Raw genomic sequence first — 54,390 nt, forward strand, 5'->3', positions numbered from 1 at the left:
ACCCGGCGCCCGTCCGCGCCGATGGCGTGTACGCGCGGCGCCGTGCGGTCGCCGCCGTGCTCGTCGGCGCGGCGCTGGCCGGCCTCGTGTGGTTCTTCACCGTGGTCGGCGGGAACTTCGCCGCCGCCGCGGCCCCCGAGCCGGTCAGCACGTCGGTCGTGCACGTCCGGGGCGGCGAGACGCTGAACGCAGTGGCGGCCCGCGTCGCGCCCGAGGTCCCGCGCCAAGCGGTGATCAACCAGCTGCGCGCGTTGAACGGCATGACGTCGGTGCAGGTCTCGACGGGTCAGGCGCTCGTCGTTCCCGTCTACCAGTGAGCGACGGCCGTCGGTGACCGAGCCGTCGGTATTGTTGGGGGCATGTACTGCCCCTTCTGCAAGCACGAGGACACCAAGGTCGTGGACTCCCGCATCGCCGACGAGGGCCAGGCCATCCGCCGCCGCCGATCGTGCCCGGAGTGCGGGCGACGCTTCACCACGGTGGAGAGCGCCGTGCTAGCCGTGGTCAAGCGCAACGGCGTCACCGAGCCGTTCAGTCGCGAGAAGGTCATGCAGGGCGTCCGGCGGGCCTGCCAGGGGCGCCAGGTCGACGAGGACGCCCTCGCCCAACTCGCGCAGCAGGTCGAGGACGCGGTGCGCTCGAGCGGGTCCGCGGAGATTCCCAGCAACGAGGTCGGACTGGCGATCCTGGGCCCGCTGCGCGACCTCGACGAGGTGGCCTATCTGCGCTTCGCGTCGGTCTACCGTTCGTTCGACTCCCTCGCCGACTTCCAGCGCGAGATCGACCAACTGCAGGCCGACCGTCGCTGACCTCAGCCGAATTCGTCGAAGGCCTTGCGCACGCGTTTCTCCGAGACCGGGTAGGCGGTGCGCAACCGCTGGGCGAACAGTCCCACGCGCAACTCCTCGACCATCCAGTGCGCGAACTCGTTGAACGCCTCGCGACGCTGCTCGGGTAGCTGTTCCACGCGCTGATTCCACCGCTCGAGCACCCGGTCCACGGTGGCCGTCGCGTCGCGGTCGCGCCCCGGGTTGCCGGTCAGTGCGTCGAGGCGGGCGATCGCCCCGTCGAGATAGCGCGGGATCTGGGCGAGGTGCTCGGCGGCGGTCGTGCCGACGAAACCGTCGAAGACCAGCTGTCCGAGCTGTTCGGCGACGTCGTCGGCGGCGAGTGATCCGGCATGGGCGTCGATCGCCCGGTGCAGTTCGGGGAGCCGCGCGAGGATGTCGAGCACGGTGAAGAAGTGCTCGGGGGCGCGCTCGGCCGCCCGCGGTGCGACGCGGTCGCGCAGTGCGGCGAAGTCGGCCGGTGAGCGCAGTGCCGCGGACTGCGATGCGTCGACGGCCTCGCGGATGGCGCAGCGCGTGCAGTCGGCCAACAGTGCGTCGAGGGACGGGTAGGGGGACTGGCTCAGCGCCAGCTTCTGGGCGGCCGACAGCCCGGTGGTGATCTTGCGCGACAACGGGGGGAGCGCGGCGTCGAGCAGGACGAGGGCCGCCGGGTGCAGCGCCGCGTCGCGGGCCGCCGCGGTCGCGAACATCTCGGAGGCGACGGTGGCGCGGTCGACGACCGCCAAGCCCGGGTGGCGGGTGACCCGCTGCCCCGCGATCTGCGCGGTCACCGAATCCGCGAGCTCGCCGAAGGTGTCCGCGGTCCAGGTCGATGCCCGGACGCGTTCGGGCGCAGCGGCCGTCGCGACGGCCGCTGCCGGCCCGGTGCGCTGAAGATCGGCGAGCACGCGGCTGGCGGCGACCGTCTCGCCCCGGTCGTCGACCACGGCGAAGTTCATCTTGAGGTGGTCCTCGACGCGCGCGGTGTCGAAGTCGGCCGGCGTGATCGTGGCACCGGTCATCGTCGAGAGTTCCCGCGCCAGGCCGCTGACCAGCGGCTCGCTGCGCGGGCGGAGGCGGGCCAATGCCGCCTGGGCGCTCTGTGGCGCCGGGGAGGCGAGTTTGCGGAGCTGTTTGGGCAGGGTGCGGATCAGCGCCGTCACCAGGTCTTCGCGCATGCCGGGCACCGACCAGTCGAAGCCCGCCGCGCGCACGTGCGGCAGCAGCTGGTGCGGGATCTCGACGGTCACCCCGTCCTCGGGGTCGCCCGGGGCGAATTTGTAGCGCAGCGACAGGCGCAGCTCGCCCTGTGCCCATGTCCCCGGGTAGTCGGCGTCGGACACGTCGGTCGCGGCGACGACGTCTTGCGCCTTCAGGTCCAGCAGACCGGGGTCCTGGCGCGACGCGGTCTTCCACCACGAATCGAAGTGCCGCGCGGAGGTGACGGTGTCGGGGATGCGGGCGTCGTAGAACTGGAAGAGCTGGTCGGCACTGATCACCAGGTCGCGGCGGCGGGCGCGGTTCTCCACCTCGACGGCATCGTCGAGCAGGGCCCGGTTGTGGGCGAAGAAGGCGTGCTCGGTGTGCCAGTCCCCGTCGACGAGGGCGTGGCGCAGGAACATCTCCCGACAGAGCTGGGGATCGATGGCGGTGTAGGTGACTCGTCGCGACGCGACCAGGGTGACCCCGAACAGCGTGACGCGCTCGTAGGCCATCGTCGCACCCCGCTTCGACGACCAGTGCGGCTCGCTGTACGAGCGTTTGCACAGGTCCCCGGCGAGTCGCTCGGCCCACGCCGGGTCGATGCGCGCCACCGTGCTGGCATAGGTTCGCGAGGTCTCGATGAGTTCGGCGGCCATGAGGAACGACGGAGGCTTTCGTGCCAGCGACGACGACGGGAAGATCATCAGCGTCGTGTTCCGTGCGCCCAGGTACTCCTTGGAATCGGTCTTGCGGACCGCGATGTTCGAGAGCAGGCCGGCCAGGATCGCCTGGTGGACCGCATCCGGGTCGCGCTCGCCGCTGCGCTTGGTGGCCCACCCCAGATCGGCGACGGTGCGCTGCAGTTGACGGTGCAGGTCGCGCCACTCCCGGATGCGGGTCCAGTGGAGGTATTCGCGCTCGCAGCGCCGGCGGAACTGGTTGCCCGACAGCTCGGCGCGCGACTCCTCCAGGTGGTCCCACAGGTTCAGCAGCGCCAGGAAGTCCGAGCCCGGCGCGTCGAAGCGGCGGTGCATCTCGTCGGCGGCCTCGCGCTTGTCGGCCGGGCGCAACCGCACGTCGGGGATCGACAGCGCGGCGGCGACCACCAGCACGTCGGCGACCACACCCAGGTCGCGGGCGGCGACCAGCATGCGGGCCGGTCGCGGGTCGATCGGCAGTCGGGCCAGGTCGCGGCCGACGGCGGTCAGCTTGGGCGGGCGGTCCGGGCGGACGGTGATGGCGCCCAGCTCGCCGAGTTCGGCCACGCCGTCGGCGATGGCGCGCGGCGACGGGGGAGAGACGAATCCGAAGTCCGCGATGTCGCCGAGCCGCAGTGACACCATCGAGAGGATGACCCCGGCCAGGTTGGCGCGCAGGATCTCCGGATCGGTGTACTGCGGGCGGGCCTCGAAGTCGTCCTCGTCGTAGAGCCGGATGCAGATACCGGCGGCGACGCGGCCGCAGCGGCCGGCGCGCTGGCGGGCGCTGGCCTGCGAGATCGGTTCGATCGGCAGCCGGGTGACCTTGGTGCGCGGCGAGTACCGCGAGATGCGCGCGGTGCCCGTGTCGACGACATAGCGGATGCCGGGGACGGTCAGCGACGTCTCGGCGACGTTGGTCGCCAACACGATGCGGCGCCCGTTCGAGGGGGTGAAGACGCGGCGCTGCTCGGCGATCGACAGGCGGGCGTACAGCGGGACGATCTCGGTGCCCGACGAGGCCCGGTGGGCCAGGGCCTTCGCGGTGTCGCGGATGTCGCGCTCGGTGGGCAGGAAGACCAGGACGTCGCCGGTGGCCCCGGTCCACAGTTCGGTGACCGCGGCGTCGATCTGGGCCGCCGTCTCGACCCCCTGCTCGGGCGGTCGGTACCGGATCTCCACCGGGTAGGTGCGGCCGGAGACCTCGATGATCGGCACGGTGTCGTCGGCGGTGGCGAAGTGCCGGGCGAAGCGCTCGGGCTCGATGGTGGCCGAGGTGATGATGACCTTGAGGTCGGGCCGACGGGGCAGCAGGCGCCCCAGGTAGCCGAGGATGAAGTCGATGTTGAGGCTGCGCTCGTGGGCCTCGTCGATGATCAGGGTGTCGTAGCGGCGCAGCAGCGGGTCGCCGGCGATCTCGCGGAGCAGGATGCCGTCGGTCATCACCTTGACCAGCGTGGTCTCCGAGACACGGTCGGAGAAGCGGACGCAGTAGCCGACCGCGTCACCCAGTTCGGTGCCGGTCTCCTCGGCGATCCGCTCGGCGACCGAGGTCGCGGCGAGGCGGCGCGGCTGGGTGTGGCCGATGGTGCCGGTCACGCCACGCCCGGCGGCGAGACAGATCTTGGGCAGCTGGGTGGTCTTGCCCGATCCGGTCTCGCCGGCGACGACGACGACCTGGTGGTCGGCGAGGGCGGCGGCGATCTCGTCGCGCCGGGCGCTGACCGGGAGGTCCTCGGGGAAGGTGATCGTGGGGACGCGGGCGCGCCGCGCGGCGATCACCTCGGGGGAGGGTTCCGGCGACTGTTCGCGGCGGCGGGATCGACGCTGGTGCGACGGCGACATGATTCTCCCAGCCTACGTGCGGCCGGTTGCGGGGGCGCGATCAGCGTCCTTCATGATGGAGGGCATGAGCTACTCGTTATGGCACGGATTCGCCGACATGGGCGCGGTCACCTCCTCGGGGCCCTTCGTCATCACCAAGGGTGAGGGCGTGACGGTCCACGATGCGGACGGCAACACCTACCTGGACGCGACCGCCGGCCTCTGGTTCACCAACGTCGGCCACGGTCGGACCGAGATCGCCGACGCGGTCGCCAAGCAGTTGTCGACGATCGCGCACTATTCGAACTTCGGCGACTTCGCCTCGGACACGACCATCGAGTTGGCCGAGCGCCTCGCGGCCAAGGCGCCGGTGCCGGGGTCGAAGGTCATGTTCACCTCGGGCGGCAGCGACGCGGTCGAGACGGCCGTGAAGCTTGCGCGGCGCTACTGGGTGGAGCAGGGGCGCGCGTCCAAGCGCATCGTCGTCGGACGCAGCAAGGCCTACCACGGCATGCACGTGGCCGGTACGTCGCTGGCCGGTATCCCGCCGAACCGCGAGGGCTACGGCGAGGCGTTCATGACCGACACCGAGACGGTGGACTGGGACGACGCGAAGAGCCTGCTCGGCCTGATCGAACGGGTCGGCGCCGACAACATCGCGGCCTTCTTCGCCGAGCCGATCATCGGTGCCGGCGGCGTGTACCTGCCGCCGGACGGCTACCTGCGCGAGGTGCGCGACATCTGCCGCGACCACGACGTGCTGTTCGTCGCCGACGAGGTCGTCACCGGCTACGGCCGCATCGGCGGCGACTGGTTCGCCTCGGGGCGATTCGACCTGGCACCGGACATGATCACCTCGGCGAAGGGTCTGACCAGCGGCTATGTGCCGATGGGGGCGATGATCGCCGCACCGCACATCGCCGAGCCCTTCTTCGCGGGCGGCGTGTGGTGGCGCCACGGCTACACCTACGGCGGACATGCGGGTGCCGCGGCGGCGGCCCTGGCCAACTTCGACATCCTCGAGCGGGAGAACCTCGTGGCCGAGGCCAAGCGCCTCGAGGGCGATCTGGCGGCGGCCTTCTCGCCGTTGGTGGAGCTGGACGCCGTCGACGAGGTGCGCACCGGCCTGGGCGCGGTCACCGCCGTTCAGCTGGCGGACCCGGCCAAGGCTCCGGCCGCGGTGGCCGAGCTGCGCAAGGCCGGCGTCGTGACCCGGGCCGCGGGTCAGGGCGCACTGCAGGTCTCGCCCGCCTTCGTCATGACCACCGAACAGGTGCAGGACATGGCGCGGCGCTTCGGCGGGGCGCTCGAACAGCTCTGAAACCGCAGAGACAACGCTGCCCCGGCTCCGCGGGTTGCGCGGACCGGGGCAGTGTCGGTTCCGGTGCGGCCTAGCTCAGTGCGCTCTTGGCGGTGAGGGCGGCGGCGACACCGTTGACGGTCGCGGCGACCTTGACGGCCTCCCAGACCTGCTCCTTGGTGAGACCGGCCTTGCGCACCACGTCGGCGTGCGCCGCGGTGCAGTCATGGCAGCCGTTGATGGTCGAGACGGCCAGGCTCCAGAGCTCGAAGTCGACCTTCTCGACGCCGGGGTTGCCGATGATGTTCATCCGCAGGCCCATGCGCACCTCGCCGTACTCCGCACCGAGGAAGCTCTTGGCGCGGTAGGCGACGTTGTTCATGCCCATGATCGACGCGGCGCCCAGGGCGGCGTTGAAGGCCTCGGCCGACAGGTTGTCGGCCGCCTCGGCGCTGATCTCGGCGATCACGGTCGCGTTGCCGGTGGTGACCGCGCTGGCCAGCAGTGCGCCCCACAGCTGCTGCTCGGACAGTTCGGTCGTGCGGCTCAGAGTCCCCAGGTTGAGCTTGAGGTCCTTGGCGTACTCGGGCAGTGCTTCCTTGAGGTTGTCGATGCTCATCGGTGTCAGACGCTCGCGCTCATGAGCTCGCCGGCCGCGATGGTCGGGTCGCCCTTGCGCCAGTTGCAGGCGCACAGCTCGTCGGACTGGAGGGCGTCCAGCACGCGCAGGACCTCGTCGACGTTGCGGCCGACCGAGCCGGCGGTGACAGACACGAACTGGATCTCGTTGTTCGGATCGACGATGAAGGTCGCACGGTCGGCGACACCGTCGGCGTTCAGCACGCCGGTGGCCTCGACCAGTTCGCGCTTGAGGTCCGAGAGCATCGGGAAGGGGAGGGTCTTCAGCTCGTCGTGCTGGGCCCGCCACTGGAAGTGGACGAACTCGCTGTCGGTGGAGGCGCCCAGGACCTGGGTGTCGCGGTCGGCGAACTCGTCGTTCAGCTTGCCGAAGGCGGCGATCTCGGTCGGGCAGACGAAGGTGAAGTCCTTCGGCCAGAAGAAGACGACGCGCCACTTGCCGGCGTGGTCGTCGCTGGTGACCTGGGTGAAGTAGTCATCGGGCTGCTGGGCGTCGACCTTCGACAGGTCGCCGCCGATCACGGCGGTCAGGTTGTAAGCGGGGAACTGGTCGCCGATCGTCAAGAGAGCCATCTTCGATTCCTCCTGGAATGTTGTTCATCGTGGGACTACAGGCTTGCTGTCTTCGATTCTGGTCAGGAAGGCCCGAAAAGTCTACGTGATGATTAGCACTATATTGATAGCCATGACCGATCAAAGTTATCAGCCGTCCGTCGCCGGCCTGCGCGCCTTCGTGGCGGTGGCCAGAAAACTCCACTTCGGAAGTGCCGCAACGGAATTGGGGATCAGTCAACCGGCGTTGTCGCAGGCGCTCGCGGCGCTCGAGACCGGGTTGGGCATGCGCCTGGTGGAACGAACCACCCGGCGTGTCTTCTTGACTTCTCAGGGCGAGGCGCTCCTACCCAGGGCGGTCGCCGTGGTCCGCGCCGTCGACGAGATGTTGCTGGCCGCGCGCGGTGCCGAGGACCCCCTCAAGGGGGGCCTGCGGCTGGGCCTGATCCCGACCGTCGCGCCGTACGTCCTGCCCGCGATCCTGTCCGGCGTCGCGGGGCGGCTGCCCGAGCTGACCCTCCAGGTCGTCGAGGACCAGACCGCCCGGCTGTTGGACCAGTTGCGCGACGGGGTGCTCGACGTCGCGGTCCTGGCCCTGCCGGTGGACGCGGCCGGGATCGCCGAGATCCCGATGTACGACGAGGACTTCGTACTCGCGCTCCCCACGGGCCACCGACTCGCCGGTCGTAAACGGGTGGACCCCGCCGACATGGCCGACCTGCCGCTGCTGCTGCTCGACGAGGGGCACTGTCTGCGCGACCAGGCGCTGGAGGTCTGCCAACTGGCGGGCTTCCGGCCCGACCTGGGCCAGACCCGCGCCGCGTCACTCGCGACGGCGGTGCAGTGTGTGGAAGGCGGGCTCGGCGTCACGCTGATCCCGGCGACGGCCGTCGACGCGGAGACCGCGGGCGGGCGGTTGGCGACGGCGACGTTCGCCGCCCCGCGACCGGGGCGGCGGATCGGTCTGGTCTTCCGGGAGTCGGCCGGGCGGATGGCGGCCTATCGGCGCTTCGCGGCACTGCTGACCGGGGTGATCGCCGACGCGGGGGCCGACGGTCGGATCACACCGATCGAGCCTCCGGTCAGCGAACCGGCTTGAGCACGAACAGCGGGATGACGCGGTCGGTCTTCTCGGCGTACTCGGCGTAGGGCGGGTACGCGGCCACGGCCCGCTCCCACCACAGCGCGCGCTCCTGCGGATCGGTGACCCGGCTGGCGACGTAATCGCCGACGCGGGTCCCGTCGCGCAGGCTCAGGTGTGGGTCCGCGACGATGTTGTGGTACCACTGCGGATTGTCGGGGGCACCGCCCTTCGAGGCGACCGCGAGGTACTCGCCGTCGTGCTCGACGCGCATCAGCGGCACCTTGCGGATTTTGCCGCTCTTGGCGCCCCGCATGGTCAGCACGACCACCGGCATGCCGGTGTCGAGCAGCGTGGTGCCGTCGGTGCCGCCGGAGCCCTCGTACTTCTCGACCTGCTCGCGCACCCACCCGGAGGGGCTCGGCTCGTAGTTGTCAGGAGATTCCCAGTTGTTGCTCATGCCCAGGTCAACGGCTGTTGTCGAGCAGGTATTCCGCCGGGTCCGGCGAGCCGACGTCGGGTTTGGGGTCGTTGGTGCCTAAAGTAGTCATTCGAGAACGATCGACTGTGAGGACGACAATGCACCACCTGGGTAAAGCAGCACTGGCCACCGTGACCGCGGCCGCCGCGACGGCGACGCTGGTCGTCGGATCGGGCGCCGCCGATGCGGCACCGCGCTACACCACGTACGCGCCGAACATGATCTCGGGCACCAGCACCACCGGTGCCTGGTGGCAGGGGTTCCTGCTCAACCGTGCCCAGACGCGCAAGTTCCACAACGACGGCACCGCCGGCATGATCCCGTTCTGGGACCCGGCCGCCTACAACACCGAGATGGCCAAGGCCTTCAACCCCAAGCGCGGCGGCACCGGTTGCATCGTCGTGCTGACGCTGGTGCGCCCGGCGGGCGGGATGACCGCCCCGGCCACCGGTCCGAACTACATCCGCGACGAGGCGTACGCGATGAAGAAGCCGGACCAGCCGAACGCGCTGTACTGGAGCACCCGCAACTTCCGCTGCGTCTAGCGCCGGCCGGCCCGCGGGTCAGCCGAGTCCGGCCATCTCCGACCACTCGTCGAGGAGGCTGGAGTCGGTCGCGCGGATCAGCGCGCCCAGGTGTTCGGTGATCGCGGTGAGGTCGGTCCGGTCCAGCAGTGTCTGCGGCAGTCCGCTGCGCAGGGCGCGGTAGCAATCCGACAGGTAGCGCAGGACGACGCCCTCGCTGCGGGCCAGGCCGTACTTCGAGACCAGCTCGTTGAAGGTCATGTCGGCCTCGAGCATCTCGCGCAGCACCGACTTCGGGGACGGCGGCGTCGACGACACCCACGGGTGCCCGCGCCGGTAGACGGCGAAGGACTCGTCGATCAGCTCCCGCAGCGGTTGCGGCCAGGTGACGTCCTCGAGCCGCGTCATCCGTTCCTCGTATTCCAGTCCCGCGGCCTTGAACTCGGCCATCGCGGTGTCGCGCGCCGCTTTGCGCTGGGCCTGCAGGACCGGGCGGGGGTCGTCGAGGGTGGCTTCGATGAGGGAGACGACGTCGAGGGCGAATCCGGGGGACTGATCGTCGAGCAGCTCGAACGCGGCCAGCGCGTACGCCGACAGCGGGTTGGTGAGCGCGAAGTTCTCCGGGACGTCGACCGCGAGGGCAATGGTCTTCCCATCGGCGGCGGGCGCGTTCAACCGCGTGACGATGCCGGTGTCCAACAGGTCGCGGTACAGGGCGATCGTGTGCCGGATGTGCGCGAGTTGTCGCTGGCGCGGCTCGTGGTTGTCCTCGAGCAGGTGGCGCAGCGCGGTGAAACAGTCGCCGGGCCGGGACAGCACCTCCATGAGCATCGCCGTCGTCATCCGGAAGTGTGAGCGCAGCGGTTCGTCCGGCGCTTGCGCCAGCGCGGTGAACGTCTGCTCGCCCCAGGAGACGAAACCCTCGGGCGGGCGGCGGCGCACGATCTTGCGCCGCTTCTTGGGATCATCGCCCGCCTTCGCGACGGCGCGCGCGTTCTCCACGTCGTGCTCGGGGGCCTGGGCGACCACGTAGCCGACCGTGTCGAAGCCGGCCCGCCCGGCGCGCCCGGCGATCTGGTGGAACTCGCGCGCCCGCAAGCGACGGACCCGGCGGCCGTCGTACTTGCTCAGCGACGCGAACAGCACGGTGCGGATCGGGACGTTGATGCCGACGCCGAGGGTGTCGGTGCCCGAGACCACGCGGAGCAGCCCCTGCTGGGCCAGGCGCTCGACGAGTCGGCGATAGCGGGGCAGCATCCCGGCGTGGTGCACCCCGATGCCCGAGCGCAGCAGCTTCGAGAGGGTGGTGCCGAAGCCGGTGCCGAAGCGGAAGTCGCCGATGGCCGCGGCGATCGCGTCCTTCGCCTCCTTGTCGGCGACCTTGGCGCTCAGCAGCGCCTGGGCGCGCTCGACCGCGGCGGCCTGCGTGAAGTGCACGATGTACACCGGTGCCCGGCCCGTTTCGATCAGCTGCTCGATGGTCTCGTGCACCGGCGTGAGGGTGTAGTCGAATTCCAGCGGCACCGGTCGGACCGCGTCGGTGACCGCGGCGACGTCGCGCCCGGTGCGGGTCCGCAGGTCGTCGACGAAGAAGTCGACGTCGCCGAGCGTGGCCGACATCAGCAGGAACTGCGTGTGCGGGAGCTCGATGAGCGGCACTTGCCACGCCCAGCCGCGGTCGGGGTCGCCGTAGTAATGGAATTCGTCGGCCACCAGGAGCCCGATGTCGGAGTCCGGGCCGTCCCGCAGCGCCATGTTCGCGACGACCTCGGCGGTGGCGCAGATGATCGGCGCGCCCGGGTTCACCGTGGCATCGCCGGTGGCCAGTCCCACCGCGTCGGCGCCGAAGACCTCGCACAGGGCGAAGAACTTTTCGCTGACCAGCGCCTTGATGGGAGCGGTGTAGCAGGCGCGCTCGCCGCGGGCGCGGGCGAAGGCGATCGCGCCGGTGGCCACCAGCGACTTGCCGGACCCGGTCGGGGTCGCGAGGATCACGTGACTGCCGGCGGCGGCCTCCAGCAGCGCCTCGGCCTGGTGGGGGTACAGCTCGAGACCGCCGCGGCGGGCCCATTCCTCGAATTCGTCATACCCCGACGACGGATCGGCACTGACCCGCAGGGGGTCAGTGCCGATCGTGTCGCTGGATTCGCCGCCCGGTGGTGCGCTCACACCGGTCCGTCGGCGTCCGGTGCCTCGGCATCGGGATCGGCGGGACCGTTCTCGCGGGCCTGCTCGGCGAGGTAGCGCTGGAACTCGTCGCCGAGCTCATCGGCGCTCGGCAGCGGCTCGTCGGCCGCCAGCAGGGAGGCCTGCTGGTCGGCGGCCTCGGTGTAGGCGTCGTACTGCGACTCGAGCGCCGCGACCACCGACGAGACCTCGCTGTTGCCCTCCAGCTCCTTGTCGATCTGCGTGCGCAACGTGTCGGCGGCACTCTCGAGCGCCTTGGTCGGCAGGTCGAGGCCGGTGAGGCCGGCCAGGCTGGTGAGCAGCTTGGCCGCCGCAGCCGGGTAGGCCGACTGGGCGAGGTAGTGCGGGACGTGCACCGAGATGCCCGACGTCCGGTAGCCGTGCTCGCCGAGGCGCAACTCGAGCATCATCGACGCACTGCCGGGCAGCTTCATCGGTGAGCCCCAGCGCGGCAGGTCGCCGAGGAATTCGACGTCGCTGCCGTGGGCGGTGACGGTCGACGGCCGGGTATGGGGGACGGCCATCGGAATCGCGTTGAGGCCGACGACGTCGCTCACGCCGAATCGGTCGGACAAGCCGCGCACGGCGGCGCTGAAACCCTCCCAGCGCAGGTCCGGCTCGGAGCCGGAGAGCAGCAGGAACGGCTCACCGGCGTTGTCGCGGATGGCGTGGACGGTGAGCGTCGGCATCTCGATACCGGTGAAGGCCTGGCCGGAGAAGTCCATCACCGGACGGCGCGACCGGTAGTCGATGAGTTCGTCGGAGTGGAAGGTCGCGACCAGTTCCGAATCGAGGCTGTCGCGCAGGTGCCGTGCGGCGAGCGCGACGGCGTTGCCCGCATCGGCGAAGCCGTCGAGGGCGTGGATCAACACCGGTCCGTCGCCGGTGCTGCGGGAGACCTGGGGTGCGGGGAACTCCAACTCGTAGAGCGAGCTGCTCTCGGGCTGGCCGTTCTCGGCGGGCTCGAAGGCCATTCGTTCCTCCTTCTCGAGGGGTTAGTCGATTGTCCCAGAAACGGGGTGGGACGTGCCATCGGAATGCTTGTGGATAACAACGCCGGAATTCGGGCTGGCATTCCCGTCGACCGGGTGGCACAGTGAACGATGTGATTGGTGTGACAAATGTGACTGCTCGGCGTCGCCGGTCTGCTGCCGTCGCGGCCGCGGTGCTGGCGACGGGGGTGCTGGCGACCGCCTGCTCGGTCGACGGTGAACCGGCCGAGTCGCTGGTGCACCGAAGCGTCGATCCGGCAGCCTTTCCGGTCGGCCCGGGCGTCGAGGTGACGCGGGTGCCGCCGGCGCAGCTGCCCGCCATCGTGGGCGACGTCTCGGGCAACCCCGTCGGCGCGCGGATCGACCCGGAAGACTGTGCGCCCCAAGCCATCTCGCCGGTGCCGAGCCAGACCGTCGTTCAGAGCGGATTCGGAGCGGACAACGGCGCCTCGACCCCGCCGCCGGCCTACACGACGGTGATCACCCGCACCGGCGACTCGGTCGACGACCTCGCAGCCGCCGTGCGCCGGTGCGATCGGTACCGCCGCGGCTCGGTGGTCGAGGTGTCCGTCGCCCAGCGCGCCCTCGACGGTGTGCCGACGGTCGCGGGGGCCGATGTCTTCGGCTATTCGCGCACCGAGACCAGCCCGGGCGGAGACCCGGTCACCACGGTCCTCCTGATCGCCCAGCGCCGCACCATCCGCGTGTACGCGACCGAGCGGATCACCGGCCCCGCGCCGACGGGTGACCGCCCGGACCCGGCGCTGGTCACGCTGTTCGAGGCGGCCGCGGCAGCCGGGCTGCGCTGACCCGGTTTCGACGTCGGGGGAACCGAACGGGCGCGGGCTGCGTCTCACTTTGCATGACCAATAGCCTGCCGACCGTATCGCTGGACACCACCACGCTCCTGACCTCGATCCCCGGATTGCTCGGCTTCCTGCCGGAGCGGTCGCTGGTGGTCCTCGCCTTCGATGCCGACGCCTCGATCGCTGTGACCGCCCGCCACGACCTGATGTTGGACGGCGAGGGCGGGCCGACGCCGCAGATGAGGTACACCATGGAGAACATCGGGGAGGTGTGCGCCCGCGCGGGAGCGGTGGCGACCGTTGTGGCCGTGGTCGACGACCGGTATGCGCTGTCGTCGACGCGCTATCGCGAGCTGTGCGGCGACATCGACGCCGTGCTCGTCGACGCGGGAGTGGCCGGCGGGGTCCGGGCGGGCTTCGTCGTCGGGGGATTCGCCGCCGGACAGCCCTGGTACACGGCGTGGTGGCGGTTGACCGGCCCCGGACCCGCAGACAGCGACCCGGAGGTGCCCGAGATGGTGGGTCTGGACGACCCGGGCTTCGGGTGCGGTCTGCTCGCCGACCCCCATTCGTCACCCATCGCCCTGGAACGGTCCTTGCGCACCGGACGCGTCGTGATGGCCAGCCGCAGTGAGTTGCTCGCCTCCCTGGCGCCGACCGGCCACTGCACGGACTTCGCCTGCGAGGGCAGGCCCCGCCGCATCCGGGCGACGACGACGGCGGCCGCCGACGCCAAGCTCCTGCGCGCGGCATTGAAACTGCTCACCGGGCCGTGCCCCCCGGAGATGACCTGCGCGACCGTGCACCTGCTGAGCCGCGCGCTGGTCAACCTCGGTGTCCGCGACGCACTGCTGGTGCTCGGCGCGGGCGAACACCGCTTCGTGGCCGAGACCGCGTGGACCGAGATGGTGCGGCGGACCAGCGGACAGACCCGGGCCAGCGCCGCCACGATGCTCGCGCACCTGTACTACCTGGGCGGCGAGGGGGCCTATGCGGGCGTGGCCCTCGACGTGGCGCTGGAGGCCTGCGACACGTGGAACCTGGCGCGGCTGCTCAACACGGCACTGTGCAACGGTGTGCACCCGTCGTTGATGTGGGAGATCCTCGGCGAGTCCTACTCGGCCGCGGCGGGCCTGGGCGTGATCCTGCCGCCGACGTCCCTGCGCCGACCCGCCTAGCGAGGTCCGACGGGGTCAGGCGCGCTCGACGAAGATCGAGTGGGCCATCTCCTCGGACAGCTCCAGACCCTCGTGGCCGGGCGTCGTCACGACGAACCCGCGGTCCTTGCCGGTCACCGTCACGCGCGCATTCGGCACGATGCCGACCTCGCGCAGGGTGACGATCAGATCCTGGTCGGACTGGGCGTGCTCGGACAGCCGGCGGATGACGACCGCCTGCGGCTCGGTACCGGTCAACTCGGCCATCCGGACCGCGTGGTCGTCGACCGGCGCGGTATCGGCGCCGAGCAGGTCCAGGCCGGGGATCGGGTTGCCGTAGGGCGAGGTCGTCGGATTGTCGAGGACCGCGAGGATACGGCGCTCGACGTTCTCGCTCATCACGTGCTCCCAGCGGCAGGCCTCGTCGTGGACCTCGTCCCAGGGCAGGCCGATCACATCGACCAGCAGTCGCTCGGCGAGCCGGTGTTTGCGCATGACGGCGACCGCGAGATCGCGGCCCTTCTCGGTCAGCTCGAGGTGCCGGTCGCCGGCGACCCGCACGAGACCGTCGCGTTCCATGCGCGCCACGGTCTGCGAAACGGTGGGGCCACTCTGCTCCAACCGCTCCGCGATACGAGCCCGCAGTGGCACGATCCCCTCTTCCTCGAGGTCATAGATCGTGCGCAGATACATCTCGGTGGTGTCGACAAGATCGTTCACTTGGTTCCCCTGCGCCCTTTCGTCCCGGCCAACATTACCCCGAAACCACACCGCGTCCGGCATGTGACGCGCACGGGCTAGCCTGATGACTGTGCCGGAGACGACAACGGGAGCGGTGATCTGGAGCGAGGGCTTCGAGGCGTACCGCTGGGCGCGCGAACACCCGATGAACCCGGTGCGGCTCGCGTTGACGATGAGCCTGGCCTCGTCGCTGGGGGTGCTGGACGGGATCGACCCCGTCCCACCCCTCGACATCGACGACCAAATGCTGACCGTCGTGCACACCCAGCACTACATCGACGCCGTCCGCGAGGTCGGCTCGGAGGGCGGTAGTCCCAACCACGCGCTGTACGAGCAGGTCTACGGCCTCGGCGACATGGACAACCCGGTCTTCCCCGGAATGCACGAGGCGGCGCGCATGCTCGTCGGCGGGTCGGTGGCCGCGGCCAAGGCCATCGCCGACGGCCACGTGCGCCGGGCGGTGAACATTGGCGGCGGCATGCACCACGCCATGGCGTCGCGGGCAGCCGGCTTCTGCGTCTACAACGACTGTGCGATCGCCATCGACTGGCTGCTCGAGCACGGATTCGACCGCATTGCGTACATCGACGTCGACGCCCATCACGGCGACGGCGTCGAGCGTGCCTTCGCCGACGATCCCCGCGTCCTCACCATCTCGCTGCACCAGCACCCGGCGACCCTGTGGCCGGGGACCGGCTGGCCGACCGAGAGCGGCGGTGCGGGTGCCCCCGGGTCGGCGGCCAACGTCGCCCTGATGCCGGGGATCGTCGATTCGATGTGGCTGCGCGCCTTCCACGCCGTCGTCCCGTCGCTGATCGCCGAGTTCAAGCCGCAGATCATCGTCAGCCAATGCGGGGCCGACAGCCACGACGCCGACCCGCTGACCGACCTGGGGCTGTCCGTCGAGGGGCAGCGCGCGGCGATTCTGGCGATGCGCGACCTGGCCGACCGCCACACCGACGGTCGATGGCTGGCGGTCGGCGGCGGCGGATACGGCGTGATCAACGTGGTCCCGCGGATCTGGACGCATCTGATCGCCGCCGCCCTGGGGCGGGACCTGGACCCGGCGACCGCCATCGGCGACGACTGGCTGGCAGCGGCCACGGCGGCATCGGCCGACGTCGACCCGGCCTATGCAGCCGCGCCGGCGCCCACGATGGGGGACGGCGGCACGGTCGACTACGTCCGGTGGGAGGGCGATTCCGGTGCCGAACCGCCGGCGGGCGTCGACGAGCGGATGTTCCGCCAGACCGACCGCACGATCCTGGCCACCCGCAAAGCCGTGTTCCCGCTCCACGGACTCGACCCGGAGGACCCGCGTGACTGAACCGAACGAAGTCGGAGAGGAGACTGGTCGGCAGGAGGGGCGAGCCCGGTGGGAGTACCCGCGGGAATGGGCCGCCGATGTGCTCGCCTCCGACGGCGGTGTCGTCCACCTGCGGCCGATCGTCCCCGATGACGCGGACGACGTCGTCGAGTTCCACTCACAACTGTCCGAACGCACCCGCTACATGCGCTACTTCGGCCCGACGCCGACCCTGCCGCCGCGGGAAGTCGCGCGGATGACGACCGTCGACTATCAGGACCGAGTCGCGCTCGTCGCGCTGCTCGGCGGCAAGATCATCGCTATCGGTGTCTACGAGGGCCTGGCGGCGTCCGGCCGACCGGAGTCGGCCGAGGTCGCCTTCACCGTGTCCGACGAGCACCAGGGCCGCGGGCTCGGCCCGATCTTGCTCGAGCACCTGGCGGGCGCGGCCGCCGAGAACGGCTTCACCCGGTTCGAGGCCGAGGTGCTCGCCGAGAACACCAACATGGTGACCGTCTTCCGGGATGCGGGCTACCAGCTCAGCCGCAGCTTCGACGGTTCCAACGTGCACGTCGAGTTTCTCATCGACCCCACCGAGGCGCTGCTGTCGGTGCGCAACGCGCGCGAGCGCGCCTCGGAGGCGCGCAGCGTCGCGAATCTGCTGCGCCCGCGGTCGGTGGCGGTCATCGGCGCCTCGTCGGACCGCCGCAAGGTCGGCAACGTCCTGCTCAAGAACATCATCTCGGCCGGCTTCACCGGTCCGGTGTACCCGGTGAACGGATCGGGTGCCGCCGGTGGCGAGCGGCCCGAGGGCGGACAGGCCGCCGGAGCGCCGTCGGTGCTGGGCATCCGCGCGTACCCGACGGTCCGCGACATCCCCGACCCGGTCGACCTGGCCGTCGTCGCGGTCCCCGCCGCGGTCGTCGACGAGGTCCTCGACGACTGTCTGGCCAAGGGCGTGAAGACCCTCGTCGTGGTGTCGGCCGGGTTCGCCGAGACCGGCGCGGCCGGTCAGGAGAGCCAGCGCCGCCTGGTCGCGGCGGTGCGCGAGCACGGCATGCGCCTGGTCGGGCCCAACGCGCTCGGCGTCGCCAACAACGACCCGGCGGTCTCACTCAACGCGACGCTGGCACCGCGGATCCCCGAGCCGGGCCGCGTCGGCTTCTTCTGCCAGTCCGGCACCCTGGGAATCGCCATCCTGGACACCGCCGCGCGTCGACAGCTGGGCCTGTCCACCTTCGTCTCGGCCGGCAACCGGGCCGACGTCTCCGGCAACGACGTCCTCCAATACTGGGACACCGACGACGCGACCGAGGTCGTGCTGCTCTATCTGGAGAGCTTCGGCAACCCGCGCAAGTTCTCCCGCATCGCACGGCGCGTCTCGCGGGCCAAGCCGATCGTCGCGGTGAAGACCCCGGCGAGCGGCGATGAGGATCGGATCGCCCAGATGGTCCTCGAACAGGCCGGGGTGATCCGGGTCGACACGATCTCGGAGCTGTTCGACGCGGCCGCCCTGCTCGCCTACCAGCCGCTGCCCGCCGGACCGCGCACCGTGGTCGTCGGCAACTCGTCGGCGTTGGGGGCGCTCGCGGCGACCGTCGGGGCGGGCCTGGGATTGGACGTGGTGGACAGCATCGACGTCGGACCCGCGGCACCGGCGTCCGGGTTCGGCGACGCCGTCGCGGCGGCGGCCGCCCGCGAGGATTGCGACGCGATCATCGCGGTGTTCGTGCCGCCCGTCGCGGTCGCGGCCGAGGAGTACGCCGCCGCGTTGCTGTCGGCGACCGCGGGCACCGACAAGGCGGTGGTTTCGACCTTCCTGGGCGACGAGGGCGTGCTGCCCGGCCTGTCGGTGGCCGGACCGGACGGCTCACCGACGCGCGGATCCATTCCCAGCTATCGCAGTCCCGAACGGGCGGCGACGGCCCTGGCCCACGCGTGGCGGTACCACGCGTGGCGGCAACGGCCCGAGTCGTCGACGACGCGCCCCGCGGGCACCGACCCGGAGGCCGTGCGCACCCTGGTGCGCGAACTGCTCGCCGACCACGACGACGACGTCGTCGTCCTGGACGCGGCCGCCGCCGGCGGTCTGTTGGCCCGGTACGGGATCGACGTCGTCCCGTTCATCGAGGCACACAGCATCCACGAGGCGTCCTCGGCGGCCCGCGAACTCGGCTTCCCGGTCGCGGTGAAGGCCAGTTCTTCGCGTTGGCGCGGCCGGCCCGACCGGGAGGGAGCCCGGCTGGACCTGCCGGACGCCACGGCGGTGGTCACGGCCTTCGCCGAACTGGCGGAGCTCACCGGGGACTCGGTGCTGCACGTCCAGCGGATGGCGCCCAAGGGCGTCGCGACGATGATCCGCGCGTTCACCCACCCGAGCTTCGGGGCGATCATCTCCTTCGGCATGGCCGGGCATACGTTCGAGCTGCTGGAGGATGCCGCCTACCGCGCACTGCCGCTGAGCGACCTGGATGCGCGGGAGCTGGTCGCCGCGCCGCGGTCGGCGGCGCTGCTGACCGGCTACCACGGCCAGGAACCGGTCGACACCGACGCGCTCGCCGATCTGTTGATGCGGGTGTCATTCCTGGTGGAGGACATCCCCGAGGTGCGCGAGGTCGTCTGCGATCAGATCCTGGCGTCCACCGATCGCGCCTCGGTCCTCAACGCCCAGATAACGATCGGCCCGGTGTCCAAGGGGATGGACACCGGACCGCGTCGACTGGGGGATTAGCCGGCGTAGGCGCGCAGGCGGTCGGCGCGATCGCCGGCGCGCAGCTTCACCATCACCTCGCGCTCGATCTGGCGGACCCGCTCGCGGGACAACCCGAACGTGCGGCCGATCTGGTCCAGCGTGCGCGGCTGACCGTCGTCGAGGCCGTAGCGCAGGCGGATCACCTGCTGCTCGCGCTCGTCGAGGGTCGCCAGGACGGTGCGGATGTCCGAGTGCAGGAGTCCGGCGATCACGACGTTCTCGGCGGAGGTGGCCTCGGTGTCCTCGATGAAGTCGCCCAGCGGCGCCTCCTCGTCGGAGCCGACCGGCATGTCGAGGCTCACCGGGTCGCGGCTGTGGTCGAGCAGATCGGCGATCTTCTCGGCGGGGATGCCCGACTCGGCCGACAGCTCGTCGTCGGTCGCCTCGCGTCCGAGCTGCTGGTGCAGCTCGCGCTTGATGCGGGCGAGCTTGTTGACCTGCTCGACGAGGTGGACGGGCAGGCGGATCGTGCGGCTCTGGTCGGCCATGCCGCGGGTGATGGCCTGGCGGATCCACCAGGTGGCGTAGGTGGAGAACTTGAAGCCCTTGGCGTAGTCGAACTTCTCCATCGCGCGGATCAGGCCGAGGTTGCCCTCCTGGATGAGGTCGAGCAGCGGCATGCCGCGGCCGGTGTAGCGCTTGGCCAGCGACACGACCAGGCGCAGGTTGGCCTCCAGGAGGTGGGCGCGGGCCTGTTCGCCCTCGCGGACGATCGTGTTCAGGTCGCGCTTGCGGGCCGGGCTGAGGCGCTTGCGGGTCTCCAGGAGGTGCTTGGCGTAGAGGCCGACCTCGATCTGCTTGGCCAGCTCGACCTCCTGCTCGGCGTTGAGCAGGGCCGTGCGACCGATGCCGTTCAGGTACACGCGGACCAGGTCGGCCGACGGCGATTGCGCGTCAAGGTCGGACTCGGTGGGAACCGGGCGAACAGCTGACTTGGTCGACATGGGGCCTCCTGAGTTCGAGTGCGTTCATCGGGTTCAACGCCGTCGGCGCCCCGAATAGTTCCCGCTCCGCCCCCCGATGTCCTGAGAAGTCCCTGAGGGTTGGAACCCGGACGAGTGGTGCGCTACTCGGCTAGTCGCGCGGCAGCGCGCGCGGGTCGGCGACGTCGGAGTCGATGACGGTGGCCGGGGCGCTGATCGACGGCGCGTCGTTTTCGTGCCGGCCGTAGTGGTACTCGGCGACCTCGCCGCGTTTGCGCGCGGGACGGTCGTTGGCGACGAGGACGGCCACCCAGGGCAGCGGGATCGACAGGGCCACGACGGCGAGGGCCAAGAGCCCGTTGTGCGTCGCGCCGTAGACGATGCACGCGAGGATCAGGGCGGGCACGCGGAACGCCATCAGGACCAGATAACGACGGACCCGCGCGCGGTGCTGCTCCTCGGGGCTGTTCTCGGCCCGGGTGATGAGGAAGGCCTCCTCGGCGGAGTGTGCGCGCATGACTCCACTGTCCCACTCACGGCGGTTCGGCGCATCCCCCGGGTGGCCACCGCTTGGCGATGCCCGCCGCGGGGGTCACAATGGACCACATGGCTACCGAGACGATTGAGCGGCCCGACGTCGACGAGCGGACCGAAGACGGCACCGACATCCCCAAGGTCTTCCACTACGTGAAGAAGGACAAGATCGCCGAGAGCGCCGTGATGGGGACCCACGTCGTCGCCCTGTGCGGCGAGGTGTTCCCGGTGACGGCCAGCCCGAAGCCGGGCTCACCGGTGTGCGAGAAGTGCAAGAAGATCTACAGCCAGATGAAGAAGGGCGACTGATCAACCCGGCTTGCCGTCGCCGGAGTCCCGACCGCGGCGGGAGATCGGCCCGGTGCCCAGTTTGCCGGGCAGCGCCTTGATGCCGTCGGTGATCCCCTCGGCGAGGTCGGCGCGCTGTTCGTCGAGCCAGGACCGCATCTTCGCCGTGCGGGAGAGCGACGACGGCCACAGGGTCTCGATGGTGGCGTTCAGCTCGGCGCCCAGCACGATCGCGAATCCGAGGAAGAAGGCGAACAACAGGAACGCGATCGGTGTCGCCAGCGCGCCGTAGGTGTACCCGCTGCGGGTGAGCATCGTGAGGTACAGCCGCAGCCCGAAGGTCGCGATCCAGAACACGGTGGCCGCCAGGAAGGCGCCGGGCAGCAGCCGGTGCCACTGCAGGGGGCGGCGCAGCGCGATGTGGTACAGCGTCGTCAGCATCAGGACCAGCACGAGCGCGACGAAGGGGAAGTAGCCGACGTTGATCGCGTTGGTCACCGCCGGGCTCCACGACGGCGGGACCATGCGCCGCAGCAGGCTCGGTCCGATGGCGACGAGCGGCAGGGCGATCACCGATGCCGCGAGGAATCCCATGTAGACGAAGAGTGCGAAGAAGCGCTGCCAGACGGGGTTGCGCTCACCCTTCTGGTGGTGGGCGGTCATGATCGCGTCGACGTAGCAGGACATCGCCGACGAGCCGGCCCACAGCGAGATGACAAAGGCCACCGACAGGACGCCGGCCTGGCCGCGGCGCAGCATGCTGTCCAGCGTCGGCCGGATCAGGTCCTTGACGACGTCGGGGGTGAAGGTGCGCTCGGCCAGTCCGAGGATCCGGTCGTGGATGATCGAGGTGATGTCGGGGTTCACCCAGCCGAGGAAGTAGCCGATGCTGCCCAACAGTCCCAACAGGAGCGGGGCGAAGGACAGTGCCTGCCAAAAGGCCGCTTGTGCCGACCACCCGATGATGCCGTCGTCCCAGGCGCCCACCGCCGTCCGCCAGGCCATCGTCCCCAGCTTCCGGAGACGGCCGCCGCGGGTCTGCTCGTCGGCGTCGGTGTCCGCGTCGTCGGCGTGCGCCGGCGCAGCGGCGTCGGGTCGGGTGGCGCTATCGGTCATGGCGACATCCACCTTTCCCGATCGTCGTGCCGTGGCGTGGGTAACGCGCCGCACACCGGTGCCGCTAGTAGACTCGGACGGGTTGTCCGGCCGGGTGTCGGCTGTCCGGTGAGGAGTGTATTCGCGCGTGAGCACCGATGCTGTCTCGGCCATGCCGCTGCGCGCGTGGCAGCGCCGCGCGCTCACGAAATACCTGACCACGGCTCCTCGTGACTTCCTCGCCGTCGCCACCCCCGGGGCGGGCAAGACGGCCTTCGGGCTGCGGATCGCCGCCGAGCTGCTCGCCGATCGGACCGTCGAGACGGTGACCGTCGTCGCCCCGACCGAGCACCTCAAGCACCAGTGGGCGCAGGCGGCCGCACGCGTCGGCATCGCCCTCGACTCGAACTTCTCCAACTCCACCGGGGCCACCAGCTCCGACTACGACGGCGTCGTCGTGACCTACGCACAGGTGGCCTCCCATCCGTCCCGCCACCGGGTGCGCACCGAGAACCGCCGCACGCTGGTGATCCTCGACGAGGTGCACCACGCCGGGGACGCCAAGTCGTGGGGCGAGGCCATCCGCGAGGCCTTCGACGACGCGACACGGCGACTCGCGCTGACCGGTACGCCGTTTCGCTCCGACGACTCGCCGATCCCGTTCGTCACTTACGAACCCGAACCCGGCGGCGGGGCGCGCTCGAAGGCTGACCACACGTACGGCTATGCCGACGCGCTCACCGACGGCGTCGTGCGACCGGTCGTGTTCCTGGCGTATTCCGGGCAGGCCAGTTGGCGGACCAGCGCGGGCGAGGAGTACACGGCCCGCCTGGGCGAGCCGCTGTCGGCCGAGCAGACCGCCCGTGCGTGGCGGACCGCGCTCGACCCCCACGGCGACTGGATCACCGCGGTGCTCCGGGCCGCACACAAGCGACTGATCGAGCTGCGCGCCTCCGGGGTGCACGACGCCGGTGGACTGGTCATCGCCACCGACCAGAGTGTGGCGCGCGACTACGCCGAGCTGCTCACCGCGATCTCCGGCAGCAAGGTCACGCTCGTCCTGTCCGACGACCCCGGTTCGTCGGACCGCATCGCCCGATTCGCCGAGTCCGACGACCTGTGGATGGTCGCGGTGCGCATGGTGTCCGAGGGCGTCGACGTCCCGCGCCTGTCGGTGGGCGTGTATGCGACCAGCGCGGCGACCCCGCTGTACTTCGCCCAGGCCATCGGCCGCTTCGTCCGCTCCCGACGGCCGGGGGAGACCGCCAGCGTCTTCCTGCCCTCGGTGCCGGTTCTGCTGGAGTTGGCCAGCCAACTGGAGGCCGAGCGCGACCACGTGCTGGGCAAGCCGCACCGCGACGCCGACGGCTTCGACGACGCCGCCCTGGCCGAGGCGAACCGCACCGTCGACGAGGACGGCGAGGAGGAGGCGGCCTTCCACTCGCTGCACGCCGACGCCGAACTCGACCAGGTGATCTTCGACGGCTCGTCCTTCGGCACCGCCACCTATGCCGGCAGTGACGAGGAGTCGGACTACCTGGGCCTGCCCGGGCTGCTCGACGCCGCGCAGGTGCGCGAGCTGTTGTCCCGGCGCCAGGAAGAGCAGTTGACCAAGCGGGCCGCGGCCGGCGGCAACCCGCGGGCGGGAGCGGCGGCCACCCCTACGGCCGCGGCCAACCTGGCGTCGCTGCGCAAGGAACTGAACTCCCTCGTCGCACTGCACCACCACCGAACCGGAAAGGCGCACGGCGCCGTGCACCGCGAACTGCGCGAGCGGCTCGGCGGACCGCCGACCGCGATGGCGACGGCGGAGGAGCTCACCGAGCGCATCAAGGCGCTGCGGGAGTGGCGCTGAGGCGTCGGTCGGACAAAGCGAAGGGCGCCGCGAGTCGATGACTCGCGGCGCCCTTCGGCGTCTGTGGGGATCGGTCAGACCAGCTCGGCGGTCGGCTCGGTGATGGTCGCGCCGCTCTTGACCAGGCCAGCCTCGTGCTCGGCGAAGTGGTGCTTGCAGAAGAGCAGCTCGCTGCCGGACGGGAGCACGGCGATCACCTTCGCGGCCGCGCTGCAGCGGTCGCAGCGGTCAGCGGCGGTCAGGGTGGTGGTGGCACTCGTAGCGGTGGTGGTCATGGATCCTCCGTCCCGGGCAAGCAAATCGTCCCTCGTGAGCGTAGGCGAGGAAGTTCCGCCTACTCACACTCTGTCAGACGTTTGGCGCATCCCGTTTGTTCCCGGTCCCCGGTGTGTCGGATCCCACTGTGACGGATCCGACGGGTGCCTAGTCGAGGTAGTCGCGCAGGACCTGCGACCGCGACGGGTGGCGCAGCTTGCTCATCGTCTTCGACTCGATCTGGCGGATGCGCTCGCGGGTCACCCCGTAGACCTGTCCGATCTCGTCGAGCGTGCGCGGTTGGCCGTCGGTCAGGCCGAAGCGCAACCGGACGACGCCCGCCTCGCGCTCGGACAGCGTTTCGAGCACCGATTGCAGCTGGTCCTGCAGGAGCGTGAAGCTCACCGCGTCGACGGCGACGATCGCCTCGGAGTCCTCGATGAAGTCGCCGAGCTGGCTGTCGCCCTCGTCGCCGATGGTCTGGTCCAGCGAGATCGGCTCGCGCGCGTACTGCTGGATCTCCAGAACCTTCTCCGGCGTGATGTCCATCTCCTTGGCCAACTCCTCCGGAGTCGGCTCGCGACCGAGATCCTGCAGGAGCTCGCGCTGGATGCGGCCGAGCTTGTTGATGACCTCGACCATGTGCACCGGGATGCGGATCGTTCGGGCCTGGTCGGCCATCGCTCGGGTGATGGCCTGGCGGATCCACCAGGTGGCGTAGGTCGAGAACTTGTAGCCCTTGGTGTAGTCGAACTTCTCCACCGCACGGATCAGACCGAGGTTGCCCTCCTGGATCAAGTCCAGGAACGCCATGCCGCGGCCGGTGTAGCGCTTGGCCAGCGACACGACCAGGCGCAGGTTGGCCTCGAGGAGGTGGTTCTTGGCGCGGGTGCCGTCATAGGCGACCTCGCGCAGGGCGCGGCGCTGGGCCATCGGCACCTTCTCGCCGGAGGCCTGCAGACGCGTCAGCAGCTCCGCGGCGTAGAGGCCGGCCTCGATGCGCTTGGCGAGCGCGACCTCCTCCTCGGCGTTGAGCAGCGCGACCTTGCCGATCTGCTTGAGGTAGGCGCGCACCGAGTCCGCCGACGCGGTGAGTTCGGCGTCCTTGCGGGCCTGGCGCAGTGCCTCGGACTCCTCTTCGTCCCAGACGAAGTCGCCGGACTCCTTGGCGTCCTTCTCGTCGGGCTTGTCCGCGGCCGTGCCGCCCGACTTCGCATCGTCGGCGTCGGCGATGTCGGCCTCGACGTCCTTGAGGTCGACGTCGCCGGCCTCCAGGTCGTCGATCGACTCCGGACCGCCCTCCAGCTCGGCCTCCTCGGCCGGCGTCTGCGGGTCCTCGGGCTTTGCGACGTCCTTGGCGGCCGCCTTCTTCGCCGTGGTCTTCTTGGCCGGTGCGGCCTTCTTGGCGGCGGTCTTCTTCGCGGGTGCGGCCTTCTTGGCGGCGGCCTTCTTCGCCGGCGCCGCCTTCTTCGCAGCGGTCTTCGCCGCCTCGGTCGTCGACTCTGCGGCTTCGGCGGCGTCGACCTCGCCCTTGCGCGGGGCGGCCTTCTTGGCGGCGGCCGCGGCGCGGGCGGTCAGCTTCTTGGCCGTGCTCGCCGCCTTCCCGGCAGTGCTCTTCTTCGCCGGTTCGGACTCGCGCGCGGAGGTCTTGGTGGCAGCCACGGACAACCTTTCAACAATCACAGGGGTCGCGTCGCGGTGCCGGGCTGCTGCTGTGAGGAGTAGCGGCCTGCGGGCGGAAACGGCGCGCGTAGTGGGTCTGGGTCGGCGTCGGAGTCCATCCGCTCCGTCGCCACGCGTTCCATTGTAACGAAACACTCAGGTTTGAGTGGTAACCGACAGGTCAGAGCGTTTCCCTCAGGGGCGCAGGCCTGCTTCGGCGGCCATCGCGGCCCCGACGATGCCCGCCGTGTTGCGGAGGGTCGCGGGCACCGCGGGCGTGTCGACGGACAGCAGTGACAGCCACTTGTCCGATTTCCGGCTGATCCCGCCGCCCAGGACGAAGAGCCTCGGGGAGAACAGCTTCTCGTACTCGGCGAGCACCCGCGACAACTTGCCGGCCCACTTCTCGTAGGACCAGTCGTGGTCCTCCTTGGCGCGTGCGGAGGCCTGGTGCTCGGCGATCGAGTCACCCACCTGCAGGTGACCGAGTTCGGTGTTGGGCAGCAGGTGTCCGCCGTCGAGCAGGATGGCCGAGCCGATCCCGGTGCCGAGCGTCAGGAGGATCACGACGCCGTCGAGCTGGTCGGCCTCGAGGCCGAACCGTGCCTCGGCGAGCCCGGCGGCATCGGCGTCGTTGAGCACCGACATCCCCGTCGCGGTGACCTGCCCGCCGAACAGTTCGTAGGGGTCGGTGCCGATCCAGCCCCCGTCGATGTTCGACGCGGTGCGCACGACGCCCCCGGCGACCACGGCCGGGACGGTGATGCCGATCTTCGCGGTCCACCCGAAGTGGGCGACGATCTCGCCCACCGTCTCGGCGACGGCCGTGGGCGTCGACGGCTGCGGCGTCTTGATCTTGAGTCGGTCCCCGACGAGCGTGCCGGTGGACAGGTCGACGATCGCCCCCTTGACCCCCGAGCCACCCACGTCGACGCCGAAGCCGAAGCGCGGGTCGCCGGAGTCCACGGCCTGCCGCTGCTCCGGGCTGAGGGGGGCGGGTGCTTGCGACATCGGTCGGCCTCTTTCGGTGATGGGTCCGCGGTCGGGCGGCGATGGCCAAAGGCTATCGGGGACAATGGGGGCGTGACGACCCCACCCGAGAACCTGCCCGGTGAACTGGCGTCGGTCGCGGTGTCGGTGGCCGAGCGCGCCGCCGCCCACGTCCGGGCCCGGCGGCCCGAGCTCTTCGGCCCGCACACCGCCGACGGACCAAACCCGCACGACGCGGTTCGCACGAAGTCGAACCCCACCGACCCGGTCACCGTCGCCGACACCGAGTCCGAGGACGTGATCCGCGCCGAGCTGGCCCGCCTGCGTCCTGGCGACGCCGTGCTCGGCGAGGAGGGCGGCGGGGATCGCGAGGTGCCCACCGGGATCCGGTGGGTCGTGGATCCCATCGACGGCACCGTGAACTTCCTCTACGGCATCCCGGCGTACGCGGTGTCGGTGGCCGCGCAGCTCGACGGACGGTCGATCGCCGGCGCCGTCGTCGACGTCGCGCGCGCGGTGACTTATCACGCCGCGCTCGGCAGGGGTGCCCATCGCACCGACGCGCACGGCACCCGGGCGATGTCGGCGAGCGCGGCGCACGATCCCGCATTGGCGCTCGTGGCCACCGGCTTCGCCTATTCGGCGCGGCGTCGGGCGGACCAGGCAGCTGTGCTGAGCCGTCTGCTGCCCCGGGTTCGCGACATCCGACGGATCGGTGCGGCGGCACTGGACCTTTGTTTGGTCGCCGACGGCGCGGTCGACGCCCATTACGAGCACGGGTTGTCGCCGTGGGATTGGGCGGCCGGTGCGTTGATCGCCGCCGAGGCGGGCGCCGTGGTCCTGACCCCGCCCGCGGAGTCCCGCTCCGATGCGGGCGACGTCACCCTCGCGATGGCGCCCGGGCTGGCCGAGCCGTTGCGGGTACTACTGCACGAGGCGGGCGCGCTCGACCCGATGCCGCTGTCGGCGGACTGAGCGCGCCGGTCAGCAGGTCCCGGAGTGGACGGCCTTGATCAATTGCGGGTCGACGCCGGTCTTGGGGTTGCGCGGGTCGGCCGAGCGCAGCGCCTCCAACGCGGCCTGGGCGTCGGCGGACTGCTCGGTGCCGGTGAAGTACTGGCCGATCGCCAGGTCGACGTCGGTGCCGGAGCGGCCGTCCATCACGAGCTGTGCGCAGGGGATGGCGAGCCAGAGGGCGGCGGCGCTGGCCTTGCCCGCCTCGCCGAAGCGGATCTGGCCGACGCAGTTCAGATCCTTGTTCGGATAGACGGTGTCGTCGCCGTAGGCGTTGTCCTGGGGCGGTGAGAACCCCTGGGCGACCAGGTCGTCGGACACCGACTGGGCTTTGCCGCGCTGGTTGGAGGCGTTGAGCACCCGGACGCCGAAGGTCGGGAGCGCGGCGGGGGAGACCTCGAGCATCTCGTCGCGGTTCATCGCGGTGAGCTTGGGGACGGTGGCCGATCCGGTCTTGGCCCCGCCGGGAGCGGGGGCGCCGGACGGGTTGGCGGCCGCCGCAGACGGCTGGTTGCAGTCGACCGGCACGCGGGAGGACGCACCCCGGGTGAGCGCAATCGACCACACCAGCACGCCGGCCGCGGCCAGGATGGCGACGGCGATGATGGCCGGGGTGGGAACGCGGCGGCGGAACGGGCGTCCCTGATGGTCCTTGGAATAGCCGTTGGTGATTGAGGCGACCACGCTGGCCCACCCTTCCTGCTCCTGCGCCGACCCGCGGCCGACCTTCGGCGCGCCGGTCGCGCGAGGCGCGGCGCCGTTCTGCGAACACTCTAGTCGGGCATGCGCGCGTCGCATGCCGACGCGCCCGCGCGCCCGCGATTGACTTCCCCCCGGGGGCGCGCTAGATTGCGGGCGCCTGACACAGCCGAACACCGCACGAAAACCCGGCTAAGTGTGGTGAAGATCACACCGCAAAGGTCGAGGGGCAGGCACAAATCAGGACGGTGTCCCGTTGTACATCGACACAGCCGGACGACGACAACGACACCGCCCGCGGGCGACGCCAGACAGATTCGACGCACGGACACCGGCGCAGGACAGGGGAGAGGGACGCGAGACATGGCAACCGACTACGACGCACCACGCCGGACGGAATCCGACGATCTGAACGAGGACTCGCTCGAGGAGCTGAAGGCCCGTCGCAGCGAGGCGCAGGCCGCCTCGGTCGACGTCGACGAAACCGAGACCGCGGAATCCTTCGAACTCCCGGGCGCCGACCTCTCCGGCGAGGAGCTCACCGTCCGCGTCGTGCCCAAGCAGGCCGACGAGTTCACCTGTACCCGCTGCTTCCTCGTCTACCACCGCAGCCGCCTGGCCCGGGAAAAGGGCAACGAGCGCATCTGCATCGACTGCGCCTGAGCGGCGCGGCCGTCAGGCCAGCTCGGTGGACGGTCCGGCCGACCGCGGTCGGGTCCTGGTCCGCTTCCGTCGAAGCAGTACTTTTCGGGACCCGTCCGGATAGAGGCGGGTCCGTTTCAATTCCCACCCGCCGAACTCGGCTTGAATCGCCAGGCGCATCGTCGCATTGATGCGCGTGACCTCCGGTGGCAGGCGCAAGAGCAGCGCCTCGACGTCGTCGGCGAGGGTCTCGGCCTCCCATCCGGGCGGCAACCGCCGCAAGCGCTGCACCCCGTCCAGGGGTCGACCGCCGCTATCGGGCAACACGCTGCAACCCGTCGCCGGCGGCCGAGAGGACGAACACCGCGCCCGACTCCGGGTCCACCGCGATCGAATCGGGCTGGCGCACGGACGCGAACCCGCCGCGCTCGCGGGGCTCGCCGGTGGACAGGTCGAAGGCCCGCACGCGGTTGACGGCGGTCTCCGAGACCCAGAGCAGGTTGCGACGCTCGTCGTAGGCGAGGCCGTACGGACCGCCCGGCACCGGGAACCGGAACTTCATGATCAGCGGGTCGCCGTAGAAGCCGAGGAGTTGGCCGTCGCGGGGGTTGGCGACCAGGAAGCGGCCGTAGTGGTCGCCGATGAGCGTGCCCGCACCGTTGCCGGCGCGCAGCGCCGCGCCGCGGCCACCGCTGCTCGGGTCCACCGTGGTGACCAGCGACTGCGCCTTGTCCAGCACGACGATCTGCCGGTGCCCGTCGTGGTGCGCGACGACGACGGCGTCGACCCGGACGAAGCCGCCGACGTCCTCGGTCTGGTGGAGGGCGCGGTCGAGGACGAGCAGGTGACCGTGCTCGGTGCCGATGAGGATGTCGTCGCCGTCGACGGCGACGGCGAGGCCGGGGCGTGCCAGCCGTGCGGTGGCGGCAGTGCCGTCGGCGGCGATCCGCACCACCGAATCGGGCCCCACCGCGACGAAGCCGTCACCGTCCCGGGTGAGGGCGCGCACCTCGGGCGTGGCGACCACCCGAGGCGGGCGAGCAGGATCGGCGGCGTCGAACACCGACACCGACCGCCCGTCGGCGGCGACGGCGGCGATCGTGCCGTGGCCGGCGACCAGGGCCCGGCCGAGGGTGGGCGCGCCGATCACGGTCCCGTCGGGCGTCGCGGTGGTCGACTGTGCCGGCAGGGGCATCTGCGGTACGACGGTCGGCACGTCGGGCCTGCCGTGGCGATCGCCCGATCCGCAACCGGCCAGGCCGACGACGAGGACGAACGCCGCCGCAAGGGCGAGCGGGGTGGAAAGGCGCGCGGGCATACCGACCATCTTGCCAGGCGCGGTGTGAGTAGCATTGCCCGTCGTGGTTGACATGACATGGCTGCAAACGATCGTCTTGAGCGTCGTGCAAGGGCTCACCGAGTTCCTGCCGATCTCCTCGTCGGGACACCTGCTCATCGTGTCGCGGCTGCTGTGGGACTCCGATGCGGGCGCATCGTTCACCGCCGTCTCCCAGCTGGGCACCGAGTTGGCCGTCCTGGTCTTCTTCTGGCGGGACATCTGGCGGATCATCGTCGCCTGGTTCGCCGGCCTGCGGAATCCGTCGGCCCGCGGCGCCGACTACAAGATCGGCTGGGCGGTCATCGTGGCGACGATCCCGATCGGCATCATCGGCTACTTCGGCAAGAACCTCATCCGCGACGACGTGCGGGCCAACCTGTACATCACCGCGACGGTCCTGATCCTGTTCTCCGGCGTCTTCTGGATCGCCGAGCGCTATGCCACGCAGCAACGCACCTTGGAAGAGGTCACCATGCGCGACGCGGTGGTCGTGGGTCTGGCCCAGTGCCTGGCCCTCATCCCCGGCGTGTCCCGATCGGGCTCCTCCGCCAGCGCCGGCCTGCTCATCGGGTTCGACCGCGAGGCCGCCTTCCGGTTGTCCTTCCTGTTGGCCATCCCGGCCGTGTTCGCCTCGGGCCTGTTCAGCCTGCCCGACGCCTTCCACCCGGACGGTGTCGGACTCGCCGCCAGCGGCCCGCAGCTGCTGGTGTCGGTGGTCATCGCCTTCGTCGTCGGCTATGCCGCGATCGCGTGGCTGCTCAAGTTCGTCGCGGACCATTCGTTGAACTGGTTCGGCGTCTACCGCGTCGCACTGGGTCTGCTGCTGCTCGTGCTGCTCGGCACCGGGGTCATCACCAGCGGCGTGCCTGCACACTGACCCACCCGTCCGTAAGCTGATCCCATGGCGGTGATCCTGGTTCGGCACGGGCGCTCGACGGCGAATACGGCGTCGGTGCTGGCCGGCCGCAGCCCGGGCGTCGCACTCGACGACCTCGGCCGCGAGCAGGCCGCCGGATTGGCCGAGCGGTTGGGCGAGCGGCGGGCCGAGCTCGTCGCCGTCGCCCGGTCCCCGCTGCAGCGCTGCGCCGAGACCGTGGCGCCCCTGATGGCCGGGCTCGACATCCCCGAGATCGTCGTCGACGAGCTGGCCGAGGTCGACTACGGCGAGTGGACCAACCGCCCGCTCGCCGAATTGGCCAAGGAACCGCTCTGGCAGACCGTGCAGCGCCAACCGTCGGCGGCGGTGTTCCCCGGCGGCGAGGCGATGGCCGCGATGGCCGCCCGCGCCGTGGGTGCGGTGCGCGAACTGGACGCCCGCTACGGCGGCGCGGACGGTTCACGGCTGTGGATCGCGTGCACGCACGGCGACATCATCAAGGCGGTCATCGCCGACGCGATGGGCCTGCACCTGGACGGGTTCCAGCGGATCGTCGTCGAACCGGCCTCCCTGTCGGTGGTGCGCTACCACCCGCGACAAACGGTCGTGCACACGGTGAACAACACCGCGCGGCTGTCCCTGCCGGCACCCGGCGCCGAACTGGCCGGCACGGCGGTGGGCGGCGCGACCGGCGCCGACGCACCGGAGGAGGGGAGGGCCTGATGGCGCGCGCGATCCACGTGTTCCGCAGTCCGGACCGCTTCGTCTCCGGCACCGTCGGCGAACCCGGCGACCGCACCTTCTACGTGCAGGCCGTCCACGACGGTCGGATCATCTCGGTGCTGGTCGAGAAGCAGCAGGTCGCGATCCTCGCCGACCGCATCGACGCGCTGCTCGACGAGGTCGGCCGCCGCTTCGGCACGCCGATCCCGCCCGCGACCGGCGAAGTCGACGACCTGCAGCCCCTCGCCACGCCGATCGACGCGGAGTTCCGCGTCGGCACCATGGGGCTGGGGTGGGACGCGGGCGAGAACTCCGTCGTCGTCGAACTTCTCGCCGCCACCGAGGAGGCGCTCGACGAGAGCATCGTCCTCGACGACCGCGACGACGGGCCGGACGCTCTGCGCGTCTTCCTGTCGACGGACGCCGCGCGCCGCTTCGCCGCCCGCGCCGAGGCGATCGTCTCGGCCGGCCGGCCGCCGTGCCCCCTGTGCGCCGAGCCGCTCGACCCCGACGGGCACCTCTGCGTGCGGACCAACGGCTACAAGCGCGAACCGCTCGCACTCGAGCCCTACGACCTCGGCGACGACGACCTCGGCGACAATCCCGGCGACGATCTCGGCGGCGGGTCGGACGACGGTCGGGGCTGACGCCGGTGGCCGACGAGGTGGTCGCGGCCCTTTCCGACGGCGCACTCTCTGTCGTGGGGCGGATCCCGCACGCCAGCAATCTGACGCTGGTCGCGACCGTCGACGACGGCACGGGCGGGGAGGTGCGGTGCGTCTACAAGCCGGTGCGCGGTGAGGTCCCGCTGTGGGATTTCCCCGACGGCACGCTGGCCGGCCGCGAGGTCGCGGCCTACACGGTGTGTGCCGACCTCGGTTGGGACACCGTGCCGCACACGGTCCTGCGCGACGAGGGGCCACACGGTGCGGGAATGGTCCAGCGGTGGGTCGACGTCGCCGATCCGATCGAGGCGGTCCCCGTCCCCGAGCCCGAGTTGGTGGACCTGTGCGCACCGGACGCGGTGCCGCCGGGCTACTTCGCGATCCTGGAGGGGTACGACGGCCGCGGGGAACCGGTCGTCCTGATCCACGCGGACGACCCGCGGCTGCAGCGCATGGCCGTCCTCGACGTGCTGCTCAACAACGCCGACCGCAAGGGCGGGCACATCCTGCCCGCCGGCGACGGTGTCGTGTACGGCATCGACCACGGCATCTGCCTGCACGAACACGACAAACTGCGGACCGTCCTGTGGGGCTGGGCCGGTGCGTCGGTTCCGGGCGGGCTCCTCGCCGACGTCGACGCCTTCGCCACCCGGCTCGCCGACACCGACGGCGAGTTGCGGGCCCGGCTCACGACGCTGATCACCCCCGATGAGACCGCTGCGCTGCTGCGGCGCGCCCGGCGACTCGTCGACGACCCGTTCCTGCCGGAGCCGCCCGCCCACCGGGCGATTCCCTGGCCGCCGTTCTGACACGCCGGGCCGCCGATCGGAGGGGCCGTCCCGGCGCCTAAGCTGACGGTCATGCAGTCGTGGTCCTCGCCGACGGTGCCCGAGCTCCCGGGCGACCCACCCGCCCTCCGCCTCTACGACACGTCGGCCCGCCAGGTGTTGCCCGTCGCGCCCGGGCCCACCGCGACGATGTACGTCTGCGGCATCACCCCTTACGACGCCACCCACCTGGGCCATGCGGCGACCTACGTGACCTTCGACCTCATCAACCGCCAGCTCCGCGACGCCGGACACGAGGTGTCCTACGTCCAGAACGTCACCGACGTCGACGACCCGCTGTTCGAACGCGCCGAGCGAGACGGCGTCGACTGGCGCGATCTGGGATCCCGCGAGATCCAGCTGTTCCGCGACGACATGACCGGGCTGCGCGTGCTGCCGCCGAAGGAGTATGTCGGCGCCATCGAGTCGGTCGACGAGGTCGTCGACATGGTCGGGCGACTCCTGGAATCGGGCGCCGCCTATGTCGTCGACGACCCCGAACACCCGGACGTCTACTACCGCATCGACGCCACCGGGCACTTCGGCTACGAGTCCGGCTACGACCGGCCCACGATGGAACGGTTCTTCGCCGAGCGGGGCGGCGACCCGGACCGCGCGGGCAAGCGCGACCGCCTCGATGCGCTGCTGTGGCGCGCCGAGCGACCGGGCGAGCCGTCCTGGCCCGCCCCGTTCGGCGCCGGGCGACCGGGCTGGCACGTCGAGTGCTCGGCCATCGCCCTGAACCGCCTCGGCATCGGCTTCGACATCCAGGGCGGCGGCAGCGACCTGATCTTCCCGCACCACGAGTTCTCCGCCGCGCACGGCGAGGCGTTGACCGGCGAACGCCGCTTCGCCCGGCACTATGTGCACACCGGGATGATGGGCCTGGACGGGGAGAAGATGTCCAAGAGCCTGGGCAACCTCGTCTTCGTCCACAAGTTGCTCCAGGCGGGTGTCCACCCCGGCGCGGTGCGCCTGGCCCTGGCCGCCGACCACTATCGGGCCGACCGCATGTGGACCGACGACGTCCTCGCCGAGGGCGTGGCGCGACTCGATCGCTGGCGGACCGCCGTCGCGGCGGACGCCGGCCCGGACGCCGCGCCGATCATCGACCGACTCCGCGCTCACCTGGCCGACGACCTGGACACCCCGAAGGCACTCGCCGCCGTCGACGGATGGGCGGCCGACGTGGCGCTGGGCCTGGGCCGACACGCCACCGCCGGCGCGGAGATCACCGCCGCCGTCGACGCGCTGCTCGGCGTCGACCTGCGCTAAGGTCGGGCCGTGGCACAGGTGAACCAGATCCCGCCGAACACCGACGAGGGTGTGTGGACGGTCGTGACGCGCACGTCGACCTACCTCCTGGACTTCGGCGAGATGACCCTGCTGCGCGCACCCGGCGTCGGCGGCTCGGGTGTCGGCACGTGGGAGGTCAGCGAGTTGCGCCGCGACTCCGAGGACATCCCGCTGCTGGGCGTCAAGGTGTGCGAGGTCGGCTCCTCCGCCCAGTTCTGGGTGCGCGCCGTCGACGACCCGGACGTCCGGACCTGGCGGATCACCACGCCGGTCGTGTCGATCGAGCGGATTGGTTGACTCAGCCGTTCCCGGAGTCGCGCCGCCGCAGGTAGCGCTCGAAATCGGCCGCGAGCTGCTCCCCGTCGATCTCCGGCAGGGCGTCCGGATCGGTCGAGGTGGCGTCGTCGGTCTCCTCGAGTTCCCGGATGTAGTCCGACATCTCCGCGTCATCGGCCGTCATCTCGTCGACGGTCCGCTCCCACGCGGCCGACCGGACCGGTAGCTGGTCCATCGGGACCTCCAGGTCGAGGATCTCCTCCAACCGGCGCAGCAGCGCCAGCGTCGCCTTCGGATTCGGGGTCGACGACAGATAGTGCGGCACCGACGCCCACAGCGACACCGACGGGACGCCGTCGGCGGTCAGGCGGTCCTGCAGCACGCCGGTGATCCCGGTGGGACCCTGATACTGCGACTCGGCCAGCCGATAGCGCTTGGCTGCCTCGGCGCTGTACGCCGACCCCGTCACCGGCACCGGCCGGGTGTGCGGGGTGTCGGCCATCATGGCCCCCAGGACGACCGCCGACACGACACCGGCCGCCTCGGCGATCTCGGCGATCTCGGCGGTGAACGCCCGCCAGCGGAAGTTCGGCTCCACCCCGCGCACGAGCAGGAGGTCGTGGTCGGACCCCGGCGGGGAGCAGACCGAAAAGGTGGTCGTCGGCCATTCGGTGTGACGGCTGACCCCGTCGACCAGCCGGACCGTGGGACGGTTGACCTGGAAGTCGTAGTAGTCGTCCGGGGCGATCTCGTGGACCACCTGCGCGTTCCAGAACAGTTCGAGGTGCTCCACGGCGCCGGTCGCCGAATCCCCCGCGTCGTTCCAGCCCTCGAACGCGGCGACCAGGACCGGGTTCCGCAGTTGCGAAAGGCGGACGGGAAGGGACTCGGTCATGGCTCAAGCCTAGTCGCGCCGACCCGGTGAGACTGCCGACACCGCCGCGCGCGGTGTGAGCGAGTCGTCGTGTGATGTGGGCCGTCTGCGGTTGGGGCGGGCGCGCTGCGATGCGATGATGCGTGGGTGACCAGCAACCCGGCGCCCGCGGCCATCCTGTGGGACATGGACGGCACCCTGATCGACTCCGAGCCGATCTGGGACGTCGCCGTCGCCGACTTCGCGGTGCGCCACGGACTCGTGATGGACGAGGCCCTGCGCGAGTCGACTCTGGGGAACTCGTTGCCCGACGCGATGGGCAAGGTCTACGACGCCGCGGGCATCGCCGTCGGCGACCGCGACACCGAGGCCGATGCGCGCTGGCTCGTGGACCACGTGGGCGGGCTGTTTCACGACGGGCTGCCCTGGCGGCCCGGTGCGCGTGAGGCGCTCGAGGCGGTGCAGGACGCGGGCATCGCCATGGTCGTGGTGACGAACACGGTCCGGGAGCTCACCGAGATCGCGCTGGCGACCATCGGCCGCCATCGGTTCACCGCGACGGTGTGCGGCGACGAGGTGCCGATGGGAAAGCCGGCGCCGTTCCCGTACCTGCGCGCCGCCGACCTGCTCGGCTACGCCCCGCACGCCTGCCTCGTCGTGGAGGATTCGCCGACGGGCGTCGCCTCGGCCACCGCGGCGGGCTGTCCGACGCTCGTGGTCCCGTCCGGTGTCGACGTCGACGAGGGCCCGGGGCGGGTGTTCCGAGACTCACTGCTCGACGTCGGCGTCGACGACCTCGCCGCGGCGTGGCGCGACGCGTTGGCCCTGAGTTAACCTCCCGGACTCCCACCACCGGGATAGTCGGGGGCGTGAACCCTTTCGACGTCACCGCGTTCCTCGGCACGGCCGGTCTCATCGGCCTGGTGGTCCTCCTCTTCGTCGAGACCGGCGTCCTGGTGGGATTCGTGTTCCCGGGTGATTCGGTGCTCTTCACCGCCGGGCTGTTCGCCGCCCAGCCCGACCCGTTCGCCCCGCTGTGGCTGCTCCTGCTCGTGCTGCCGATCGCGGCGGCGGCGGGGGACCAGTGCGGCTACGCCATCGGCCGCCGCTTCGGCCCGCGGGTGATGCGCGGTCGACTGATGGGGTTCATCGGCGACGAGCCGGTCGAGCGCACCAACGCCTACTTCCACCGCTACGGACCGGTGACGGTCGTGTTCGCGCGGTTCATCGGAATCGTCCGCACCCTGGTGCCGCTGCTGGCCGGACTGGCCCGGATGGATCGGCTGCGGTTCACCGCCTTCTCGGTCCTCGGCTCGGTCCTGTGGTGCGGCTCGCTGGTGACCGCCGGCCACTTCCTCGGCGGCATCGCGATCCTGCGCGACAACCTCGAGGTCCTGTTCGTCGGCTCGGCCCTGACGATCATCGTCCCGATGGCCCTCACGCTCGCCCATCGACGGCGGTCTCGGCGCAGGGGCCTAGGCTCAGAGCCGTCATGCGACCGTTCTTCGTCACCGCCGCCCTGATCATCGGGTCGATCGCCGCCGCGGTTCCGCAGGCCGGCGCCCTGCCGGTCCCCGGTGCTTGTTCACCGACCGCGGTGGCCACCGGGTACTCCGACGGCGTGAACAAGGTGGCGGCGGCCGGGGAACGGATCGGCGGCCTGTCGGCCCTGGCGCGCGACCCGCGCGGCGGACGCTACCTGGCGTTGCCCGACCACACGCACACTCGGGCGCTCGTGTGGCCGCTGACCGGCGTCGACGAGCTACCGGCGCCCCGGCCCCGCATCGCGGGCGCCCCCATCACGCTCACCGGCCCGGACGGCCGACCCGTCTCCGGGCGCGCCGACAACGAGGGGCTGGCGGTACTGGGCGACGGGAGTCTCGCCGTGGCCTCCGAGCGCGGCCCGTCGGTGTCGGTGTACGACCGCCGCGGCCGGTGGCGGGACGACCTGCCGGTGCCCCGTCGTTACCGCGTCGCACCGATCGGGCGGGCCCGGCCGAATGCGTCCTTCGAGGGGCTGAGCGCCACACCGTCGGGAGACGGGCTGTTCGTCGCCATGGAACGGGAACTCGGGGGCGAGGGGCCGCGTACGCGGCGCATCCTGGAATACCGCCGGTCGCCGGGTGGCCGCCTCGTACTCCGGCGGGAGGTCGTCTACCGGGCGGCGCCGGGGATGCGTGTCGCCGAGATCGCCGCGTACGCGGCCGACCGGCTCCTGGTCTTGGAGGCGGCCTATTCGCCGCGCACCGGCACCGTCACGGTGCTGCGGTCGGTGGACCTGCGCCCACCGGTGTTCGGCGCGCGGTCCGGGCGGATGGTCGCCGACCTGTCCCGGTGCCCGACCCTGGACGCCCGCAGCAGACAACCGCAGCGCAACCCGCTGCTGGACAACTACGAGGGGATGGCGGTCGTGCCGCACGCGGGCGGCCATCTGATCCACCTGGTGTCCGACGACAACTACTCGCCCCGACAGACGACGCGGCTGCTGACGCTGTGGGCGCGCCTGCCCTGAGCCGCGCGCGGGCCGCATGGGAGGATGGACAACCGTGAAGACCTTCGATGAACTGTTCGCCGAATTGGGCGAGAAGGCGCGCACCCGCCCGGCCGGCAGTGGAACCGTCGCCGCCCTGGACTCCGGTGTGCACACCCTCGGGAAGAAGATCATCGAGGAGGCCGGCGAGGTGTGGCTGGCCGCCGAGCACGAGTCGGACGAGTCGCTGGGCGAGGAGATTTCCCAGTTGCTCTACTGGCTGCAGGTGATGATGATCAAACGGGGCCTGTCCCTCGACGACGTCTACCGCCACCTGTAGCGGCCGCCGCCGACAACCCGCAACGACCCGAAGGAACCGACGAACGATGCTGCGCGTGGCAGTGCCCAACAAGGGGGCCCTCTCCGAATCGGCCGGCGCCGTGCTGGCCGAGGCCGGCTACCGGAAGCGCTCGGACTCCAAAGACCTCACCGTGCTCGACACCGCCAACGACGTCGAGTTCTTCTTCCTGCGGCCCAAGGACATCGCGATCTACGTCGGCCAGGGCACGCTCGACCTGGGGATCACCGGCCGTGACCTGGCGGCGGACTCCGGCGCGCAGGTGGACGAGCAGCTCGCGATGGGGTTCGGCGCCTCGACCTTCCGCTATGCGGCGCCCGCCGGCCGGGAGTGGTCGGTCGCCGATCTCGCCGGCAAGCGGATCGCCACCTCTTACCCGAATCTCGTGCGCGCCGACCTGGCCGGACGGGGCATCGAGGCCGACCTCATCCGGCTCGACGGAGCGGTGGAGATCTCGATCCAGCTCGGCGTCGCCGACGCGATCGCCGACGTCGTCGGCTCGGGACGCACCCTGCGGCAACACAACCTCGTCGCCTTCGGCGAGTCGCTGTGCGATTCGGAGGGCGTCCTGGTGTCACGGTCCGGTGCGGAACTGGACAAGGCCGCGCGACAGTTCGTCGCACGTGTCCAGGGCGTGGTCTTCGGGCAGCAGTACGTGATGATCGACTACGACTGCCCGCGCGACCTGCTCGACCGTGCCTCCGAACTCACGCCCGGGCTGGAGTCGCCCACGGTCGCGCCGATGGCCGACCCGGACTGGGTGGCCGTGCGAGCGATGGTGCCCCGCAAGGACCACCAGAACCTGATGGACGAGCTCGCCGAGCTGGGCGCCAAGGCGATCCTGGCCACCGATATCCGCTCCTGCCGTTTCTGATCGGCCCCTCGGTCCGGCCACCGCTTGACCTTCACACAGTGTCAAGCGATCTGCTTGCCGGTGGAGGTGATGACGATGTCATCGACGTACCCGGCCGCGTTGGCCGCCGCCGACCCGAGTGTTCGGCTCCGCGCGGCGTTGCACGCCGGTAGCCACCCGGACGACGCCCACGTCGGACGATTGGTCCAGCGGTGCGCCGTTGAAACCGACTTCTACGTCCGGGACATGCTCACCTGGGCGTTGACCAGGCACAGCCGAAGCAGCACGATCCCGCTCCTGGAGTCGGTGCTGAGTGATGACGCCCAGCCCCCGCAAGCCCACGCGCAGGCGCTGCACACGCTGTCCAAACTCGCCGCGCCCGAGACGTGGCCCGCGATCACCCCCGAGCTGCTGCGGTCGGCCGACGACGAGGTGGCGCGCGCGGCGTGGCGGGCTGCCGTGGAAGTGGTCCCGGACCAGGAGGTGGCGTCCTTGGCCGACGAGCTCGCCGCCCAACTCGGCTCCGGCGACGTCGAGCGCCGCCGGAGCCTGAGCCGCGCCCTGGTGGCACTCGGCGAGTCCGGTGTGGCCCGGGCCGAAGCAGTGGCCGCGACGAGTGCTGATGCGCGCGTCGTCGCCCATGCGGCGGCGACGGTTCGGTTGGCGCTTGACCCCGATGCGGCGTTCGCCGACGATGTCGGGACCGCCTGGCGGCTCCTGTCGCCCGATGCGGGCGGCGACGCCGAGGAGGCCGGACGTGAGGATCGGTGAGGTCGCCCGGCGCTCGGGCATCAGCGCCCGGATGCTCCGACACTACGACGAGCTGGGCCTGGTCGTCCCGAGCGGCCGGAGCGCGACGGGCTACCGCGAATACGCGCCGTCCGACCTGCGCAGGCTCTTCCAGGTGGAAGGCCTGCGCAGCCTCGGGATGTCGCTGCGCGAGGTCGCCGAGGCGGTCGATGACGGCGAGCACGCCCCGGCACCCCTCGTCGAACGGCTGTTGGACCGAACCCGTGAACGGATCGCCGAGGAGCAGGCGCTGCTGCGGCGGCTCGAGGCCGTCGACGCCGTGAATCCAGCCGATTGGGCCTCGGTCCTCGACGTCGTGGCGCGCCTGCACGAGCTGTCGTCGGGAACTCCGGCACGCAGGCAGCGCGCGGCGCTGACGGCCGACGGCGAGTCGCTCCCGCCCGGGGCACTGGTGGAGGCGCTGGTCGCCGAGCGCGAGCAGAACGTCGTCGGGGCGCTGCGCTGGGCCCTGGTGCGGCTCGGCGACGGTGCGGTGACCCCACTGGTGGGGGCACTCGACCACCCCGACCCGGCGGTGCGGGCGCGGCTGCTCGACGCCTTGGCCGAGCTTCCGGGCCGGCGGTCGACCGATGCCCTCGCCGGACTCCTCGACGACGGAAACGCGCGGTTGCGCACCCGGGCGGCGATCGCGATCGTCGGCCGCGAATCCGACGAAACACGGCTCGCGCGTGCCCGCGAGGTGTTGGTCGACGCCATCTGCGACGGTGAGAACGATGTGGCCGCAGCGGAGGCGCTCGCCGCCCACACCGACGGCGACGGCCGCGAGGCGGTGGTCGGCCGGCTGGCCCACCGGGCGGAATCCAGCGCGCCGGAGGTCCGGGTGCGGATCGCTCAAGCGCTCGGCGAATTGCCCGGCGCCGCCGCACTCGCCCTGCTCGGCGAGCTCGCCGCGGATCCGGACCCGGCGACGTCGCTGACGGCGCGGGGACTGCTCAGCGCGCGGTGACCGCCGACAGCAGCGCCGTTTGCGCGGAGCGACCGAGGAATCCGGTCGTGTCGTAGAGGTCGGCAAAGGAGGCGGCATAGCCGTCCGGCCCCGCGGCCATCTTCGAATCGATGCCCGTCCAGCCACCGGTGGGCTGGCGCACCAGGTGCACCGTCGTGTCGGTGTTCATCCACGACCACTCGACCGGGTTCAGCCCGGCGCCCAACCCGTTGGCGACGTCGATGACCGTGAACGCGGCCGCCAGGTCGCTGGTCGTCTCACCGGCGACCAGGGGCAGGTTGGGGCGCAGCCACACCGCCGACGAGCCGCGCAGCCGGCCGGGCTGCGCGGCGGCGGTCACCGTGCCGATGAAACCCATGTGCCGCCACGCCTCCGGGATTTCGACCGATTCGGGGAAGCCGACGTTCTGCGGCAGCTCGTCGGGGCCCTTGGGCAGCGGTGGTTGCGGCAGGTCCTCGATGTCGGAGGAGTCGCTCGCGAGCAGCCGCCACGCGGTGGTGCGGGCGGCACAGCGATAGGTGCCGTCCTCGCCGCGCACCTCGAGCTCGGCGGCCACCTGCGAGATCTGTCGCCCCGGCCGCGGGATCGTCGTGCGCACACGGTTCACGCCCAGTCCGACGGCACCGAGGATCTCCATCGTGACCCGGGTGAACCGCTGTCCGTCGGCGGGGTCCACCGCGTTCTCCATGGCGCGCACCAGCAGACCGGTCGGCGGCCCGCCGTGCTGGATCTGCGGCGACCACACACTGACGACCGCGACCGTCGGCTGGAAGTACTCGTAGGAGGGGTCGTCGCCCTCGGGCGGCTCGATCGGCTCGAAGTAGGCGGTGTACTCGGGTGCGTCCATCGCTTCGGTTACCTGGCTGGGTTCCACACCTCCACGTTATGACAGAGTTGGAGGCATCCGATCGGCCACCCGCGGCCGGGCGGCCGAGGAAAGAGGAACCACACCACGATGGCGACCACCGGGCCCTTCGCCGTGGGCGACCGCGTCCAGCTCACCGACGCGAAGGCGCGCAAGTTCACCGTGGTCCTCGAGCCGGGCAAGCTCTTCCACACCCACCGCGGCGCCATCGCGCACGACGACCTGATCGGCTCTCCCGAGGGATGCGTCGTCTCGGCCACCAGTGGCACCGAGTACCTGGCGCTGCGGCCGCTGCTCACCGATTTCGTGCTGTCCATGCCGCGCGGTGCGCAGGTGATCTACCCCAAGGACTCGGCGCAGATCCTCACCGAGGGCGACATCCACCCCGGCTGTCGCGTCATCGAGGCCGGCGCCGGATCGGGCGCACTGACCTGCGGGCTGCTGCGGGCCGTCGGCGACCAGGGGTCGGTGCTGTCCTACGAGATCCGCGACGACCACGCCGACTATGCCCGCAAGAACGTCGAGACCTTCTTCGGCTCGGCGCCCGACAACTGGGAACTGCGCGTCGGGGACCTGGCCGACCACGACCCGGCCGACCAGGCCGACCGGATGATCCTCGACATGGTCGCGCCGTGGGAGCCCCTCGAAACCGTCAAGGCCACGCTGCGCCCCGGCGGCGTCCTCGTCGTCTACGTGGCGACCGTGACCCAGCTGTCCCGGATCATCGAGGCGCTGCGCGACCAGGAGTGCTGGACCGAACCGCGGGCCTGGGAGTCGATGGTGCGCGAGTGGAGCGCCGTCGGACTGGCGGTGCGCCCCGAGCACCGCATGCAGGGCCACACCGCCTTCCTGATCACCGCCCGCCGGCTCGCCGACGGGCAGACGACCCTGCGCCCACACCGGCGTCCCACCGGCGGCGCCAAGAAGACCGATTCCGGTAGCGTGGAAGCTGCGCGGGAGAAGGAGCAGTCGTGACGGAGGAACAAGGGTCGGGCCGAGCGGGCGGACAGTCGCGCCCGACGGGTACCGCCGAGCAGTTGCAGGAGCGCGTCGAGAACCTCTCCGCCCGCAACGCCAAACTCCTGGAGACCCTCAAAGAGGCCCGCCAGCAACTGGTGGCGCTGCGCGAGGAGGTCGACCGTCTCGGCCAGCCGCCGAGCGGCTACGGCGTGCTGCAGTCGGTCTACCCCGACGATTCGACCGTCGACGTGTTCACCTCCGGCCGCAAGATGCGCCTGACCGTCTCGCCCAACCTCGACGTCACCGAGATGCGCATCGGTCAGACGCTGCGTCTCAACGAGGCGCTCACCGTCGTGGAGGCCGGCGACTTCGACCTCTCCGGCGAGATCGCCACACTGCGCGAGGTCCTCGCCGACGGTACGCGGGCGCTGGTCGTCGGCCATGCCGACGAGGAGCGGGTCATCGTGCTGGCCGAGCCGCTGCGCCCCACCGACGACCCCGAGGAGCACCGTCGCAAGCTGCGGCCCGGCGACTCGCTGCTCATCGACAACAAGGCCGGCGTCGCCTTCGAACGCATCCCGAAGGCCGAGGTCGAGGACCTGGTCCTCGAGGAGGTGCCCGACGTCGACTACTCCGACATCGGCGGCCTCGGTCGGCAGATCGAGCAGATCCGCGATGCGGTCGAACTGCCCTTCCTGCACAAGGAACTGTTCCGCGAGTACTCGCTGCGTCCGCCCAAGGGCGTGCTGCTCTACGGCCCGCCCGGGTGTGGCAAGACGCTCATCGCCAAGGCCGTCGCCAATTCGCTGGCGCGGAAGATGGCCGAGGCGCGCGGCGACGACGCCCACGAGGCGAAGTCCTACTTCCTCAACATCAAGGGCCCCGAGCTGCTCAACAAGTTCGTCGGCGAGACCGAACGGCACATCCGCCTGATCTTCCAGCGGGCCCGCGAGAAGGCCTCCGACGGCACCCCGGTGATCGTCTTCTTCGACGAGATGGACTCGATCTTCCGCACCCGCGGCTCGGGCGTCTCGTCGGACGTGGAGACGACGGTCGTGCCGCAGCTGCTCAGCGAGATCGACGGTGTCGAGGGCCTGGAGAACGTGATCGTGATCGGTGCCTCCAACCGCGAGGACATGATCGACCCGGCGATCCTGCGACCCGGCCGCCTCGACGTGAAGATCAAGATCGAGCGACCCGACGCCGAGTCGGCGATCGACATCTTCAGCAAGTACCTCACCGAGGACCTGCCCATCCACCCCGACGACGTCGCCGAGTTCGACGGCGATCGCGCTGCCTGCGTGCGGGCGATGATCGAGCGCGTCGTGGACCGGATGTACGCCGAGAGCGAGGACAACCGGTTCCTGGAGGTCACCTACGCCAACGGTGACAAGGAAGTCATGTACTTCAAGGACTTCAACTCCGGCGCGATGATCCAGAACGTCGTCGACCGGGCCAAGAAGTACGCGATCAAGGCGCAGTTGGACACCGGCCAGCCGGGTCTGCGGATCAGCCACCTGCTCGACTCGATCCTCGACGAGTTCGCCGAGAACGAGGACCTGCCGAACACGACCAACCCCGATGACTGGGCGCGGATCTCCGGCAAGAAGGGCGAGCGGATCGTGTACATCCGCACCCTGGTCACCGGCAAGAGCAGCGGCGCCAGCCGCGCCATCGACACCGAGACGTCGACCGGCCAATACCTCTGAGCCCCGGGTCATTACGCTGGTCGTCATGCAGCGAATCATCGGGATCGAGGTCGAGTACGGGATTTCCGCGCCGGATGTGCCGACGGCGAACCCGATCATGACGTCCACCCAGGCCGTCTTGGCCTACGCTGCCGCGGCCGGCGTGCCGCGGGCCAAGCGGACCCGCTGGGACTACGAGGTGGAGTCGCCGATGCGCGACGCCCGCGGGTTCGACCTCGGGCGCTCGGGGGGCCCGGCACCGATCATCGACGCCGACGAGATCGGCGCGGCGAACATGATCCTCACCAACGGCGCACGGCTGTACGTCGACCACGCCCACCCGGAGTACTCCGCGCCCGAGGTCGCCGATCCGATGGACGCGGTCATCTGGGACAAGGCCGGCGAGCGGGTGATGGAGGCCGCCGCGCGTCACGTCGCCAGCGTGCCCGGCGCCCCGCGGCTGCAGCTGTACAAGAACAACATCGACGGCAAGGGCGCCTCCTACGGCACCCACGAGAACTACCTGATGGACCGCGACACGCCGTTCGCCGACGTGGTGACCGGTCTGACCCCGTTCTTCGCCTCCCGCCAGGTCATCAGCGGCTCCGGCCGCGTCGGCATCGGCCAATCCGGTGACGAGCCGGGCTTCCAGCTGTCCCAGCGGGCCGACTACATCGAGGTCGAGGTCGGGCTGGAGACGACGCTCAAGCGGGGGATCATCAACACCCGCGACGAGCCGCACGCCGACCCGGAACGATACCGACGGCTGCACGTCATCATCGGCGATGCGAACCTGGCCGAGACCTCGACCTACCTGAAGGTCGGGACGACGGCGCTGGTCCTCGACCTCATCGAGGCAGGCGTCGACCTGTCCGACCTGGAGCTGGCCCGCCCGGTCGCCGCGGTGCACGCGATCAGCCACGATCCCACGCTGGCCGCCGCGGTGGCCCTCGCCGACGGCCGCGAGTTGACCGGCCTGGCCCTGCAGCGCGAGTACCTGTCGCGCTGCCAGCAGTTCCACGACCTGCACCGCGCCGATGACGAGGCCGCCGCGCAGGTCCTTGAGACGTGGGCCGACGTCCTGGACAAGCTCGAGCGCGATCCGATGGAGTGCGCCGACATCCTCGACTGGCCCGCCAAACTGCGCCTGCTCGAGGGCTTCCGCCAGCGTGAGGGCCTGGGCTGGTCGGCCCCGCGCCTGGCGTTGATCGACCTCCAGTACAGCGACGTGCGCCTGGACAAGGGGCTGTACAACCGGCTCGTGGCGCGCGGCTCGATGAAGCGGCTGGTCGACGAGTCCCGGGTGATCGAGGCGATCACCAGTCCGCCCACCGACACCCGCGCCTACTTCCGCGGCGAGTGTCTGCGCCGCTTCGGCGCCGATATCGCGGCGGCCAGCTGGGATTCGGTCATCTTCGACCTCGGCGGCGATTCGCTCATCCGGATTCCCACCCTGGAACCGTTGCGGGGCAGTCGTTCCCACGTGGGCGAGCTGCTGGACTCGGTGGACTCGGCCGCCGAATTGGTCGACGAGCTGACGGCCAAGTAGCCGCGAGCCGTCGGGCGGGTTCCGATAGGGTGGAACCCAAGAGCGCGAATGGAGGCGGCATGGCGCAGGAACAACAGCGATCCGGTGGTGGTGGCGACGACGGCGACCTCGGTCCCGACGGATCGGCCGGTCAGGAGCGCCGGGAGAAGCTCGCCGAGGACACCGACGATCTGCTCGACGAGATCGACGACGTGTTGGAGGAGAACGCCGAGGACTTCGTGCGCGCATACGTGCAGAAGGGCGGCCAGTGAGTCGGTCGCCGGGCCCGGACATCTCCTCGTTCACCGAGTACCTCTCCCACCACGCGCCCGAGCTGTTGCCGGGCCGCCGCGTGGAGCGGCACGGGGTGGCGCCGGGCACCGCCGACTCGGTGCCGCACGGTACGACGATCGTCGCCGTCGCCTATCCGGGCGGGGTGGTCATCGCCGGTGACCGGCGGGCCACGGCCGGCAACCTCATCGCCACCCGTGACATCCAGAAGGTGTTCATCACCGACGACTACTCCGCGGCGGGCATCGCCGGCACCGCCGGCATCGCGGTGGAGATGGTGAAGCTGTTCACCGTCGAACTCGAGCACTACGAGAAGATCGAGGGCGTGCCGCTGACCCTCGACGGCAAGGTCTCCCGCATGGCCGCCATGGTGCGCGGGAACCTGGGCGCGGCGCTCCAGGGGCTCGCCGCCATCCCGCTGCTGGTCGGCTACGACGCCGACGGCGACAAGCCGTCCGCGCGCGGGCGCATCTTCTCCTTCGACGTGGCCGGCGACCGGCACGAGGAGTTCGGCGGCTACCAGGCGATCGGCTCGGGCTCGGTGTTCGCCAAGTCGTCGCTCAAGAAGCTCTACCGCGGTGACCTCACCGCCGACGAGGCGCTGTCCATCGCCGTCGAGGCGCTCTACGACGCCGCCGACGACGACTCGGCGACGGCCGGCCCCGACACCGTCCGCCAGATCTTCCCGACCGCGGTCACGGTCGGCCCGGAGGGAGCCGACGAGGTGCCCGCCGAGCGAATCGCCGCGGCGGCGCGCGACATCATCGACCGCCGGGAGCGAAAGTACGCCGACGACACCCGTGAAGCGGGCACCGGGGCGGGGGAGTAGCGCCATGACCTTCCCGTACTACGCGAGCGCCGAGCAGATCATGCGCGACCGCTCCGAGCTGGCGCGCAAGGGCATTGCGCGCGGCCGCAGCGTCGTCGCACTGACCTACGCCGACGGTGTGCTGTTCGTCGCGGAGAACCCGTCGAACACGCTGCGCAAGGTCTCCGAGATCTACGACCGGATCGGCTTCGCCGCGGTCGGCAAGTACAACGAGTTCGAAAGCCTGCGGCGCGCGGGCATCCAGCTCGCCGACCTGCGCGGGTACAGCTACGACCGGGCTGACGTCAGCGGATTGTCGCTGGCCAACGCCTATGCGACGACTCTGGGCACGGTGTTCACCGAGCAGCCCAAGCCCTACGAGGTCGAGCTCTGCGTCGCCGAGGTCGCCAAGCCGGGTCGCGACACCCCGTCGCAGCTCTACCGCATCGGCTACGACGGCTCGGTCGTCGACGAGACCCGGTTCCTGGTGATGGGCGGGCACACCGACGCCATCACCGCCGCACTGGCCGAGTCCTTCCAGCCCGACCTCGCCCTCGGCGCGGCGCTCTCCACCGCGGTGACCGCGCTGGGCACCCCCGCGACCAATGGCGATTCGGCCACCGGCAACGGGGACGCCACCGCACCCGCCGCCCGCGAACTGGCGGCTGCCGACCTGGAGGTGGCGGTCCTCGACCGCACCCGTCCCCGGCGCGCCTTCCGCCGCCTGGGGCACGACGAGGTCGCCGGGCTACTCGGCGGCAGCGCGAAGAAGAAGGGCTGATCGCCGTGCAGCGCCGGATCATGGGCATCGAGACCGAGTTCGGGGTCACCTGCACGTTCCGCGGACACCGCCGGCTCAGCCCGGACGAGGTCGCGCGGTACCTGTTCCGCCGGGTCGTTTCGTGGGGCCGGTCGTCGAACGTCTTCCTGGACAACGGTTCGCGGCTGTACCTCGACGTCGGCTCGCACCCGGAGTACGCAACCGCCGAGTGCGACGACCTGCTGACGCTGATCACGCACGACCGGGCCGGTGAGCGGATCCTGGTCGATCTGCTCCTCGACGCGCAGAACCGCCTCGCCGACGAGGGCATCGGCGGCGACATCTACCTGTTCAAGAACAACACCGACTCGGCGGGCAACTCCTACGGCTGCCACGAGAATTTCCTCGTCGTGCGCTCGGGCGAGTTCTCCCGGATCTCCGACGTGCTGCTGCCGTTCCTGGTCACGCGCCAGTTGATCTGCGGCGCCGGGAAGGTGCTGGCGACGCCGAGTTCGGCGCAGTTCTGCCTGTCCCAGCGGGCCGAGCACATCTGGGAGGGGGTGTCGAGTGCGACGACGCGCTCGCGCCCCATCATCAACACCCGCGACGAGCCGCACGCCGACGCCGAGAAGTACCGGCGCCTGCACGTCATCGTCGGCGATTCGAACATGGCCGAACCCACGACCATGCTGAAGGTCGGGTCGGCGCTGCTGGTGCTGGAGATGATCGAGGCCGGTGTGAGCTTCCGCGACTTCGCCCTCGACAACCCGATCCGCGCCATCCGCGAGATCAGCCACGACCCGACCGGTCGCCGCCCGGTGCGCCTGGCCGGTGGCCGCGAGGCGAGTGCGCTGGACATCCAGCGCGAATACCACGCGCGGGCCGTCGCGCACATGGAGAACCGTCAGCCCGACGAGATGCTCTCGAAGGTCGTCGACCTGTGGGGCCGCATGCTCGACGCCGTCGAGTCCGACGACTTCTCCGGCGTGGACACCGAGATCGACTGGGTGATCAAGCGCAAGCTGTTCCGGCGCTACCAGGACCGCTACGACATCGAGCTGGGCGACCCGAAGATCGCGCAACTCGACCTGGCCTACCACGACATCCTGCCCGGCCGCGGGGTCGCCGACGTGCTGACGCGCAAGGGGCTGATCGCCCGCGTCACCACGGACGAGGCGATCGACGAGGCGGTGCACCTGCCGCCGCAGACGACGCGGGCCAAACTGCGCGGCGAGTTCATCAGCGCCGCGCAGGCCGCGGGCCGCGACTTCACCGTCGACTGGGTCCACCTCAAGCTCAACGATCAGGCTCAGCGCACCGTGCTCTGCAAGGACCCGTTCCGGTCCGTGGACGAGCGCGTCGATCGCCTGATCGCCTCCATGTGACCCGTACCCTGGGTCCGTGCCCAAACGCCAGAAGGTCGAGCGCCAACTCAACCTGGTCATCTGCCTGCTCTCCACGCGCCAGTTCGTGTCCGCGGACTACATCCGCCGCAATGTCGGCGGCTACTACGAGAACGCGAGCAGCGACGAGGCCTTCTTCCGGATGTTCGAGCGGGACAAGGCCGATCTGCGCGACCTGGGCATCCCGCTGATCACCGGCCCGACGTCGGGCTTCGGGGAGAGCGAGGACGGGTACCGAATCGATCGCGAGCGCTACGAGCTGCCCGACATCCACCTGGAGTCCGACGAGGCCGCCGCGGTCGCCCTGGCCACCGCGCTGTGGGACAGCTCCGAGGTCGCGGCGATCGCCCAGAGTGCCGCTCTCAAGCTGCGCGCCGCCGGCATCGACGTGTCGGCCGACCAGGAGTGGGAGGTCAGTCCGGCCGCGGCCGGACGAGGCGCCGGTGACGAGCGGGTCCTGCGGACCCTGCTCGAGGCGAGCCAGAGGCGCCGGTCGGTCGAGATGGTCTATCAGCGTCCGGGCGCCCAACCGGCGGTCCGCCGCCTGGAACCGTGGGGCGTGGTCACCCATCGGGGACGCTGGTACGTCGTCGGCCACGACCGCGATCGGGGGGAGCGCCGGACCTTCCGCCTGGCGCGCATCACCGAGGTGGCGCCGGTCGGCAGCGACGGTGCCTTCACGGTCGACGCCGAGCCGGGTTCGCTGCGCGACTTGGTGGCCGAATCGGTCGACACGGCGTTTCGCGAGGAGGCCGGACGGGCCCGGATCTGGGTGGCTGCCGACCGCGCCGCCGGTTTGCGGCGGTTCGCGTCGGCGACCGAACCGATGACTTTCGACGGGGAGCCCGGCGACCGATTGACCGTCGACTACGACTCCACGCCGGTGTTGGTGCGCACGATCCTCGGCGCGGGATCGGACGCGGTCGTCCTCGAGCCCGCGGGGCTGCGCGACGCGGTCGTCGCGGCGCTGGACGAACTGGTGGTGCGATCATGACCGGCACATCGGTCTCACGGTTCTCCCGGCTGCTCGCGATGGTCCCGTATCTGGCGGCCCGGCAGGGGATCGCCGTCGACGAGGCGGCCGCCGAACTCGGCATCTCCGAGTCGCAACTCACCAAGGACATCGAGCAGCTGTTCGTCTGTGGTCACCGTCAGAACGGCTTCGAGGACCTCATCGACGTCCAGTACGACTCCGGATATGTGCGGGTGCAGTTCACCGCGGGCATGGACCGGCCGCTGCGGCTCACCGGTGACGAGGCGGCCCTGCTGCAAACCGCGCTGGCAACGCTCGCCGACATCCCCGGCGTCGACGCCGACGCCACCCGTCGGGCGATCGCGAAGGTCGAGGAGGCGATGGCCGCCCCGGTCCGGCCCAAGAAGAAGGGGCTGCGCGCGCGGGGCGAGGAGCTGGAACGGGCGGCCGCGGCGGCGAAAGCCGCCGGCGGCGGAAGCGAGGACAAAGCGGACGCGGGCTCGGCCCGCGAGGCCGTCTACGACCGGGTGCGCGACGGCGTTCGCGACCATCGGGCGCTGCGGCTGCGCTACTACACGCCGGCCCGCGACGCCGTCGGTGAGCGGGTGGTGGACCCCATGGCCGTCCAGCTGATCGACGGCAAGGCCTACCTGCAGGCGTGGTGCCGCCAGTCGGAGGGCACTCGTCTGTTCCGTTTTGACCGGATCGAGGAGGCCGAGGAGCTCGACGAACCGTCGAATCCACCCGCCGCGGCAGTCGAGACGGGCTCGCCGGCCGGCTGGGAGGGCCAGGATCTGCCCACCGCCGAGCTGGAGATCGACCGCTCGGCGGTGTGGGTGGTCGAGAACTACCTGGTCGATTTGCTGGACGACCCGCCGGCCGATTCCGCTGCGCCCGTCCGGGCACAGGTGCGCTACGGCTCGCAGGAGTGGTTGGTGCGGTTCCTGCTCGGCTTCGGTGGCGCGATCCGCGTCGTCGGCGAGCCGCAGGTGCAGGCGCAGGTCCGGGAGCGCGCCGCCGCGGCCCGCGCCCGCTATTCCTAGTGTCGGGTCATGTCATTCGAGTCCGTTCGGGCCGCCTACGGCAGCCGGGTGTCCGACTATGTCGACGTCGTCGGACGGATCGATCAGGTGGATCAGGCGGATCTCGAGCTCATCGAGGACTGGGCGCGCGGCATCGACGGGCCGATTCTGGATGTCGGGTGTGGTCCGGGTCAGTGGACCGACCACCTCGCCGGTCTCGGCCTCGACGTTGCGGAATTCGTCGAACACGCGCGCAGGACATACACCGATGGTCGCTATCGCGTTGGGCGGGCGGAGGACTTGCACGTCGAGGACGGCGCGCTGGGCGGCGTCCTCGCCTGGTACTCCCTCATCCACGTCGAGCCGGATCACATCGGTGCCCCGCTTGCGGAGCTCGCGCGGTGTATTCGCCCCGGTGGTGGGCTCGCCTTGGGATTCTTCACCGATTCGGTGGTGGCTCCCTTCGACCACGCGGTCGATATCGCCTACTACTGGCCGATCGACGTACTCGTGTCCCGCGTCGAGGACGCCGGCTTCACCGTTACCCACACGGGCTCTCGGGCAGATCGTCCAGAGCGCACCCACGCCGAAATCCTCGCAAGCCGCCGCCGCGAGCGGCCACGAGGCGCGGTCGCGGGCAACGGTGCGGTGGTCGCGTAGACTCGGGGACGACTGAACACCGTCTTCCGAGGGAGTCTGCCATGCCGTGGGGCCTAACGCCGGGGCACTTGATCATCGTGCTGATCGCTTTCCTGATCCTGTTCGGCGCGGGCAAGCTCCCGGACGCGGCGCGCGGCATCGGACGGTCGCTGCGCATCTTCAAGAGTGAGCTGGGCGAGATGGCCGGCGACGGCAAGGACAAGGAGGCGGCCAAGGCCGCCGACGACCCGCAGCGCGAGCTGCCCCCGGGGGATGGCGACGGTGACGGGGCGGGTCCCGCCTCGGAGAAGAAGTCCGCCTGATCCCCGCCGTCTGACGCCCCGCCCGCGTGCGCATCCCGCTCGACCCTCGCCGCCGAAGCAGCAAGGTCAACCCCGACGGCACCATGCCGCTGGTGGATCATCTGCGCGAGCTGCGCAGACGGCTGATCATCGCCCTGGTCGCCATCGCGCTGACCACGATCATCGGCTTCGTCTGGTACTCGCGCGGCCCGTGGGTCGTGCCGTCGCTGGGAGAGCTCCTGCGCGGCCCGTACTGCGACCTCCCGTCCGACCTGCGCGCCTCCTTCTCACCGGACGGGAAGTGTCGCCTGCTGGCCACCGGTCCGTTCGACCAGTTCATGCTGCGCCTGAAGGTCGGTCTGACCGCCGGCATCGTGCTCGCCGCCCCGGTGTGGTTCTACCAACTGTGGCGGTTCATCACTCCTGCGCTGCGCCGCAACGAGCGCCGCTACGCGGTGGGCTTCGTCGCGTCGGCCAGCCTGCTGTTCATCGCCGGTGCGGTCCTGGCCTACCTGGTCGTCGCTAAGGCCTTCAAGTTCCTGCTGAGCATCGGCAGCGACGTCCAGACCACCGCGCTGGCCGGTGACCAGTACTTCTCGTTCATCATCAACCTGCTGATCATCTTCGGGATCAGCTTCGAGCTGCCCGTGCTGCTCGTCGCGCTCAACCTGATCGGGGTGCTGTCCTACGAGCGCCTGAAGAAGTGGCGACGCGGTCTGGTGTTCGGCATGTTCGTGTTCGCGGCTTTCATCACCCCCGGCTCGGACCCGTTCACGATGACCGCCCTCGCCGTCGCTCTCACCGTGCTGCTTGAGGGCGCGATCCAGTTCTCCCGCATCAACGACAAGCGGCGGGCCCGCAAGCGCGCTGCCGCCGATGCGCTCGACGACGACGAGGCGAGCCCGCTCGCCCCGCCGGAGCCGATCGGGGCACCGGCGTCGACGACGCGGGATTCGGTTCGGCGGTCCGACGGCTTCGATGACATCCTGTAGGCGATGACCACCGGCACCGCTTCGAGCGGCTTCAACGCGGAGACGGCCCTGCGCGACTTCGCCGATCGACTGTCCTTCGGCCTGGACGACTTCCAGCGGCGCGCCTGCGAGGCGCTCGTCGCCGGTCACGGCGTGCTCGTGTGCGCGCCGACCGGCGCCGGCAAGACCATCGTCGGTGAATTCGCGGTCCACCTGGCCCTGGCCAGCGGCACCAAGTGCTTCTACACGACGCCCATCAAGGCGCTGAGCAACCAGAAGTTCCACGACCTCGTCGAGGTGCACGGCGCCGGCAACGTCGGACTCCTCACCGGGGACAACTCGATCAACTCCGACGCCCCGATCGTGGTGATGACGACCGAGGTGGTGCGCAACATGATCTATGCGCAGAGTCCGGCCCTGGACGGGCTGGCCTTCGTCGTCATGGACGAGGTGCACTTCCTGGCCGACCGCTTCCGCGGGGCGGTCTGGGAGGAGGTGATCCTGCACCTGGATCCGTCGGTGCGGGTGGTGAGCCTCTCGGCGACGGTCTCCAACTCGGAGGAGTTTGGCGCCTGGATACAGACGGTGCGCGGCGACACCACGGTGATCGTCGACGAGGTGCGCCCGGTCCCGCTGTGGCAGCACATGCTGGTCGGCAACCGCCTGTTCGACCTGTACGACCGCGCGTCGCTCGCCGACGGCAAACCCCGGGTGAACCCGGAACTCACCCGGTACATCGCCCACCGCGCCCTGACCGCCAGCGGCGACCGCGACGACGACTCCCACGGACGGGGCCGGCGGGCGGGCGGCCGGCACCGGGGACGCGGGGGTCCGCG

The 54,390-nt window shown here is 70.7% G+C and carries 56 protein-coding genes and 1 pseudogene; 39 read left to right on the top strand and 18 right to left on the bottom strand.

Translation table 11 applies throughout. The features are described from left to right. Positions 1-317, top strand: a pseudogene (locus QM634_RS02705) (LysM peptidoglycan-binding domain-containing protein); the annotation flags it as partial. 42 nt (positions 318-359) lie between these two features. Beyond that, positions 360-809, top strand: coding sequence for a transcriptional regulator NrdR (gene nrdR, locus QM634_RS02710; protein ID WP_415041236.1), 450 nt, complete (start codon positions 360-362; stop codon positions 807-809). 2 nt (positions 810-811) lie between these two features. On the opposite strand, the gene hrpA is transcribed toward nrdR, so the two are convergent. Then, entirely contained in the window at positions 812-4,576 is a 3,765-nt protein-coding gene (gene hrpA, locus QM634_RS02715) for an ATP-dependent RNA helicase HrpA (RefSeq protein ID WP_415041237.1), read from the bottom strand. Between the two features lie 64 nt (positions 4,577-4,640). Here hrpA and QM634_RS02720 point away from each other — a divergent pair, with 64 nt between their 5' ends. Next, positions 4,641-5,876 (top strand): aspartate aminotransferase family protein, encoded by a 1,236-nt coding sequence (locus QM634_RS02720; RefSeq protein ID WP_415041238.1) that lies wholly within the window; start codon positions 4,641-4,643, stop codon positions 5,874-5,876. A gap of 70 nt (positions 5,877-5,946) precedes the next feature. Here the strand turns inward: QM634_RS02720 and QM634_RS02725 are convergent, their stop codons facing one another. Together QM634_RS02725 and QM634_RS02730 are read right to left on the bottom strand one after the other, a co-directional pair. After that, the gene (locus tag QM634_RS02725) at positions 5,947-6,474 is read right to left on the bottom strand and encodes a carboxymuconolactone decarboxylase family protein (RefSeq protein WP_415041239.1); all 528 of its coding nucleotides are present in this window, start codon (positions 6,472-6,474) and stop codon (positions 5,947-5,949) included. Between the two features lie 5 nt (positions 6,475-6,479). Continuing rightward, entirely contained in the window at positions 6,480-7,067 is a 588-nt protein-coding gene (locus QM634_RS02730) for a peroxiredoxin (RefSeq protein ID WP_415041240.1), read from the bottom strand. 112 nt (positions 7,068-7,179) lie between these two features. Between QM634_RS02730 and QM634_RS02735 the strand changes: the two genes are divergently transcribed. Continuing rightward, a complete protein-coding gene (locus QM634_RS02735; RefSeq protein WP_415041241.1) occupies positions 7,180-8,145 on the top strand; it encodes a hydrogen peroxide-inducible genes activator in 966 nt (321 codons plus the stop codon). Here the strand turns inward: QM634_RS02735 and QM634_RS02740 are convergent. Continuing rightward, the gene (locus tag QM634_RS02740; RefSeq protein WP_415041242.1) at positions 8,129-8,587 is read right to left on the bottom strand and encodes a nitroreductase family deazaflavin-dependent oxidoreductase; all 459 of its coding nucleotides are present in this window, start codon (positions 8,585-8,587) and stop codon (positions 8,129-8,131) included. The genes QM634_RS02735 and QM634_RS02740 overlap by 17 nt on opposite strands. 107 nt (positions 8,588-8,694) lie before the next feature. Between QM634_RS02740 and QM634_RS02745 the strand changes: the two genes are divergently transcribed. Beyond that, positions 8,695-9,153 (top strand): hypothetical protein, encoded by a 459-nt coding sequence (locus tag QM634_RS02745; RefSeq protein ID WP_415041243.1) that lies wholly within the window; start codon positions 8,695-8,697, stop codon positions 9,151-9,153. Positions 9,154-9,171: 18 nt separating this feature from the next. On the opposite strand, the gene QM634_RS02750 is transcribed toward QM634_RS02745, so the two are convergent. Together QM634_RS02750 and QM634_RS02755 are read right to left on the bottom strand one after the other, a co-directional pair. Continuing rightward, positions 9,172-11,301 (bottom strand): DEAD/DEAH box helicase, encoded by a 2,130-nt coding sequence (locus QM634_RS02750; protein ID WP_415041244.1) that lies wholly within the window; start codon positions 11,299-11,301, stop codon positions 9,172-9,174. After that, positions 11,298-12,293, bottom strand: a complete 996-nt coding sequence (locus tag QM634_RS02755; RefSeq protein WP_415041245.1) for a PAC2 family protein — start codon at positions 12,291-12,293, stop codon at positions 11,298-11,300. The genes QM634_RS02750 and QM634_RS02755 overlap by 4 nt, the downstream gene beginning before the upstream one ends. 149 nt (positions 12,294-12,442) lie before the next feature. On the opposite strand from QM634_RS02755, the gene QM634_RS02760 reads away from it, so the two are divergent. Both QM634_RS02760 and QM634_RS02765 read left to right on the top strand, forming a co-directional pair. Then, a complete protein-coding gene (locus tag QM634_RS02760; RefSeq protein WP_415041246.1) occupies positions 12,443-13,120 on the top strand; it encodes a hypothetical protein in 678 nt (225 codons plus the stop codon). Between the two features lie 53 nt (positions 13,121-13,173). Continuing rightward, positions 13,174-14,295: a DUF4192 domain-containing protein gene (locus QM634_RS02765; protein ID WP_415041247.1), complete on the top strand. Its 1,122-nt coding sequence runs from the start codon at positions 13,174-13,176 to the stop codon at positions 14,293-14,295. 15 nt (positions 14,296-14,310) lie between these two features. On the opposite strand, the gene QM634_RS02770 is transcribed toward QM634_RS02765, so the two are convergent. After that, on the bottom strand, positions 14,311-14,994 hold the full coding sequence (locus QM634_RS02770; RefSeq protein WP_415041248.1) for a metal-dependent transcriptional regulator: 684 nt from the start codon (positions 14,992-14,994) through the stop codon (positions 14,311-14,313). 85 nt (positions 14,995-15,079) lie between these two features. On the opposite strand from QM634_RS02770, the gene QM634_RS02775 reads away from it, so the two are divergent. Together QM634_RS02775 and QM634_RS02780 are read left to right on the top strand one after the other, a co-directional pair. Further along, positions 15,080-16,342, top strand: coding sequence for an acetoin utilization protein AcuC (locus QM634_RS02775; protein ID WP_415041249.1), 1,263 nt, complete (start codon positions 15,080-15,082; stop codon positions 16,340-16,342). Beyond that, complete coding sequence (locus tag QM634_RS02780) at positions 16,335-19,052, top strand: GNAT family N-acetyltransferase (RefSeq protein ID WP_415041250.1); 2,718 nt, start codon at positions 16,335-16,337, stop codon at positions 19,050-19,052. The genes QM634_RS02775 and QM634_RS02780 overlap by 8 nt, the downstream gene beginning before the upstream one ends. On the opposite strand, the gene QM634_RS02785 is transcribed toward QM634_RS02780, so the two are convergent. Further along, positions 19,049-20,017, bottom strand: coding sequence for a sigma-70 family RNA polymerase sigma factor (locus QM634_RS02785; RefSeq protein ID WP_415041251.1), 969 nt, complete (start codon positions 20,015-20,017; stop codon positions 19,049-19,051). The genes QM634_RS02780 and QM634_RS02785 overlap by 4 nt on opposite strands. A gap of 130 nt (positions 20,018-20,147) precedes the next feature. Beyond that, entirely contained in the window at positions 20,148-20,513 is a 366-nt protein-coding gene (locus QM634_RS02790) for a DUF3099 domain-containing protein (RefSeq protein ID WP_415041252.1), read from the bottom strand. An 89-nt stretch (positions 20,514-20,602) separates the two neighbouring features. Here QM634_RS02790 and QM634_RS02795 point away from each other — a divergent pair, with 89 nt between their 5' ends. Continuing rightward, positions 20,603-20,839 carry a DUF3039 domain-containing protein gene (locus QM634_RS02795; protein WP_415041253.1) on the top strand — a complete coding sequence of 79 codons (237 nt, stop codon included), beginning with the start codon at positions 20,603-20,605 and terminating at the stop codon, positions 20,837-20,839. Here the strand turns inward: QM634_RS02795 and QM634_RS02800 are convergent, their stop codons facing one another. Beyond that, complete coding sequence (locus tag QM634_RS02800; RefSeq protein ID WP_415041254.1) at positions 20,840-21,934, bottom strand: YihY/virulence factor BrkB family protein; 1,095 nt, start codon at positions 21,932-21,934, stop codon at positions 20,840-20,842. Between the two features lie 151 nt (positions 21,935-22,085). Between QM634_RS02800 and QM634_RS02805 the strand changes: the two genes are divergently transcribed. Beyond that, the gene (locus QM634_RS02805) at positions 22,086-23,768 is read left to right on the top strand and encodes a DEAD/DEAH box helicase (protein ID WP_415041288.1); all 1,683 of its coding nucleotides are present in this window, start codon (positions 22,086-22,088) and stop codon (positions 23,766-23,768) included. Positions 23,769-23,842: 74 nt separating this feature from the next. On the opposite strand, the gene QM634_RS02810 is transcribed toward QM634_RS02805, so the two are convergent. The 3 genes from QM634_RS02810 to ppgK form a co-directional block, all read right to left on the bottom strand. After that, the gene (locus QM634_RS02810) at positions 23,843-24,043 is read right to left on the bottom strand and encodes a hypothetical protein (RefSeq protein WP_415031520.1); all 201 of its coding nucleotides are present in this window, start codon (positions 24,041-24,043) and stop codon (positions 23,843-23,845) included. 148 nt (positions 24,044-24,191) lie between these two features. Beyond that, complete coding sequence (locus QM634_RS02815; RefSeq protein WP_415041255.1) at positions 24,192-25,685, bottom strand: RNA polymerase sigma factor; 1,494 nt, start codon at positions 25,683-25,685, stop codon at positions 24,192-24,194. Between the two features lie 195 nt (positions 25,686-25,880). Beyond that, positions 25,881-26,696: a polyphosphate--glucose phosphotransferase gene (gene ppgK / locus QM634_RS02820; protein WP_415041256.1), complete on the bottom strand. Its 816-nt coding sequence runs from the start codon at positions 26,694-26,696 to the stop codon at positions 25,881-25,883. A gap of 72 nt (positions 26,697-26,768) precedes the next feature. Here ppgK and QM634_RS02825 point away from each other — a divergent pair, with 72 nt between their 5' ends. Then, positions 26,769-27,650: an inositol monophosphatase family protein gene (locus QM634_RS02825; protein ID WP_415041257.1), complete on the top strand. Its 882-nt coding sequence runs from the start codon at positions 26,769-26,771 to the stop codon at positions 27,648-27,650. Between the two features lie 9 nt (positions 27,651-27,659). On the opposite strand, the gene cei is transcribed toward QM634_RS02825, so the two are convergent. Then, positions 27,660-28,373, bottom strand: a complete 714-nt coding sequence (cei, locus tag QM634_RS02830) for an envelope integrity protein Cei (RefSeq protein WP_415041258.1) — start codon at positions 28,371-28,373, stop codon at positions 27,660-27,662. 378 nt (positions 28,374-28,751) lie between these two features. Between cei and QM634_RS02835 the strand changes: the two genes are divergently transcribed. Then, complete coding sequence (locus tag QM634_RS02835) at positions 28,752-29,051, top strand: DUF4193 domain-containing protein (protein WP_415041259.1); 300 nt, start codon at positions 28,752-28,754, stop codon at positions 29,049-29,051. A gap of 12 nt (positions 29,052-29,063) precedes the next feature. Here the strand turns inward: QM634_RS02835 and QM634_RS02840 are convergent, their stop codons facing one another. Beyond that, positions 29,064-29,357, bottom strand: a complete 294-nt coding sequence (locus QM634_RS02840) for a DUF5703 family protein (protein WP_415041260.1) — start codon at positions 29,355-29,357, stop codon at positions 29,064-29,066. Next, positions 29,344-30,348, bottom strand: coding sequence for a YncE family protein (locus QM634_RS02845; RefSeq protein WP_415041261.1), 1,005 nt, complete (start codon positions 30,346-30,348; stop codon positions 29,344-29,346). The genes QM634_RS02840 and QM634_RS02845 overlap by 14 nt, the downstream gene beginning before the upstream one ends. A gap of 52 nt (positions 30,349-30,400) precedes the next feature. Here QM634_RS02845 and QM634_RS02850 point away from each other — a divergent pair, with 52 nt between their 5' ends. The 6 genes from QM634_RS02850 to QM634_RS02875 are packed head-to-tail and all read left to right on the top strand — an operon-like array spanning position 30,401 to position 35,054. After that, complete coding sequence (locus tag QM634_RS02850; RefSeq protein WP_415041289.1) at positions 30,401-31,246, top strand: undecaprenyl-diphosphate phosphatase; 846 nt, start codon at positions 30,401-30,403, stop codon at positions 31,244-31,246. 24 nt (positions 31,247-31,270) lie between these two features. Then, complete coding sequence (locus tag QM634_RS02855) at positions 31,271-31,969, top strand: MSMEG_4193 family putative phosphomutase (RefSeq protein ID WP_415041262.1); 699 nt, start codon at positions 31,271-31,273, stop codon at positions 31,967-31,969. Then, the gene (locus QM634_RS02860) at positions 31,969-32,616 is read left to right on the top strand and encodes a DUF3090 domain-containing protein (RefSeq protein WP_415041263.1); all 648 of its coding nucleotides are present in this window, start codon (positions 31,969-31,971) and stop codon (positions 32,614-32,616) included. The genes QM634_RS02855 and QM634_RS02860 overlap by 1 nt, the downstream gene beginning before the upstream one ends. Continuing rightward, entirely contained in the window at positions 32,613-33,443 is an 831-nt protein-coding gene (locus tag QM634_RS02865; RefSeq protein ID WP_415041290.1) for an SCO1664 family protein, read from the top strand. The genes QM634_RS02860 and QM634_RS02865 overlap by 4 nt, the downstream gene beginning before the upstream one ends. Before the next feature lie 51 nt (positions 33,444-33,494). Beyond that, positions 33,495-34,736 (top strand): cysteine--1-D-myo-inosityl 2-amino-2-deoxy-alpha-D-glucopyranoside ligase, encoded by a 1,242-nt coding sequence (gene mshC, locus QM634_RS02870; protein ID WP_415041264.1) that lies wholly within the window; start codon positions 33,495-33,497, stop codon positions 34,734-34,736. Between the two features lie 9 nt (positions 34,737-34,745). Further along, positions 34,746-35,054: a hypothetical protein gene (locus QM634_RS02875; RefSeq protein ID WP_415041265.1), complete on the top strand. Its 309-nt coding sequence runs from the start codon at positions 34,746-34,748 to the stop codon at positions 35,052-35,054. A gap of 1 nt (position 35,055) precedes the next feature. Here the strand turns inward: QM634_RS02875 and QM634_RS02880 are convergent, their stop codons facing one another. Continuing rightward, on the bottom strand, positions 35,056-35,928 hold the full coding sequence (locus QM634_RS02880; protein ID WP_415041266.1) for a PAC2 family protein: 873 nt from the start codon (positions 35,926-35,928) through the stop codon (positions 35,056-35,058). Positions 35,929-36,054: 126 nt separating this feature from the next. Between QM634_RS02880 and QM634_RS02885 the strand changes: the two genes are divergently transcribed. The 7 genes from QM634_RS02885 (at position 36,055) to QM634_RS02915 (ending at position 41,344) form a co-directional block, all read left to right on the top strand. Continuing rightward, positions 36,055-36,741 carry an HAD family hydrolase gene (locus QM634_RS02885; protein WP_415041267.1) on the top strand — a complete coding sequence of 229 codons (687 nt, stop codon included), beginning with the start codon at positions 36,055-36,057 and terminating at the stop codon, positions 36,739-36,741. A gap of 35 nt (positions 36,742-36,776) precedes the next feature. After that, positions 36,777-37,430 carry a DedA family protein gene (locus QM634_RS02890; RefSeq protein ID WP_415041268.1) on the top strand — a complete coding sequence of 218 codons (654 nt, stop codon included), beginning with the start codon at positions 36,777-36,779 and terminating at the stop codon, positions 37,428-37,430. Then, entirely contained in the window at positions 37,400-38,419 is a 1,020-nt protein-coding gene (locus tag QM634_RS02895; protein ID WP_415041269.1) for an esterase-like activity of phytase family protein, read from the top strand. The genes QM634_RS02890 and QM634_RS02895 overlap by 31 nt, the downstream gene beginning before the upstream one ends. A 34-nt stretch (positions 38,420-38,453) precedes the next feature. Continuing rightward, on the top strand, positions 38,454-38,717 hold the full coding sequence (locus QM634_RS02900; RefSeq protein ID WP_415041270.1) for a phosphoribosyl-ATP diphosphatase: 264 nt from the start codon (positions 38,454-38,456) through the stop codon (positions 38,715-38,717). 46 nt (positions 38,718-38,763) lie between these two features. Beyond that, positions 38,764-39,609, top strand: coding sequence for an ATP phosphoribosyltransferase (hisG, locus tag QM634_RS02905; RefSeq protein WP_415041271.1), 846 nt, complete (start codon positions 38,764-38,766; stop codon positions 39,607-39,609). Positions 39,610-39,684: 75 nt separating this feature from the next. After that, on the top strand, positions 39,685-40,359 hold the full coding sequence (locus QM634_RS02910) for a HEAT repeat domain-containing protein (protein ID WP_415041272.1): 675 nt from the start codon (positions 39,685-39,687) through the stop codon (positions 40,357-40,359). Next, positions 40,346-41,344 carry a MerR family transcriptional regulator gene (locus QM634_RS02915; protein ID WP_415041273.1) on the top strand — a complete coding sequence of 333 codons (999 nt, stop codon included), beginning with the start codon at positions 40,346-40,348 and terminating at the stop codon, positions 41,342-41,344. The genes QM634_RS02910 and QM634_RS02915 overlap by 14 nt, the downstream gene beginning before the upstream one ends. On the opposite strand, the gene QM634_RS02920 is transcribed toward QM634_RS02915, so the two are convergent. Next, positions 41,331-42,191, bottom strand: coding sequence for a thioesterase family protein (locus tag QM634_RS02920; RefSeq protein ID WP_415041274.1), 861 nt, complete (start codon positions 42,189-42,191; stop codon positions 41,331-41,333). The two genes, QM634_RS02915 and QM634_RS02920, sit on opposite strands and share 14 nt — an antisense overlap. 108 nt (positions 42,192-42,299) lie before the next feature. Between QM634_RS02920 and QM634_RS02925 the strand changes: the two genes are divergently transcribed. From QM634_RS02925 to QM634_RS02985, 13 genes are all read left to right on the top strand, one after another. Continuing rightward, positions 42,300-43,184 (top strand): tRNA (adenine-N1)-methyltransferase, encoded by an 885-nt coding sequence (locus QM634_RS02925; protein ID WP_415041275.1) that lies wholly within the window; start codon positions 42,300-42,302, stop codon positions 43,182-43,184. Further along, a complete protein-coding gene (arc, locus tag QM634_RS02930; protein WP_415041276.1) occupies positions 43,181-44,878 on the top strand; it encodes a proteasome ATPase in 1,698 nt (565 codons plus the stop codon). Before QM634_RS02925 ends, arc begins: the two co-directional genes overlap by 4 nt. Before the next feature lie 25 nt (positions 44,879-44,903). Further along, on the top strand, positions 44,904-46,406 hold the full coding sequence (gene dop / locus QM634_RS02935; protein ID WP_415041277.1) for a depupylase/deamidase Dop: 1,503 nt from the start codon (positions 44,904-44,906) through the stop codon (positions 46,404-46,406). Positions 46,407-46,465: 59 nt separating this feature from the next. Further along, positions 46,466-46,657, top strand: a complete 192-nt coding sequence (locus QM634_RS02940) for a ubiquitin-like protein Pup (RefSeq protein ID WP_415041278.1) — start codon at positions 46,466-46,468, stop codon at positions 46,655-46,657. Next, the gene (gene prcB / locus QM634_RS02945; protein WP_415041279.1) at positions 46,654-47,505 is read left to right on the top strand and encodes a proteasome subunit beta; all 852 of its coding nucleotides are present in this window, start codon (positions 46,654-46,656) and stop codon (positions 47,503-47,505) included. The genes QM634_RS02940 and prcB overlap by 4 nt, the downstream gene beginning before the upstream one ends. A 4-nt stretch (positions 47,506-47,509) precedes the next feature. Further along, positions 47,510-48,265 (top strand): proteasome subunit alpha, encoded by a 756-nt coding sequence (gene prcA / locus QM634_RS02950; protein WP_415041280.1) that lies wholly within the window; start codon positions 47,510-47,512, stop codon positions 48,263-48,265. A 5-nt stretch (positions 48,266-48,270) separates the two neighbouring features. Next, positions 48,271-49,629, top strand: a complete 1,359-nt coding sequence (gene pafA / locus QM634_RS02955; RefSeq protein ID WP_415041281.1) for a Pup--protein ligase — start codon at positions 48,271-48,273, stop codon at positions 49,627-49,629. A gap of 16 nt (positions 49,630-49,645) precedes the next feature. Continuing rightward, positions 49,646-50,641, top strand: coding sequence for a helix-turn-helix transcriptional regulator (locus QM634_RS02960; RefSeq protein ID WP_415041282.1), 996 nt, complete (start codon positions 49,646-49,648; stop codon positions 50,639-50,641). Next, positions 50,638-51,663, top strand: coding sequence for a helix-turn-helix transcriptional regulator (locus tag QM634_RS02965; RefSeq protein WP_415041283.1), 1,026 nt, complete (start codon positions 50,638-50,640; stop codon positions 51,661-51,663). Before QM634_RS02960 ends, QM634_RS02965 begins: the two co-directional genes overlap by 4 nt. A 9-nt stretch (positions 51,664-51,672) precedes the next feature. Next, on the top strand, positions 51,673-52,302 hold the full coding sequence (locus tag QM634_RS02970; RefSeq protein ID WP_415041284.1) for a class I SAM-dependent methyltransferase: 630 nt from the start codon (positions 51,673-51,675) through the stop codon (positions 52,300-52,302). Between the two features lie 41 nt (positions 52,303-52,343). Then, on the top strand, positions 52,344-52,604 hold the full coding sequence (gene tatA, locus QM634_RS02975; RefSeq protein WP_415041285.1) for a Sec-independent protein translocase subunit TatA: 261 nt from the start codon (positions 52,344-52,346) through the stop codon (positions 52,602-52,604). A gap of 26 nt (positions 52,605-52,630) precedes the next feature. Next, positions 52,631-53,575, top strand: a complete 945-nt coding sequence (gene tatC / locus QM634_RS02980) for a twin-arginine translocase subunit TatC (RefSeq protein WP_415041286.1) — start codon at positions 52,631-52,633, stop codon at positions 53,573-53,575. A 3-nt stretch (positions 53,576-53,578) separates the two neighbouring features. Next, positions 53,579-54,390 (top strand): DEAD/DEAH box helicase (locus QM634_RS02985; RefSeq protein WP_415041287.1); only part of this gene is annotated, 812 nt, incomplete at its 3' end.

It is taken from the genome of Gordonia sp. (in: high G+C Gram-positive bacteria) (genome assembly GCF_047606305.1).
GTDB lineage: Bacteria > Actinomycetota > Actinomycetes > Mycobacteriales > Mycobacteriaceae > Gordonia.

What these genes read in the sequence shown, in the direction of transcription:
- mshC (WP_415041264.1), top strand. Translation starts at nt 33,495, where the DNA reads ATGCAGTCGTGGTCCTCGCCGACGGTGCCCGAGCTCCCGGGCGACCCA.
- QM634_RS02725 (WP_415041239.1), bottom strand. Translation starts at nt 6,474, where the DNA reads ATGAGCATCGACAACCTCAAGGAAGCACTGCCCGAGTACGCCAAGGAC.
- QM634_RS02845 (WP_415041261.1), bottom strand. Translation starts at nt 30,348, where the DNA reads ATGCCCGCGCGCCTTTCCACCCCGCTCGCCCTTGCGGCGGCGTTCGTC.
- QM634_RS02855 (WP_415041262.1), top strand. Translation starts at nt 31,271, where the DNA reads ATGGCGGTGATCCTGGTTCGGCACGGGCGCTCGACGGCGAATACGGCG.
- nrdR (WP_415041236.1), top strand. Translation starts at nt 360, where the DNA reads ATGTACTGCCCCTTCTGCAAGCACGAGGACACCAAGGTCGTGGACTCC.
- ppgK (WP_415041256.1), bottom strand. Translation starts at nt 26,696, where the DNA reads ATGTCGCAAGCACCCGCCCCCCTCAGCCCGGAGCAGCGGCAGGCCGTG.
- QM634_RS02785 (WP_415041251.1), bottom strand. Translation starts at nt 20,017, where the DNA reads ATGTCGACCAAGTCAGCTGTTCGCCCGGTTCCCACCGAGTCCGACCTT.
- QM634_RS02740 (WP_415041242.1), bottom strand. Translation starts at nt 8,587, where the DNA reads ATGAGCAACAACTGGGAATCTCCTGACAACTACGAGCCGAGCCCCTCC.
- QM634_RS02775 (WP_415041249.1), top strand. Translation starts at nt 15,080, where the DNA reads ATGACTGTGCCGGAGACGACAACGGGAGCGGTGATCTGGAGCGAGGGC.
- dop (WP_415041277.1), top strand. Translation starts at nt 44,904, where the DNA reads ATGCAGCGAATCATCGGGATCGAGGTCGAGTACGGGATTTCCGCGCCG.
- QM634_RS02880 (WP_415041266.1), bottom strand. Translation starts at nt 35,928, where the DNA reads ATGACCGAGTCCCTTCCCGTCCGCCTTTCGCAACTGCGGAACCCGGTC.
- prcA (WP_415041280.1), top strand. Translation starts at nt 47,510, where the DNA reads ATGACCTTCCCGTACTACGCGAGCGCCGAGCAGATCATGCGCGACCGC.
- QM634_RS02850 (WP_415041289.1), top strand. Translation starts at nt 30,401, where the DNA reads ATGACATGGCTGCAAACGATCGTCTTGAGCGTCGTGCAAGGGCTCACC.
- QM634_RS02925 (WP_415041275.1), top strand. Translation starts at nt 42,300, where the DNA reads ATGGCGACCACCGGGCCCTTCGCCGTGGGCGACCGCGTCCAGCTCACC.
- QM634_RS02810 (WP_415031520.1), bottom strand. Translation starts at nt 24,043, where the DNA reads ATGACCACCACCGCTACGAGTGCCACCACCACCCTGACCGCCGCTGAC.
- QM634_RS02735 (WP_415041241.1), top strand. Translation starts at nt 7,180, where the DNA reads ATGACCGATCAAAGTTATCAGCCGTCCGTCGCCGGCCTGCGCGCCTTC.
- QM634_RS02860 (WP_415041263.1), top strand. Translation starts at nt 31,969, where the DNA reads ATGGCGCGCGCGATCCACGTGTTCCGCAGTCCGGACCGCTTCGTCTCC.
- QM634_RS02965 (WP_415041283.1), top strand. Translation starts at nt 50,638, where the DNA reads ATGACCGGCACATCGGTCTCACGGTTCTCCCGGCTGCTCGCGATGGTC.
- QM634_RS02910 (WP_415041272.1), top strand. Translation starts at nt 39,685, where the DNA reads ATGTCATCGACGTACCCGGCCGCGTTGGCCGCCGCCGACCCGAGTGTT.
- hrpA (WP_415041237.1), bottom strand. Translation starts at nt 4,576, where the DNA reads ATGTCGCCGTCGCACCAGCGTCGATCCCGCCGCCGCGAACAGTCGCCG.
- QM634_RS02970 (WP_415041284.1), top strand. Translation starts at nt 51,673, where the DNA reads ATGTCATTCGAGTCCGTTCGGGCCGCCTACGGCAGCCGGGTGTCCGAC.
- QM634_RS02730 (WP_415041240.1), bottom strand. Translation starts at nt 7,067, where the DNA reads ATGGCTCTCTTGACGATCGGCGACCAGTTCCCCGCTTACAACCTGACC.
- QM634_RS02895 (WP_415041269.1), top strand. Translation starts at nt 37,400, where the DNA reads ATGCGACCGTTCTTCGTCACCGCCGCCCTGATCATCGGGTCGATCGCC.
- QM634_RS02765 (WP_415041247.1), top strand. Translation starts at nt 13,174, where the DNA reads ATGACCAATAGCCTGCCGACCGTATCGCTGGACACCACCACGCTCCTG.
- QM634_RS02920 (WP_415041274.1), bottom strand. Translation starts at nt 42,191, where the DNA reads ATGGACGCACCCGAGTACACCGCCTACTTCGAGCCGATCGAGCCGCCC.
- tatA (WP_415041285.1), top strand. Translation starts at nt 52,344, where the DNA reads ATGCCGTGGGGCCTAACGCCGGGGCACTTGATCATCGTGCTGATCGCT.
- QM634_RS02940 (WP_415041278.1), top strand. Translation starts at nt 46,466, where the DNA reads ATGGCGCAGGAACAACAGCGATCCGGTGGTGGTGGCGACGACGGCGAC.
- QM634_RS02790 (WP_415041252.1), bottom strand. Translation starts at nt 20,513, where the DNA reads ATGCGCGCACACTCCGCCGAGGAGGCCTTCCTCATCACCCGGGCCGAG.
- hisG (WP_415041271.1), top strand. Translation starts at nt 38,764, where the DNA reads ATGCTGCGCGTGGCAGTGCCCAACAAGGGGGCCCTCTCCGAATCGGCC.
- QM634_RS02835 (WP_415041259.1), top strand. Translation starts at nt 28,752, where the DNA reads ATGGCAACCGACTACGACGCACCACGCCGGACGGAATCCGACGATCTG.
- QM634_RS02755 (WP_415041245.1), bottom strand. Translation starts at nt 12,293, where the DNA reads ATGGCCTTCGAGCCCGCCGAGAACGGCCAGCCCGAGAGCAGCTCGCTC.
- QM634_RS02795 (WP_415041253.1), top strand. Translation starts at nt 20,603, where the DNA reads ATGGCTACCGAGACGATTGAGCGGCCCGACGTCGACGAGCGGACCGAA.
- QM634_RS02805 (WP_415041288.1), top strand. Translation starts at nt 22,086, where the DNA reads ATGCCGCTGCGCGCGTGGCAGCGCCGCGCGCTCACGAAATACCTGACC.
- QM634_RS02720 (WP_415041238.1), top strand. Translation starts at nt 4,641, where the DNA reads ATGAGCTACTCGTTATGGCACGGATTCGCCGACATGGGCGCGGTCACC.
- QM634_RS02800 (WP_415041254.1), bottom strand. Translation starts at nt 21,934, where the DNA reads ATGACCGATAGCGCCACCCGACCCGACGCCGCTGCGCCGGCGCACGCC.